Below are 50,262 nucleotides of genomic sequence, written 5' to 3' on the forward strand. Positions count from 1 at the left end.
ACAGAGCCGGCTGCCCGTTGCCGGGCGGCGCTGCGCTTGCCCGGCCTGGATCGTTGCGGAGCGGGCAGAGACAGCTTGTAGGCCCGGTAAGGCGCAGCCGCCACCGGGCATGTAAAGGTGTCTCCGGCCACCATTCTTCCTGTTTTATCCCCACACAAGGATAATTATACTCCTATCCCCACCAGGGGATAATCTTGACATTATCCCCTGTAGGGTATAAAAGCAGATTTATCCCGATAGGGGGATAAACGATGGTGAGGAACAAGCGATGCATTCCCCGCAGATATACAGTCCCGTTCAGCTGGCCAATTACCTGAAACTGCTGCGCCAGCAAAATCACTGGACTCAGGAGGCGCTGGCCAGCCGGATCGGCATTAAACAGGCGACGCTGTCCAATTTTGAAAATCACCCGGACAAAACCACCTTGACCACCCTGTTCAAGATCCTCCAGTCGCTGGGGGTGGTGATGACCCTGAACGCCAAGCCGGCCGAGACGGCGACGGCCCCCGATAACACCACGGATCTGGACTGGTAATGGCGACGCTCACCACCTGGATGAACAATGTGCGCGTGGGAACCTTAACCCGCCAGGCCAACGGGGCGCACAGTTTCCGCTATGATGACGAGTGGCTGCGCAGCCCGCGCGCCAGGCCGCTCTCCCTCTCGCTGCCGCTGCAGTATGGCAATATCACCGCCGACGCGGTGTATCACTATTTTGATAACCTGCTGCCCGACAGCCCACAGGTCCGCGACCGGATCGTCAGGCGCTATCAGGCGCGCTCGAAACAGCCGTTCGATCTGCTGGCCGAGGTCGGCCGGGATAGCGTAGGGGCGGTGACTCTGCTGCCGCCGGGAGAAGAGGCGCATCTTGCAGCGTTGCGCTGGCAGACGCTGGATGGGGCGCAACTGACCGCGTTGCTGACCGCCTACCAGTCGGATATTCCGCTCGGGATGGTGACCGGCCAGGACGATTTTCGTATCTCGGTGGCCGGCGCCCAGGAGAAAACCGCGCTGCTGCGAATGGGCGAGCACTGGTGTATTCCGCAGGGCACCACCCCGACCACCCATATCATTAAACTGCCCATTGGCGAGATAAAACAGCCCAATGCGACGCTGGATCTGCGTGAAAGCGTGGATAACGAATATCTGTGCCTGGCGCTGGCCAGGGCGTTGGGCCTGGCGGTGCCGGAGGCGGAGATTATCACCACCCCGCGGATCCGTGCGCTGGCGGTGACCCGCTTCGACCGGCGCTGGGCGCAGGAGGGGCGCGTGCTGCTGCGGCTGCCACAAGAGGATCTGTGTCAGGCATTTGGCATCCCGTCGTCGATGAAATACGAGTCTGACGGCGGGCCGGGTATCGCCGCGATCATGACCTTTCTGCTGGGCTCCAGTGAAGCCCTGAAAGATCGCTATGACTTTATGAAGTTCATGGTGTTCCAGTGGCTAACCGGGGCAACGGACGGGCATGCGAAGAATTTCTCGCTCTTTCTGCTGCCCGGCGGCAGCTACCGGCTCACGCCGTTCTACGACATTATTTCGGCATTTCCGGTGCTGGGAGGGACGGGACTGCATCTGCGCGACCTGAAGCTGTCGATGGGGCTCAACGCCACCCGAGGGCGGAAAACGGAGATTAACGCCATCTATCCGCGTCATTTTCTGGCGACCGCCAAAGCGGTTAACTTTCCCCGGGATCAGATGCTGGCGATCCTTGACGAGTTTGCCGACCGCGTGCCGCAGGCCATCGAAAGCGCCCGCCGGACGCTGCCGGCGGACTTTTCCGCCCACGTCTGGCGGGCGATCACGGAGAACATGCTGAAACTGCACGCCCGCCTGCAGCAAGGGCTGCAGGCGCGATAGCGAAGCCGAGTGGCGGTTAGCTCTGCGGCTGCCCCCAGCGGCTGCGCAGGTAGTTAACCGCCTGGCGGGTCTGCGGCTGATTGAGGTTGTTTTCGCGGAACAGGATGGTGCCCTGGATCTGCGGCAGGGACTCATTGAGATCGAGCTGCTTTTTCAGCTCCGGCACGCCGCCATCCACCGTCCAGTCAGGCTCATTTTTGGACGGTTCACCCACCTTGTACAGCGCCACGCCAATATACAGCCGGGTATGCGTGGGCTTAACCACCTCGGCCCACCAGTTGGCCAGCACATCATAACGCGCCGCATCGCGGGCAAATGGCCAGTAGATCTGCGGGGCGATGTAGTCGAGCAGTCCCTGCTGCACCCAGCTGCGGGTATCGGCATAGGATTCATCATAGGCGGCCGCGCCACGGGTATCAGACCCCGCTGGATCGTGGGAGCGGTTGCGCCACACCCCGGCCGGGCTTACGCCAAACTCGACGTTCGGATTGAGTTTTTTAATGGTCGCGGAGACCTGGGCAATAAGCTGTTGAGTGTTATGCCGCCGCCAGTCGCCCTTCGAGGCATAGCCCTGCCCGTAACGGCGGAAGGTCTCGTTGTCGTTAAGCGGGGAAGCGGCGGTTTCGGTGTAGAAATAGTCATCGAACTGCACGCCGTCAATCGGGTAGTTCTGCACCACTTCAGCGACGATGCTGGTGATCCAGTCACGCGCTTCGGGAATACCCGGGTCGAGAACAAAGCGGTCGCTGGCGGTGCGGATCCAGTTACGGTGCAGGACAAACACGCTGGCCGGTACCTGAGTGAGGGTGTTATTCAGCTCGGCAATGGTCGACGGTTTGGTGTTGACCGAGACGCGGTAAGGGTTAAACCACGCGTGAACCTTCATGCCGCGCTTGTGCGCTTCATCCAGCATAAACTGCAGCGGATCGTAGCCGGGGTATTCGCCGATTTTGCCGGTCAGCATATCGGACCACGGTAGAATATCCGACCGCCAGAGCGCCGTACCGTCCGGTTTCACCTGGAAAAAGACGGTGTTGATCCCCAGGCGCTGCAGATTATCGAGTTTGGCGATCAGCGCCAGCTTCTGCTGCGTGATGCGGCTTTCCGGCGTACTGGCGATAATCGACCCGACCGGCGGCCAGTCAAGGCGCGAGACGGTGGTCAGCCAGACGCCGCGTACCGGCTCCCGGTGCGTCTGACCGGCTTTAACGGCCGCGCTCTTCGGCGGCGTGACGAGGGATTTCGGGGCCTTACTGGTGCAGCTGAACAGCATGCCGGCGGCGATGAGCGCCGCGCCTGCCAGCGCCACTTTGCTGGCTAAGGGGAATCGACGAGAATGGCTGATGATGAACTCCCGTGTAATCAGATCGTCGCGTGTAGGCGCTATTCTCTTACGATTCGCCGGTCAGAGCAATTCCTTGTTCGGACTGCGGCCATCAAGAGAGAGGCGTCAGTCGGGCTGCCCCGCCAGAAGGTACCTCAGCATTCCCGGCCCCGGGCAGGATTATCCGTTATGGGCGCCTCGGCAAAGCGAACAGGTAACTCAGCGGATCCGCGACTGCTCGTCGTCGCGCAGCGTCAGTACCTCAAAACCGTTGGCGGTCACCGCCACGGTGTGCTCCCACTGCGCGGAGAGTTTTTTATCGCGGGTGACCACCGTCCAGCCATCCTTTTTGGTCTTGATACGACTGTCGCCCTGGTTCACCATCGGTTCAATAGTGAATACCATGCCTTCCCGCAGCACGGCGCCTTCCCCGGGCCTGCCGTAGTGCAGCACCTGCGGCTCTTCATGCATTTCCTGACCGACGCCGTGACCGCAGTATTCTCTGACCACGCTGTAGCCATGGTCCTCGACCCAGCGCTGAATGGCATGGCCGATGTCGCCCAGCGTCGCGCCAGGTTTCACCACCTCAATGCCTTTCCACATCGCTTCATAGGTGGTCTTTACCAGCCGGCGGGCCAGCGGGGAAACGTCGCCTATCAGGTACATCTTACTGGAGTCAGCGATCATGCCCGCTTTCTCGAGGGTAATATCGACGTTAACGATCATCCCGGAGCGCAGATGCTCGGTCGCCTTGGGGATCCCATGGCAGACCACGTCGTTAATCGAGGTGTTCAACACATAGGGAAAGTCGTATTGCCCCTTGCTGGCAGGGCGGGCGTGCAGCTGGTTGACGATAAAATCTTCCACTCGATCGTTGATTTCCATCGTCGTCACGCCGGGAACGATAAAGGTATCCAGCATGGCAAACACCGATGCCAGCAGCTGGCCGGCATGACGCTGGCGCGCGAGCTCATCGGCGGTTTTAATGATTATTGATGGCATTGATCACCTCCAGCAGACGGTCAGAGCCGGATTTCAGCATCAGCAGTTTGATCTGCTGGTGGTTAAGCTCGGGGTAGAGTTCGCTCATCATGCCCAGACGGATCCAGTATTCCGCCTGCGCATTGACGGAGCGGGACATGGCTTTGCTGGCATCACGAATGTCATCGTGCAGCAGATCGGAGATTTTGACGATTCCCATAGCAACAACCCATATATGATTCGTATATGTATCGTATACCATCCAGCGCGGGATGTCCCTGGCATTTTGTGGCCTGGGCGGCGAACACCATGCAAAAAAGCCCGACCGGCGGGCTTATTTTTCAGCATGTGTTCGGGTTAAAAATTCGCGCTGTTTACCATGGCGTAAATTACCCATTAGGTTATCAGTATGCGGAATGAAAATAACATGATGGCGACGCATCAATATATTTTATGCAGGTGTTAATTTTGCGTATGAATATTCTCCCGTCAGGCCGGGAATCCGGGGGGTTTACAGCGCGTCAGTGAGTTTATCCACCACCACTTTACCCGCATTATCGAACTGCGTAATGCGGAAGCTGTCGCTCCAGGAGCGGCGGGTGGTGAAGCGGTCAAACAGGGATACCCGACCTTTACGCTGGCCATCTTTACTTAAAATAACCCATTCGGTCACCGAAGAATAATGCTGACTATTGTCATGACGACTCTGTTGTTCAACCAGACGATCTTCTTTTTCCACTTTTAAATAATCACGCAACATATTTAACCTCCATAGAAAGTATTATTAACATTACTCCTTTTATTTATTCTTTCAATCAAACTTTTTAATCAACAAAAGTAACTATTAGTGGGCGACCTAAGTGTGAAAATCGCCGAGTTTGTCACTTCCGAAGATGGCCAGGTCCACTACGCTTAACAGGCGTGTGCACCGCGCGGTCGGCGCATGCCCGGGCCGGAAAGGCGACCATAAAACACCTTAACCTTGTATTCATTATGGGCGTGATTCTGTTATATCTAATGCGTTTTGCCACGACCGAGCCACAGAGAGCGCTGTACCATGAGTAACGATCACCTGACGGATATTGCCTATCGCCACTTTATTGAAAGTGTTAAAGATTATGCCATCTATATGTTGAGCGCCGACGGGACGGTCATCAGCTGGAACGAGGGCGCCCGCCGGGCAAAAGGGTACCTGAGCGACGAGATCGTCGGTCGCTACTTCGGTCTCTTCTATAGCGAAGCCGAACAGCTCTCCGGGGTGCCGGCAAAAAATCTGCAAATTGCCCTGCGTAGCGGCCAGTTTGAAGGCGAAGGCTGGCGGTATCGTAAAGATGGCTCCCGGTTCTGGGCGCATGTCATGATCGATGCCATCCGCGATGAACAACATAACCTGCTGGGCTTTGCCAAAATTACCCGCGACATCAGCGAACAGAAGGCGATCAATGACCGCATCGCGTGGATGGCGCGCTACGATGCGCTGACCGGTTTACCCAATCGGGTGGAGTTCTTTGAGCGGGTGGAAAAGCTGATCACCGGTAATGACGCCCGCCGCTTTGCCGTTTTCACCATCGATTTAGATAAGTTTAAAGAGATTAACGATCTGCAGGGCCATCTTATTGGCGATCAGCTGCTGCAGCGCGTGGCAGGCGCCGTGCTGAAAACGCTGCAGAAGGAGGAGATGGTCGCCCGCTTCGGCGGCGATGAGTTTGTGGCCGTCAAACCTTTTGCCGATGAAAGCGAGGTGGACGCCTTTGCCACCCGTCTCTGGCACTGCTTCAGCGGTAAGCAGACGTTTGCCGCGACGGAAGTGATCCTCTCCGCCAGCATAGGTATCTCCGTCTACCCGGAGGACGGGACGGATATTAATACGGTACTGAGCAATTCCGATCTGGCCATGTATCGGGCAAAGAGCAGTCTCGACCACAAGATTTGCTGGTACGAACGTGAGATGGACGACAAGACGCGGCAGCGGAATATGATGGCCGCCGACATCCGCCGCGGTATTCAGGCGGGGGAGTTTTCGCTTCACTATCAGGCGATCCGCAACATTAAAGATCGTCGCATCACCGGTTATGAAGCGCTGTTGCGCTGGCAGCATCCGCAGCTGGGGGCTATCCCGCCGGAGGTGTTTATTCCCATCGCCGAAGAGAGTGGCGCTATTGTGCCATTAGGCTACTGGGTACTGGAGCAGGTGTGCAGCGAATCACTGGATAATCGGCTGAATAAAAAAATCTCAGTCAATATCTCACCGGTACAGTTGCGTCACCGCAGCTTTATCGAAAAAGTCCGCGAGATCCTGATGCGAACCGCTTATCCGGTTAGCCTGCTGGAATTTGAAGTGACGGAGACGGCGTTTATCATCAATAAACAGCTGGCGTTCAGCGTGCTGCATCATCTGCAAAAGATGGGCATCAGTATTGCGCTGGATGATTTCGGCACCGGTTACTCCTCCCTGAGCATGCTGCGCGATTTTCATTTCGACGTCATCAAGCTCGACCGTAGCTTTATGCAGGATGTGGAGAGCAATCCTCAGGTTCGCTCGTTCGTGCGGGCGATTATCTCGCTGGGCAACTCAATCAATACCCCGCTTATCGCCGAAGGGGTAGAAACCGAAGGGCAACGGCAAATCCTCGAAGAAGAGGGATGCGACGAAATGCAGGGCTTTCTGTTCGGCGAGCCGGTCGATGTTAAACATCTGCCACGGCAGAATTAACGCACCCGCCGTTGGCTGGTGGGCGCGGGATCGTTACTGATGCGCTAACGTAGGCTGCCCGGAAAGGTGCAGCAGCGCCGCGCGCAGGGAGACCTCGAACATCTGACCGTGCGTCAGGCCAGGGTAGCGCCAGAATTGCACCGTCAGACCGTTGCTGGCCAGCTGCTGCTGGGTCTGACGCAGTACGCCCAGGGAGGCTTCATGCCCGGAGGGCTCGCCAGCGGCTTTTCCGTCGCCTTCCAGCAGATACAGGGACGTCCCGGTAAACGCGGTGGCATCAAGGGGCTGGGTGTCCTTCAGGGGAGACGTCTGCGCCTGGCCAAGCGACGGGCTGGCAGAATAGTAGATCCTGAAAAGGGAGTGGTTTCGCCACGCGTCGAGTACAAACAGTCCGCCGTAAGAGTGGCCCCAGATAGCGCGCTGGCGGGGATCGATTTTCAGGTTAGCTTCTGTTTGTGGAACCATCGTTTCGCTCAGCAGCTGACGAAACAGATAGTTGCCCCCGGTTTTTCGCGGCGGCAGCGCGGTTTTCCCGGCGCGAGGTTCATGCGCCTTCAGCGGCGGAGTGTAATCCCAGGCCCGGGCGGCGGTATCGAAGGGCAGCGCCGTCTGGTAACCAATAGCGACGATGACCGGCGGGGAACCGGCGGAGAGCTGTTGCAGAAACGCGTCGTTGAGTTTATCCATCACCGCGTTGCCGTCCAGCATATACAGCACCGGGTAACCGGCGGCCGGCGGCGCTTTATCCGGCACCGCGGTCCACACCCGGTAATGGCGTTCGCCATCGGCAGAGTCGTACTGGCGCTGGGTAAAATGATAGAAAGCTGACCCTTTATCCGCAATATTCGGTCCCAGCGGCTGCAGATCCGGCCGGGCGAAACTGCCGCTGCTGTAAAATAGCGCGCCTATCGCCAGCGTCAGCAATCCGTGCGTCTGCCGCGCTGTGATGATCCCTGAATCCTGCTTCACCTCGTCTGTCCCCCTGTTTTCTCTCATCTGGCGTTTTGCGTGGGCTGACACGTTAGCATAGCTTCATTGATAATGGTTCTCATTTCTTTTTATGCGCGCAGTAGCAGGTGGCATGCCGCTGAGGCTGGTGGCGGATTCAGTCCATCAGGAGGAGAGATAGCCGCCTGTTGGCGGCTATGGGAGAAAGGTCAGGAACGATCGTGAAGGGTGCTCAGCAGTTTTTTGACCAGCGGGGTAAGCGCAATAAACAGCAGTGCAATTATCACGACCAGCAAGAGCGCGAGCCCTTTATGGTGAGTGATAAGTACCCACAGCATCGCCAGCGTCATGGGCATGCTCCTTTAATAACGGTATTCACCACCGCTCAGGTGAATGAAATTCAACAGAATGGTCATGACCACCCAGGCCAGCAGCAGAAAGCGTCGTCTGTCGCGCCGCGCTTCCAGGGCGGCGAAATAATTAGCGCTATACCAGGTCGATATAATAATAGCCAGCGTGATGATGACCTGCCAGACCGCTTGACGATAGCCTGTCACGACGCTTATCCCGCGAAAGCAAAGGACGATCGCGATACCGTTAAGCGCGTTACACATCAGCCATCCCCACAGGCTTGCGGGCCGGCTAAATAAATATCCAAATCGTAAAACCAATGTCGTATACACCTTGCCAAAATAATCGCGCTGTAAAATGCATTTTAACCATGGAAGAGGTATTGATATAAATCAAAACTAATGGGATAGCGCAGGAATTACTGGCGCATGGTACTCGCGGCCTGATTGACAAAACAGAGGGTAAAACACTGTTTAAATACTTAATGTTCTGTTTTTATTGATGCTTTTGGTGTGTCAAACAAGGACTGTCGCATAATAAATAGATTTGATAGCAATTTAATATGCGTTAATTTCCCCGGTTATTATTGTGATTGACGTGATAACGGGGAAAATTAGATTTTTCGCAATGTCTGTTTGCTGCCAAACCAATAAATGGAAAGGCCGGGGGCAGCGCCCCGGCCGGTGGCGCACTTAATGGGGCAGCGCGTTATGCTGGAGGATCTTCAGGAAGTCATTTTTGTCAGAGATTAATGACAGCGCATTCGCGATCAGCTCATCGCTGAATATCGAGGCAATTTCTTTGAGCACGTCAATATGCTCTTTCTCTTTCGCAATCACGCCAATGGCAATAAACATCACGTTGCCGCGATCCCAGATAACGCCATCAGGAAACTGAAAGATCTCGATCCCGGTTTTGAGGATGATATCCGTCGCTGATTTCGGCAGATGCGGCAGGGTGATGCCATTGCCCAAAAAAGTGGAAACCTGATGTTCACGCTCCAGCAGAAAGTGAACGCACTCCTGATTGACATAGCCTTTGGCTTTACACTCCGCGCCAATCATGGCGATGACTTCCGCTTTATTACTGGCCTTGCAGCCGATGTGCAGATTATCCAGCGTGATGTTATCGATCATAGCCAACCTCCCTGGTGAGACGAGTGGATTTTTTATCCTCATGATTCGCTGACAGCTCTGCTTCTAACTGCTCCAGCGATTTATTGGAGGTCTCCGGCAGGGCGAACACCACGAACAGAATCGCCAAATAGTTGATGGCCGCGAAGATGAAGAAGACCGGCCCCAGGCCCAGTTTCGCCTGCAGCAGCGGGAACAGGTAGCTGACTACCGCGTTCATGATCCACATGAAAAATACCGAGATCCCCATCGACAGTCCGCGGAATTTCAGCGGGAACAGCTCGGCTAATACCACCCAGGTGATAAAGCCCATCGAGCCCTGCATCACGCCGACGAACAGCGCGCCCAGCAGCCAGATAGCGGTGGCTTTCAGATCGCCCACCAGGGTGTAGTCGACCGCGGCGATAATCAGATGCAGCGTGGCCATAATGGCGAAGCCGTAGATGATGATCGTCTTACGTTTGAAGCGGTCGACAAGGAACAGCACGCCAATCAGCATACCGCCGACGGAGAAGACACCGTTCAGCACGTTACAGATCAGCGAGGTACGCTCTGAGAAGCCGGCGGCACTCAGGATTTCCGTACCGTAATACATAATGACGTTCACCCCGGTGGTTTGCTGCAGTGCGGCCCAGGTAATGCCCACCAGCAAAATTTTGAGGATCCATGGCGTTGTGAGGATAGTGGTGAAGGTGTTCTGAGTGCTGTACTTATTGCCGGCTTCAATTTTGATCAGGGTGGAGATGTCGTCATACTCTTTCTGTGCGCGTTCCGCCGGGCGGATCTGTTTGAGAATATGCAGCGCTTCTTCGTGGCGGTTTTTGCTGATCAGCCAGCGCGGACTTTCCGGCGCGCGCCACATACCAACAAACAGGCAGATAGCGGGGATCGCCTGCACTAACAGCATATAGCGCCAGACGTCCGGCAGATGGCCCCAGATGATGCCAATGATCGCGTTAATGGCAAACGCCGCCAGCTGGCCGATAACGATGGCGACTTCATTCAGGCCGGTCAGCTTGCCGCGCATCTCGGTGGGCGCCACTTCAGAAATAAAGGTGGGGGCGGTGACCGAGGCGCCGCCGACGGCGTAGCCCAGCAGGGCGCGGGCAATCAGCAGGGTAGTGATATCGGGAGCCGCGGCGGAAAGCAGGGCGCCGATAAGAAAAACAAAGGAGAGGAAGAGCAAGTATTTGCGCCGGCCGAAGTAGTCGGCGAACTTACCGCCAAACACGCTGCCCAGCGCGGCGCCGATCAGCAGGACACTCATTACCAGCCCTTCGGTGGTCGGGGTCAGCGCCATGTACTGCTTCAGTGAGGAAAAGGCGCCGTTGATAACGCCGGTGTCGTAACCGAAAAGCAGGCCGCCGAAGGTGGCCACTAAGGTGATCTGATGAAGTCGTTTTCTCTGTTGCTGGTTCAGGTTTGTTATAAATGACATGGTAGTCCCTTTATTTTGTTGAACGACACAAGATAAAAATACATCTCCCCAGTCAGGATTTATCACGCCTGTGTTGTCGTATCTAACTGAATTAAATGATTTTCTTCTTTGTGTAATTGCTCAGCACAAGGCAGGGTACGCTAAGCAATGGCGGTCAAAGAGGTTTACGGCTTGGTGTTGGCATGGATGTCGTCGATATCCGTTCTCCTTTTCGGGTTAGCGGTCTTCAGTGCGTCGGCAGCGCCGACGTTGGCCGCAGGACAGCGCCCTGGTGTGGCACGTTGCTGTCGTTCCGGCGATTTACCGTGCTAAGAATATGGCACAAAGAAATGGAATGAGCATGCTACAAGATCACATTATGAAAATTTAATTTCAAATCGGTGTTGCAGGAAGGTAAATACATGAAGCCAATCACAATGGCATGCGGCAGTATATCCCTATGAAATGCGGGTTAAATTTGCGAGCTAGTAATAATGATGTTGTTTTCAGTGGGTTAATGTAACGTAGAGAATACAACGCAGATCACATTTTTACGCCATAATATCGAAGAATAGAATTTATATTTCATTACTCTGTTCAGGGAAAATAGTGGCTGGCGATGCTGTGATGTCAGTCTGGCCTGGCGTCGCGCAGGCCATTGACGCGTTGGCGCTGAGGGAGGCTATGGAAGGAGGTATCGCGGGATGGATGCCGGCGATAACCCTGCCGAGAGGGGCTCTCACGGCAGGGTTGTGGCAAAAAATCAGTGCAGCGCGGGCCAGTAACCTTCGTTGGCGACGATCAGCTCATCGAGAATCGCTTTCGCCACCGCGGCGCTGGGCACCGTTTTTGACAGGGTGATGGCCTGCCACAGTTTCTGGTAGCTTTTCTCAATCCAGGCGTCAACGACCAGCTTCTCCACCGCCACCTGCTGCTCCATCAGTCCTTTCTGGAACGAAGGGATTTTTCCCATCGCCAGCGGTTCCGGGCCGTTGACGCCCACCAGGCAGGGGACTTCCACCATCGCCGTCTCGTCAAAGTTGGCGATCGCCCCGTTGTTTTCCACGATCAACAGCATCCGCTCCTGGGTGTTAAAGGCGATGGCGCAGGCGAGGTCGACGATGAAGGTGGCATGGGCCCCGGCATGGAAATGCGCGCCTTCCGCGGTGCCGCGACGAGTGATCTCCCGGGCCATATCGAAGACCTCTTTTTCACGTCCGGCCATCACCTCGTTGGCCCGCGTAAAGTCCGGGTCAGAGTGCGCCACCTCGTAGTCAGGGTAGAGGTAGTATTTCAGGTAAGTGTTAGGCAGGGTCAGGGGATCAAGGGCAAACACATCCTTCACCTTTTTAAAGGTCTCGATCCAGCTCGGCGCCTTATGCTGAAAATCCTCTTTTGGGCTACTGTAACCCTGCTCCGCCACGTGACGCTTCAGCGCCGGCATCAGGTCGTTACCGGCTTTATCGGTGATGCTGGTCCACCAGCCAAAATGATTCAGGCCGTAGTAGCGGACGTTCAGTGCCTTGCGGGACGGCAGACCGAGGATGTCGGCAAACAGCCCCTCGATGGCCACCGGCATATCGCAGATGTTGATAATGCGCGCGTCGGGACGCAGGCGACGGGTCGCTTCCGCGACGATGGCCGCCGGGTTGGAGTAGTTGAGCATCCACGCCCCCGGGGCGTACTGCTGCATATAATCGACCAGCTCCAGTACGCCGGCAATCGAGCGCATACCGTAGGCGATCCCCCCCGGCCCACAGGTTTCCTGGCCCGGCACGCCATATTTCAGCGGGATCTTTTCATCCTTTTCCCGCATCTCATACAGGCCAACGCGAATATGCGCCATCACAAAATCAACGTCGGTGAAGGCCGCCTGCGGATCGGTGGTATAGCTGAACTTCACCTGCGGGAAGCGTTCAGCCACCAGAATGGCGCAGGCGTCGCCGATGGTCTTCTGACGCTCGTGATGGTTATCGTACAGACGGATCTCCCGCAGGGGAAAGCGCGCCATATTTTCCAGCAGCATCATGACAATCCCTGGCGTGTAGGTACTCCCGCCGCCGGCAATCGTGACCACAAAGTTATCTTTCATTTACCACCTCGTTATTCAGTTACACCCAGACTGGCGTTGACCGCCGTTCGAATTTTGTTAACCCCCAGGCCATAGATCACCTGGACATGATTGCCTTTAATCAGCACGCTGCTCCCGCCGCTCTCTTTCAACAGCGTCTGCTGGATGAGCGCGGGGTCGCGCACATCGACCCGCAGACGGGTAAAACAGTTTTCCACCGTACAAACATTCTCTTTACCGCCCAGCCCCGCAATCACCAGCGCGCCTTTGTCTGAATCGCCATGCGCCTGATCCGTCTGTGGGGAAGACGCCGCATCGGCAGCGGCTTCGCGCCCCGGGGTAAGCATTCGCAGGCGGGTAATGCAGAAGGTGCCGACCAGGTACATGGTGGCGGTTTCCAGCAGGCCGAGCAGGACAAATACCGGCCAGCGCGTCACGCTGGCGCCGGCGGGCAGGTTATAGACGACAAAATCGATAAGACCGTTTGTGGCGCAGACCCGCACGTGAAGCAGCCAGGCCAGCATCTGGAAGAAACCGTCCAGCAGGGAGTAGATAAGCCACAGCAGCGGGGCGGTGAAGATAAAGAGAAACTCAAACGGTTCGGTGATCCCCACCAGCACTGAGGTGACAATTAAGGGGATCAGCGTGACTTTGAGTCGCTGTTTATTCTCCGGTTTCGCCGTGCGGTAGAAGGCGAGCGCCATCCCGGCGGTGCCAAAAATCTTCACCATCCCATAGGTTAAAAAGCGGGCGGAATCACTGAGCGCGTCAACGGGATGACGGGCGATTTCGGCGAGGAAAATGGGCTTGGCGCCAATGACGGTCTGGCCATCAATCAGCAACTGACCGCCGATAGAGGTAAAGACGAACGGCGACCAGATCAGATGATGCAGCCCGGTGGGGATCAGGAACCGGTTGAGAAAGCCGTACAGGAAGACCCCAATGGCGCCAAATGATTTCATAAAGCCGGTCAGCGCCGAGATGCCCAACTCCACCACCGGCCAGAGATAGACGGTGGCGATAGCAAACAGGCCCACCAGCGGCAGCATCACAATCAGCACCAGCTTGCTGTTGCCGTAGATCGACAGCGCGCCGCGAAATTCGATGCCGACCACGCGATTGTGTACAAAGGCGACAGCGCAGCCAAGGATAATACCGAGGAACACGCCCATATCGATAACCTGAAAACCGAAGATGTAGGTTTGTCCGCTGCCATACAGTTGCGCGTTGGTGGCCCCGGTCGCCAGGCGATGGGTCAGGGTCAGCCAGCTGTTGTTCGCCGCCAGGTAGACCAGCCAGGTCATGGCCGCCACGAAAGCGGCTTCGGCTTTGCGGGTTTTCGCCAGACCGCTTGCCAGCCCGAGGCAGAACAGAAACCCGAGATTGTTCATCAGCGCCCAGAGCATGCTGGAGACGAATTTCCCTAACAGATAGATCCCGCTGCTTTCATCCACCCACAGCCGGTTGGTGGTCATGCTGAACAGGGCGATCAACAGGCCGATAGCCGGCAGATACAGCACCGGCCCGATCATCGCCTTGGAAAAGTCCTGAAGCTTTTTCACGCCAATCATGGTTGTCCTCTCGTCTTCATAGCCCGCTGTCATCACCTGATCAATAGGCTTATCAGACTAGGAGCAGACCACCGGGATCCCGAGCAGGAAAAAGGCCATCTGTGACGAAAGTCATATATATTGTTGCAGGAGAGATATATAAATATAGCCATTTTTATAGATGAGTTAACGTCTAATCTTTCGCGTAAAAGTTAACTATTATCTGTAAATACAATGCGTTATTTGTCATTCTTTTCCACACCCTCCATCTCAACGAGACATCTAAAAGTGATTTATAAAAAGATTGCCACCGAACTGAAGGCCCGTATCAACAGCGACGACTACGCCGTCGGGGATATGCTGCCCAGCGAAAAAGCGCTGGCTGCGGAGCTGCAGGTCTCGGTGATGACGCTGCGCAAAGCGCTGGCGCTACTGGAGGAGGAAAAGCTGATCGCCCGACGGCACGGCAGCGGAACCTGCATTGTGCGTAAGAGTAACTATCATGGCGGCGAGCTGGAGGGGTTTAACTACCAGATGCAGGTGGTGGGGGTCACCAACTACCGTAATAAGGTCATTGAGTTCACGTTGCTTGACGCCCCGCCGGCCATTGCCCAGCAGTTAAAGATCCAGCCGGGAGAGAAAGTCTACTACGTCAGGCGGCTGCGCCTGATTGATGAGGTCCCGATCCTGGTGGAGAACAGCTACATTCCGTACGCCGCTTTTCCGTGGCTCAGCGTGGGTAACCTTGAGCAGTCTAAGTTCAACTATTTCAAAAAAGAGTGCCATATCACCATTATCGAGAGCCACCGCAGCTATACGCCGGTGCTGGCGACCCGCGAGCAGGCGGAGCTGCTGCAGGTGGCGCCTAACAGTCTCCTGCTACGGGTGCAGTCTGTCAGCTACGCCCAGAACCGGGCGATCGTTGATTTCTCAGAGATCTACCAGAACACCAGTAAATACAATGTGAAGCACATTACCCGCCGCTAGGCCGATCTCCCCAGCAGCCCCCGGAGGACAAGCTCCAGCCCCAGCGCCAGCAGGAACAACAGAAAGCCCTGACGAAAGCGCTGCGGGCTGAGACGCGAGCGGATCCGCTGTCCCAGCCACATGCCGAGCAGCGCGGGCAACAGCGCCAGCGCCGACAGCAGCAGCGACTCTGCGCGCCAGCCAGCGTGCAGGGAGAGGCCGGCCGCCATCGCCAGAGTGGAGAGGGTGAACGACAGTCCCAGGGCCTGGACCAGCTCGTCGCGACGAAAGCCCAGCGCCTGCAGCCAGGGCACCGCCGGAATAACGAACACCCCGGTCGCCCCGGTGATCAGTCCGGTCAGTCCGCCCATCAGCGGCGACAGGCGCTTTTCCACGCGGGCGGAAACCTGCACCGCCGGACCACGGAGCGCGTATCCGGCATAAACTATCAGCACGGCGCCCAGCGTCAGCGCCGACCACCGCGGGTTCAGGTGGATGAGCAGTGACGACCCCGCCAGCGTGCCGATAATCATCCCGGTCATCATTAACCAGAGGCGACGCGCAATCTGCGCCAGCGCGGGGCCTGCCAGCAGCTGCCAGAGATTGGTTAACAGCGAGGGGAGCACCAGCAGGGCCGCCGCGGCCGGTGGCGGCATCAGCAGGCCAAGCAGGCCCATCGCCACGGTGGGCAGTCCCATACCGGTCACCCCTTTGACCAGCCCGGCGGCGATAAAGATCAGCAGTAAACAGAGAGTGTGAAGATCAAACATCATGGCTCACTTATCGGCTCAGAGAAGGGCATTGAAACAGCTGGTCGCCGGGTGGACAATGCGGTATGTTGCCCGCAGGCTACGGTAAAACCGAAGGGAAAGGAGGGCTTATGCGACTGGATCTCGCCGATCTGCGACTGTTTATCGCCATCGTGGATAGCGGCAGCATTACCGGCGGGGCGGCGGCGGCCCATCTGGCGCTGGCCTCCGCCAGCGAAAGGCTGCGCAAAATGGAGGCGGAGGTCGGTGTGCCGCTGCTGCACCGTCATGCCCGGGGGGTGACAACGACCGAGGCCGGGGAGGTGCTGGCGCGCCATGCGCGTCCGTTGTTAGAGCAGCAGCGGCGTCTGCGCCAGGCGATGCACGCCTTCGCCCGCGGTCAGCAGGGCACGCTGCGCCTGTTTGCCAATACCTCGGCGATGTCGGCTTTTCTGCCGGGCAAGCTCGCCGCGTGGATGACCGCGCATCCCGGGATACAGATCGACACCGAAGAGCGCACCAGCGCGGATATTGTCAGCAGCATTCTGGCTGGCGTGGCGCAGGCCGGGGTGGTGTCCGATGCGGTCGACCCCGGGCCGTTGCGCCTGGAGCCCGTCGCGGAGGATCCCCTGGTGCTGATCGTGCCGCCGGCCCATGCCTTGAGTGACGCCGCCGAGGTGGCTTTCGCAACGATCATCCATGAGCCGCTGGTCGCGCTCTATCAGACCAGCGCCCTGCAGCAGCATATCGAAGAGCAGGCCGCCGGACTTGGCCAGGCGCTGAACGTCCGCATCAGGATGAGCCATTTTGAAGGGCTTTGCGAGATGGTGGCTCACGGCGCCGGCGCGGCGATCCTGCCGCGCGTTATTGCTGAACGCTACCTGCCTCGCTACCGGTTCGCCGTTATCACATTGCAGGATCGCTGGGCGCTGCGTCGGCTGTGCCTGTGCTATCAGGATGACGAACGCCTGTCGCCAGCGATGCGCCGCTTGCTGGAGTGGCTCCGCCAGCCCTGAGCCGCGATAAATGTGGCTATCATATAGTGACAGTGTCACTTTATAGGGCGGTTATTGCTACTGACATCCGTGCCAGAGATGCGATAGTAGACGTCCGCCATTTATTAACACGCGAATCAGGACAGACAAGATGAGTACATTACCAAAAGTCGCGGTGCTGGGACTCGGCGCCATGGGACACGCTTTTGCCAGCAATCTGCTGAAGAAGGGCTTTACCGTCGCGGGCTGGAACCGTTCGCCAGCGCGCGGCGAGGATTTACAGGCGCAGGGATTATCCCTGCACGCCACGCCGCAGCAGGCGGTGGCCGATGCCGAGGTGATCATCAGTATGCTCGCCGATGGTCAGGCTACCCTGCAGGTACTGGCGCAAATAGCGCCTGCCTGTCAGCCGCAGGCGATCTATTGCCAGATGGGCACCATCGGCCTGGCGGAGACCCAGGAGGCTATCGCTTTGTTGCGGGAGCGTCAGCCGGCGATGACCTTCGTCGATGCCCCGGTTTCAGGGACCAAAGCCCCGGCGGAGAAGGCGCAGATCCTGGTGCTCGCCAGCGGAGATCGTGAAAAGTGTAGCCCGGCGGAACAGGTATTTGCCGCTATCTCACGTGGGACGCAGTGGTTTGGCGAGGCGGGCAACAGCCAGAAAATGAAGCTGGTCCTCAATGCCTGGCTGATTGCGATGATGCAGGGCATCGCGGAAAGCGCACAGCTGGCGAAGACGCTGGGCTTTACCCCCGACCAGCTGTGGAGCGCCCTGGAGGGCGGACCGCTGGCGGCGCCCTATGTCAAAGTCAAACTGGACGCCATCGCCAATGAGCAATTCGCGCCGCAGATGCAGCTGGCGCATGCGCTGAAAGATGCCCGGCTGGCCTTGTCCCTGTCCGAGCCGCACACCATGCCGGGACTGGATAACATCGCCGAACTGTGGCAGCAGGCGGCGGATGCGGGATTTGCCGGGCAGGATCTGTCCTCGATATATCAGTGGCTGTCGACGTCGGCGAAAGCATAGTGTAGCGCCCTCAGGAAAAAGTGGCCTCGGCGGCCACTTATCCTTGAGGATGGGGCATCAATTCGAATCTACCGCACGTTAGCTTAAGGTATCAATCCATTCGCTCTGGCGCGGGTTCTGCCGACGATAGCAGTGTACAGACACCGCCAGCTGCGTCAGGTCGGTGAAAACCATCGGATCGAGCTGAATATGCTTTTTAATCTGCTGCAGCCGGTAGGTGAGCGTATTGCGATGAATCCCCAACAGCAGCGACGTTTTTCCCGGCTCGGCGTTATTGGCAATAAAGCTGCTGAGGGTATCCAGCAGCACTTCGCCGGAATCATGCTCAAGCAGCTGGCGTACGTTATTGATAAAAAAATTGACCATATAGCTGTCTTCCAGCACCCGGAACAGGCAGAGCATCGCCATTTCGCGAAAGTAGTAGATCTGCCGCTGCGGCTGTACTTTGCTCCCGACCTCAATCACCGAACGGGCGAATCGGATGGCCTCGCGAATATCCGGAGCGCTGTCAGCCTGCACGCCAATGCCGATATGGTAATGGCTGATCTGATTGCTGAGGACAAACTCGATGCCCCGCAGCAGCGTTTCCTGGGATTCGCTCAGCGTATTGAGGATCAGGATCTCATTGCTGCCCAGCAAAATGACGTCTCTTACCCCGGCCAACTGCGAGAATTCTCGCAGCAGCGTACTCAGTATTTCGCTTAGCTGATGCTGTTCAACCTGCACGGTCACCACGACCGGCACCAGCGGCGCATCAAAAGCGAAGCCAAGCTCCATCAGGCGATGAAGCGCTTCCTGTCCGGCGGGCGAAGCGCCTTGATCAAGATATTGACCAAACAGGGTATCGCGCAGACGCTGTCGCCAGTTGGTTTCCCGCATCTCTATGGCCTGGCGGACCAGCAGCTCGGCGGTGAGTACCGCCAGTTCAGCATAGCGGCTGATCGCTGCGGGATCGCCGCTGATGCCCACCACCATCACCACGCGATCGTCATAGATAATGGGATGATTAATACCGGGATGCACATTCTGGAAACGCGCGGCTTCCGCGGTGTTGTTAATACAAATGCGTTTACCGGTACGTATCACCTCACGGGCGATCTCATGCTGCTCGCCGATACGATGCCGTTCACCTGAGGCAATGATCTGTCCATGATGGTCAATCACGTTCACGTTATGATGAATTATCGCCATTGCCCGGGCGACAATTTCATTAGCCAGCGCTGTCGTAATAATCATACCGTTTTCCGCTCAGGTGCCTCTCCGCGCCGCCCGCTCAGAAAGGTTCGTAGTACATTTTCCGCGGCGTCGGCGAGGAGCTGTTCGCAGGTGTTCATCGACTCCGCCAGCGGCATAGGGCGCTGGCAGATAGACCACATGGCGTCAATATGGTGTTGATATAATTGCCGGCTGCTCTCATCGCGCCCGCCGCAAAGGGCAACAACCGGTACGCCGTGGCGTGCCGCTTTACCCGCCACACCCACCGGGGCTTTACCAAAGGCGCTCTGTCGATCGAGCCATCCTTCACCAACGATCGTCAGCGCGGCATCGTGCAGATGGCCGTCGGCGTTAAGCAGTTCCAGCACCAGGTCAATGCCCGGACGCAGCGTGGCGCCGGTATAGGCGATAAGCGCAGCGCCCATACCGCCCGCGGCCCCGGCGCCGGGCCGTTCGCTGACGTCGAACCCGAGGGTTTGCGTAAGCAGCTGGCTATAATGCGCCATTCCCGTCTCCAGCTCACTGAGCGCCGCCTCGTCCGCGCCTTTCTGCGCGCCATACACCCAGGTGGCGCCATGCTCGCCAAGCAGAGGGTTCGAGACGTCGCAGGAGGCCTGGACTTCGGCCTGGTGTAAACGCGGATCCAGTTCGCTCAAATCGATGCGCTGAATATGCGTCAGGTCCTGACCCGCCGCGGGAACCGGCAGCAGGGTGCCGTCCTTACGCCAGAATCGTGCGCCAAGCGCCTGGGCAAAACCAATGCCGCCATCGTTGGTCGCGCTACCACCCAGGCCGATAATTAAATGCCGACACCCGGCGTCCAGCGCCGCTTTTACCTGTTCCCCCAGCCCGTAGCTACTGGCCTGACGCACATCCCGCTGCGCCTGCGGCGTCAGTTCCAGCCCACAGCTTTGCGCCATCTCGATAATGGCCCGCTCGCCGGGCAGGATCAGAAAATCCGCCTGCACGGAGGGACCATAAGGCGAGGTACAGCGCTGCTGTTGCCACCTCGCCCCCTTCAGCAGCGGACTTTCCGCCAGGGTTGAGAGCAGACCCTCTCCGCCGTCCGAGACGGGCATTTCGACCAGTTCCAGCGCCTTGTCTACCCGACGCAAACCCTGTGCTACCGCTGCGCAGGCGGCCTGCGCGCTACAGCTCCCCTTAAACGAATCCAGCGCGATAACAATCTTCATGCGTTCTCCTGAATTAATGCGCTTTACGCGGCGTTTTATCGATGGTCATGAGCTGCAATAACATCCCCAGCAGGGCGCATCCCGCCATGGTAAAGAAGGCGTAAATATACCCTGCCGGATTTCCCCAGCCCCCACCGAACTGGATGAGCCAGCCCATCAGCAATGGCGAAATGCCGCCGCCAATAAACATCGCCGTGGTGATAATGCCGTTGGCGGTCGAGGTGGCGCGCTCTTCAGCGGAGTCCGACGCCATGGCGTAGTAGATAGGCCACACGGCGTTGGCCACCAGGCCAAAAAATAGCTGAATGGCAATAAGGCGCGGCATATTGGTGGCGAAATAGAACAGCGCAATGCCGATACTCATCCACAGACCGCAGACGATAAGGGTTCGTTTACGGCCAAAGCTATCCGACAGCCAGGGCCAGATGATCTGCCCCAGGGTACCGGTAAGCGTGAAGATAATACTAAGGCCAGCGGATGCCGCCAGCGACAGGCCGGAGACATGATAAAGATACGGCGGCAGCACAACGTTTATGCCCATATAGACGATTTGCGTCAGCAGGGTATTGCCCGCCGTCAGCGAAATATTGCGGTTGCGCAGGGTGCGTAAAAAGGTCTTCATCCCTTCGCCTTTGGCGACATGGCTGCTTTCCTGCGTCGCCGGGCGCGTCAACCCCTGGCTGTCGATATGCTGATAAAGCGTGTTGATGCGGTCGGCGGTAGAATATTTCGCCCAGAAGATCATCAGAGGGATGGCGACGATCAGCGCCAGCAGGAAGCAGTAGCGCCAGCTGCCTTCGCCAAATGCGGAAAGCACCAGACTTGCCACCACGCCGCTCAGCAGCGCGCCAATCGGATAGCCGGTATGATGCACCCCCAGCGCAAAGCCGCGCTTCTCTTTCGGCCACCACTCCGCGGTGTTGCTGACGCCGACGGGTTCGCCCCAGCCGGCCCCAAGGTTGACGCCAACGCGCAGCAGCACAAAGGCCGTCAGCCCGTGGCTGATCGCTTTAATACCGGAAAGAAAAGAGAGGGCGGTATAGCCCAGCACCAGCGGTACCTGAAAGCGCGCTCGTTTCCAGCCAGACCCGTAGCGATCGCTCCAGATGGAGCCGGGAATATCCAGTACCGCAAGGGCTACCATGATCAGGGCGACGATATTGCCCCACTGTTCCGGGGAGAGCGAGAACTCCTTAGAGATGACCGGGCCAAGGCGCAGGATCATCTCGCGATCGTAGGCGTTGAGCACCCAGATTAGCCAGCAAACCAGTAGCGAAACCCAGGAGAAACGATGTATCAGCCGCTTTTTCCCACGTTGTTCGCCGGCAGGTGTGTGATTGATTGTTGTCATAGTCGTGTTTACTCCGCGGCGTCGCGACAGCATGCTGCGCGCCGCCTGGTGTCAGGGTCAGAGTCAGTTCGCCGGGTATTATTGTTATCGCGGCGAACCGGTGGTTCGTTTAGCCGGCAAAACGCCGTTCTGCTACGCCGGTCACGCCCAGGTCGTAAATGGCGAACAGGCTACCGCGCAGCTGATTGTCTTCCGGGAAGCGCGGCAGGGGCGGCTGTGCCATGGAGGTGACGTACAGCACGTCGAGGTTTTCGCCGCCGAACATAACGCTGGTCACTTTTTTCACCGGCATCTCAATGATGCGATCGATCTTGCCCTCCGGCGTGTAGCGCACCAGCTTGCCCGCGTAGACCAGCGCGTTCCACAGATAGCCTTCGCTGTCCACGGTGGCGCCATCCGCCGCGCCGCCTTCGCTGCTATCGACACGGCAAAAGACTCGTTCACCGGAGAGATCGCCGGTCGCGGTGTTGTAGTCCCAGGCGCAGATTTCGCCCGTCCAGGTATCGGCAAAATAGAACGTCTCGCCAGAGGGGCTCCAGCAGGGGGCGTTAGAGACGATGATATTTTTCTTCAGCACGTGTAGTGACAGATCGGCGTCCAGGCGATATAGCGCGCCGCTCGGCTCCTCTTCACGCATATCCATCGATCCGAACAGAAAACGTCCCTGACGATCGACTTTGCCGTCGTTGAGCCGGTTAAAGGGCCGGTCCGCTTCCGGATGGTGCAGCAGCGTCAGCTCGCCGCTGGCGAAGTCGAGCAGATGCACGCCATTCTGGAGCGCCACCACCGCGCCTTCGCCGTTCTGGCGCAGGGCGAACGAGCCAATTTTCTGCCGCACGTCCCAGCTCTTAATCGCGCCGCCCTGCGCGTTGCAGGCGAACAGGCGCCCGTCAAGGCTGTCCACCCACCAAAGACGCTGCTGTTCGACATCCCAGACCGGGCTTTCGCCGAGTCGAGTTTTTAAATCCAGTAACACTTCAATGCGCATAAGGACCTCCTGATTACGCTTTTTCGCCGCCGGCTTGTTTTGCCGATGCTCTGCCAGGGGATGACGAACTTTTGATGAACAGAGACACCAGCGCGCCGATGATCAGTAGCGCGACGGCGAACCATAAGCCGGACGTTGCCGCGCCGGTGCGATCCTCAAACGCGCCGAGAATAAACGGCCCGAGAAAGCCCCCGCACAGCCCGAGGCAGTTAAGCAGGCCGAAGCTGCCCGCCAGCATATGCCCGCTCATGATCGAGGGGAGCCAGTTAAAAATGATGGATTGCATGGCGAAGAACATGAAGGCGGCCAGCGAGAAGCCAAGCAGCGCCACGCCGTGGCCGGCAATCGCGCCAATCGCCATGCCGGTCGCCATGACCAGATATCCGGCCATCAGCATGCTGCGCGAACGCTGTTCCGTCCGGGCGAAACGCGGCAGCAGGATCCCGCCAGCGGCGGCTGCGATCCACGGGATGGCGGTCAGCAGACCGATCTGCAGCGGAGTAAGCTGGCCCCAGCTACCGATGATCCCCGGCAGGAAATAACTCAGGCCGTAAACCGAAAACTGATGGGTAAAGTAAATCAGCACCAGTAACAAAAACACCCGGGTGGTGAGCGCGGTTTTCAGGGAAAATCGGCTTGGCGTATGGCGCGTCTCCTCGGCTTCTTTCTCCAGTACCGCGTTGATAGCCTGCACGTCGTCGCTGTCCAGCCAGCGGGCGTCGGCGGGTTTATCCGGCAGTCTGCGCCAGACGACGAAAGCCAGCGCTATCGCGGGCAGCCCTTCGATAAAGAACATCCACTGCCAGCCGTGCCAGCCGGACATGCCATCAAGGCTTAATAACAAACCGCCCAGCGGCGCGCCGATAATGTTGGCCAGGCAGACCCCCAGCAGGAACAGACCGGTGGCTTTAGCGCGCTCTTCGCGGCCAAACCAGAGGGTCAGGTAGTAAATAATGCCCGGATAGAGCCCCGCTTCGGCAGCGCCGAGCAAAAGGCGCATCACGTAAAAGGACGTAGGCCCGGTGACAAACGCCATACCGCAGGAGATGATCCCCCAGGTGATCATGATGCGGGCGATCCAGCGCCGCGCGCCAATCCGGGTTAAAAACAGGTTGCTGGGGATCTCCAGCACCGCGTAAGTGAGAAAAAACAACCCGGCCCCGAGGCCGAATGCGGTTGCGGAAAGGCCGATATCCACCGACATGGTCGCTTTCGCCATGCCAATATTGGTGCGATCAATAAAGCTGATGATGTACGCCACGATAAGCAGCGGCATCAAATGGCGGTAGATCTTTTTATGGGTGCGCTGTAGCGGCGTCCCGTTTACCGCCTTTTCATTTATTGCGGACATGGTTATTATTTCCCCGTATTCGTGGTCAGAAGCCTTGCCGGGATCGAGACGATCCCGTTCGTCAGCTCACAGGTTGTCGCCGGGTGCTGACCCGAACGACGCCCGGCCCGAAGCCCCACTTCGGGCCGTCTTTCCCTAAGCGCCTTCGCGCTCGAACAGCATAGAAATCCCCTGGCCGCCGCCGATGCACATGGTGACCAGACCGGTGCGCGCGCCGCTGCGCGCCATTTCATACATCAGTTTGACCGGCAGGATCGCACCGCTGGCGCCCACCGGGTGGCCGAGGGCGATCGCGCCGCCGTTGACGTTAACGCGGGCTGGATCGAGACGCAGATCGTTCATCACCGCCAGCGCCTGGGCGGCGAAGGCCTCATTGAGTTCAATTAAATCGATGGCGTGAACATCCATATTGAGACGGTCCATCAGGCGTCGGGTGGCGGGAGAGGGGCCAAACCCCATAATCTCCGCGCCGCAGCCGGCGACCGCCCAGCCGCGAATACGCATGCGCGGGGTTAAGCCGCGTTTTTCCGCCTGCTGACGGGTCATCAACACCAGGGCGGCCGCGCCGTCGTTAATGCCCGATGAGTTTGCCGCCGTCACCATGCCATCGGCTTTAAAGGCCGGACGCAGCGTGGCGAGTTTTTCACGCGGGGTGTCGCGCGGGTGTTCATCGGTCGCGAACAGGCGGGTTGCTTTTTTGCCGTCCGGCACTTCAAGGGCCAGGATCTGTTCGCGGAAGCGACCCTCGGCGATCGCCTTCAGCGCCTTTTGCTGGCTCGACCAGGCGAAATCGTCCATCTCTTCGCGGGTAATGCCGAAGCGTTGCGCGACGTTTTCCGCGGTGATGCCGTTGTGATAAGGCCCTTCCGGCCAGGTAAGGATAGAGATCAGCCCATCTTCCAGCTCGCCGTGGCCCATGCGATAGCCATCGCGCGCTTTGCGCAGGTAGTAGGGCAGCTGGGTCATATTTTCCGTTCCGCAGGCGACGACCACCTCGGCCTGGCCGCTTTGCAGCTGCATCATGCCGTCCGCCAGGGCCTGCAGTCCGGAGCCGCACTGGCGGTTCACCGAATACGCGGCGCTCTCCTGCGGGATCCCCGCCCGCAGCTGACAGATGCGGGCGATAAAACCGCTTTCGGCGATTTGCCCGACGTTGCCGACGATCGTTTCGTCGATATCCTGCGGCGCAAGTCCGGCGCGGGCGATCGCTTCGCGAATGACCGCTGCTCCGAGGTCATGCTGGTGGGTATGCTTAAGACTGCCGTTAAACGTGCCAATAGCGGTACGGACGCCGCTGACAACCACAATATCATTAGCCTGTGTCATCGTTTTTCTCCTTACAGCACCATGCCGCCGCCGACGTTAATCACTTCACCGTTGATATAGCGCGCGCCGTCAGACGCCAGAAACGCCACGCACTCGCCAACGTCTTTCGCTTCCCCGGCGTAGCCCGCAGGGATTTTGTTGATCATGATTTGCCAGACGTTTTCCGGGACGCCGCGCGTCATATCGGTATCGATAAAGCCCGGGCAGATGGCATTAACCGTGACGCCTTTTTTCGCCAGTTCGCGGCAGGCGGTTTTGGTCATTCCCACCACGCCGGCTTTTGACGCCGAATAGTTGGTTTGTCCGACGTTGCCAAGCCAGCTGGCGGAAGCGATATTGATAATGCGGCCCGCGCCGCGCTCGCGCATGCGGATGGCGGCCTGCTGCATACAGAGAAAAGTGCCCTTCAGATTGACATCGATCACCGTGTCCCAGTCCGCTTCGGAGAGTTTGTGCAGCATGGCGTCGCGGTTGATTCCGGCGTTATTCACCACAATATCCACCGGGCCAAACGCCTCTTCGGCCAGGGAAAACAGCGCTTCGACCTGCGCTTTTTCACCGATATTGCAGCTGATAAACAGCGCCTGTGCGCCCGATTCGCGCAGGGACGCGGCGGCGGCTTCGCCGTGCGCGTCGCGATCGGCGATGATCACTCGCGCGCCTTCCCGCGCAAGCACCTGAGCAATGCCAAAGCCGATACCGCGCGCGGCGCCGGTAACAATGGCGGTTTTACTGGCAAGTTTCATAGCTAATTTCCTTGTAAGTCAGAGGATGAATTCCGGGACAGATGTTCCGCGAGGCCGCAGGGCTGCGGGGTGAACAAGCGACTGTCCATAACCTGAAGATCCGCGGCGATCGCCGGACGAAAATCCATATGCGCCAGGATGTCGCGCTCAAGATCGATACCGGGGGCGATTTCCGTCAGCACCGGCCCCTCCGGGCGTAGTTCGAAAACTGCCCGCTCAGTGACGTAATGCATAGTTTGTCCTTTGGCGCGGGCCAGCTCGCCGTTGTAAGAAATCTGATTAACCCCGGCGACGAATTTACGTACCTCGCCTTCGCGCCGGATATGCAGGGCCCCTTGTTCACAGGCGATCTCCAGCCCTTTGGCGGTAAAAGAGGAGCAGAACACGACGTGGCGGGCATTCTGGGTGATATCGATAAAACCGCCCGCGCCGGGGCAGGATGCGCCGAGCCGCGTGGCGTTGACGTGGCCGTGCGGGTCCATCTCGCCGGCGCCCATAAAGGTGATATCGACCCCCGCGCCGTTGTAATAAAGCATTTGATCCTGGTGGCTTATCATCGCGCTCAGGTTACGACCAATGCCGAAATCAACGCCGCCCGCCTGCTGCCCGCCGTAGATCCCTGATTCCACGGTGATGGTGACCTGCTCGCCGAGCCGTTCTTCGTGAATGATGGCGCCAATAACATCATTGGGAATGCCGGTGCCGAGATTGATGACGCAGCCTGGCGTCAGGTAGCGGCAGGCAATTCGTCCGATAAGCTTGCGCAGGTCGAGCGGCAGCGGCGCGTTCTGCGCGGCGGGTAGCTGGATATCGCCGCACAGCGCCGGATCGAAGTCCCAGCTGGAGGTCTGGCGATGATCCGCTTGCGGCTCTTCGCACACCACAATGGCGTCGATCAGGTTACCGGGAACGGTGATGCTTTTCGGATGCAGCGAGCCTTTCGCCACGCGATATTTCACCTGCGCCAGCACCTTCGCCCCATAGCGTCTGGCGGCGAGAACCGCGTGCAGAACTTCCAGCTTCATCACCTCTTCATCGGTCGTGAGGTTGCCCTCTTCATCAGCATGGGTGCCGCGCACAATGACCACGTCCAGCGGAATGGCCGGGTAGAACAGATATTCGTCGCCGCGAAACGTCACGTGCTCGATCAGATCGGACCGTTCGCGGGTGCGGGCGTTCATCCGCCCGCCTTCCATTCGCGGATCGACAAAGGTACCGAGCCCGACGGGGGAAAGCCGCCCGGTAAGCCCGGCGGCCATCGCGCTATAGAGATGGACGATCTGCCCCTGCGGCAGGCACCAGGCTTCCACTTCGTTGTTGTTGATCATCGCCATCCAGCGCGGCGCCAGGCCCCAGTGCGAGCCGATAAGCCGCGTCACCATACCCGGATGGGCGAAGTGCTGGATGCCGCGCTGGCGATCGCTTTGCCCAGCGGCATGCAGCAGCGTCAGGTCGCGCGGTTCGCCCGCGGTCAGAAAGCGCGCTTCGATAGCGCTTAAAATGGACTCCGCCGCGCCGATAAGCGTCATCCCGACGGTGCAGACGGTGTCGCCGCTGGCGACCCACTGTGCCGCTTGATGGGCGTCGATAAATTTGCTGCTCACTTTTTATCCTCCGTTGATAGCGTGATGATGGATTCTGCAAGGCGCATTTTGAGCTGCTGTTTGCTCACTTTGCCGTTGTGGGTACGCGGTAAAGCACGGGTGAAAATAATGCGCGCCGGCAGCTTAAAGCGGGCGATTCTGACCTTCAGCCAGCTGAGGATCTCTTCGCTGGTCAGGTGGTGCTGGCCATCCGGCACGATAAACGCCACGGGCTCTTCGCCATAGACCGGGCTGGGGGTCGGGATGACGGCAACTTCCCGTACACCCCGGTAGGTAGAGAGAATGTTTTCCAGCTCCAGCGAGTAAATTTTCTCGCCGCCGCGATTGATCATGTCCTTGCTGCGGTCTTTGATGTACAGCCAGCCTTCGTCGTCGAGATAGCCCAGATCGCCGGTACAAAACCAGCCCTGCGCATCGCAGCTCGGGCGTCGTTCGCTGTGCTGCCAGTATTCGCGGATCACCACATCGCCTTTTAGCCAGATATGGCCGATATGCCCGGCGGGGAGGGGCTGCTGGCGATCGTTGCGGATCGTAATGGCGAGGCCGGGGATCGCCTGGCCCGAGCTGCCGCATTTATCGCTGCCCCAGACGTCGCCGGGAAAAATGGTCGCGGGCGAGGTCGTTTCAGTGAGGCCGTAGATCGGCTGAATTGCGGTATGCGGAAACAGGGTTTTTAACTCCCTGATCAGTCCGTCGCTCAGGTGGCCCGCGCCGCAGGCAATCGTGCGCAGGGCGGGAAAATCGCCGGGATGGCTGGCGCTCTGCTCGCGCGCCGCCTGGCAAAGGAGGATAAAAATGGTGGGCGAGCCGTGCAGAAAGGTAATGTTCTGTTCGCGCAGAGTGTTGATCACCTGCGGGGCATTGAACCGGTGCTGCAGCCAGATGCTCGCGCCCAGGCTAATAAACAGCGCCAGCAGCGCCGACAGGCCGGTGATGTGATAGACAGGCACCGCCAGAATGGTGCTATCCGCGGCGGTGAGATTCAGTTTTTGCGTATAGGCGTCAATCGCGCAGAGCAGGTTATTGTGCGTGATAATCGCCCCTTTAGGCTCTCCAGTGGTTCCGGAGGTGAACATCATGACCGCCGTATCGTCGCGGTTAACCGGGACCGGCTGGTGGGTCAGCGGTTCGGGAAGGCTGAGCGCCTGCCATTCGCTAAGTGAAACCGCACGCGCGTCCGGGGTGTGTTTCAGCCAGTCCTGCACGGTCGCATCGAACAGAACAACCCGGGGAGCGATATGGCCTACCAGCTCTTCGCTTTCGGCCTGCTTAAGTTTGGTGCTGAAAGGCACCACTTCGATGCCCAGACCAAGTGCGGCAAAAAGGATTTCGCAAAAAGCGGGGTGATTCCCCCAGGCCAGCAGAATACGGTCGCCTTTGCGCAGCGACCAGCCGCGATCAAGCTGCGCCATCGCCCGCTGTACCCGCAGATGAAAATCGCGGTACAGATAGCGCCGGTCCTCAAACGCCAGCGCCAGGGCATCCGGGCTGCGGGCAGCACTGTGACTCAGGGCCTGGTACAGATTCTGGAAGTCGGCGGAGGTGCTCTTCATGTGTCTCTCCTGATATCGCGTATTGAGTAGGAGTAGTCTGGGGAAATTCAGGAGAGGAAATTGCCGAATGGCTCACAATAGAAAATCAACAAAACAGAAGCAATTTTGTAACATTGCACAATGGGCGGGAGAGGCCGGGTGGAGGGAGAAAATCTGGAATCAGGCAGGCTTTTGTAAAGCCTGAGGAAGCCCGCTTTTAGACCCGTATTAACCGGGCCTAAAAGGGAGAAGGGGATCAGGCCGGCCGCTTAGCGCTTAAAAGCATCGAACTCGAGCCGTTCGCCATCGGGGCCGCGAATAAGCAGGAAGCGCATGTTGTCTTCTTCTATCGGCCCTTCATCGAGCGGATAACCGAGCGCCGCCAGCCGCTGCTGCACCGCATCCAGGTCGCGGACTTCCAGCGCCAGATGATCGATACCGCAGCGAGGAGCGTCAAAGGGCGTTCCTGCGGGAAGCTGATACAGCTCGAGGACGGCGCCCGCCATTTCCAGGAACGCGACTTCAATATTGCCCTGCGGCGACGGCTTGCTAAACCGCTGCTGGCGCTGAAAGCCCAGCGGTTCATAGAAGGCAAGCGAACGCGTTAAGTCACTGACCTGATAGCCAATATGAGCAATCGTGTTGATAAGTTCGCGCATGTTATACCCCCTTACGCACGCACCAGAAACCGTAGAAAGCGACATACACAAAGCACAGGAGCGGAGCGATAAAGGCGATTTGCATATTGCCGCCGTTCATATCCGAGATAATGCCCATCACCAGCGGAATAACGGCCCCGCCGATAATCGACATCACCACGATTGAGCCTGCGGTCTGGGTATCTTTCCCCATCCCTTTGATCACCAGACCAAAGTTCGTCGGCCAGCATGGCGCCATACAGAAGCTGACCAGAATGAGCGCATAGACCGCCAGCATTGAACTGCTGAATACGGCAACCAATAAAAGGACAGTGGCGGCCAGGGCAAAGCTACCGAGCAGCAGCGCCGGGTTCAGGCGGTTCATCAACCAGGTGGCCACGGTTTTACCCACCGCGTAAATCACCAGAGAAGCCAGCAGCCAGTAAGTCGCGGAGTGCTCGCTGGTGCCCTGCTGCACGAGCTGCACAAAGCGAATCGTGAAGCTCCATACGCCAACCTGGGCGCCGACGTACAAAAACTGCGACAGGATCCCGAGGCGAAAGCGCGGGATAGCAAACAGGCGTTTCAGCGTAGGTCCCATGCTTTCCGTCGGGAGTTGTTGCTGCTGAGAGGGCGTGCCCTTGCACGACGGGAATTTAATAAACACGAACACCAGCGCCAGCACCACCAGCACGGAGCCGATAATCAGATAGGGTCCGACCACCTGGCCGACCATTTGATGGCGCGCAGCGTCCGCGGCGGCGGCGGGCATCGCCAGCAGCTGTTCATGGCTCGGATCGTTCTCGCCAAACACCATCACCTGGCCAATCAGCACGCCGGAAATCACGCCCAGCGAGTTGAAGATCTGCGAAAAGTTAATGCGCTGGGTGGAGGATTGAATCGGGCCCAGCAGGCTTGAATAGGTGTTTGCCGATGTTTCCAGAAAAGAGAGTCCGCAGGCGATCACCCCCAGGCAGGCGAGGAACGCGCCGTAGGTCATGATCTGCGCGGCCGGAACGAACAGGAAGCAGCCGAGGGCGTACAGGCACAGCCCAATAATGATCGCCGCTTTATAGGAATAACGCTTTATCAGCGCCGCCGCAGGCAGGGCGACAAAAAAGTAGCCGAGGAAAAAAATCGACTGCACCAGCGCCGTCTGGGTATCCGTTAAATCGAAGCCCTTTTTAAACTGGGCGATCAAAATATCATTCAGGTTGCCCGCCATCCCCCATAGCGCAAACAGGCAACAGACCAGTAAAAATTGCAGCCAGGGGGTATGCGGTAAATACGCGCTGGTGTCCAGTTTTTCATTGTGGACCGCCGCTTTATCGACCTTATCCGTGATTAGCGTACTCATTGAGCTATCCTCTTAATGGTTTTTATACAGTAGGGTTTATGCCATTTCATAATCAGAGGCGGCACGCAAAAGCCGTTCTCGTGCCTCCTGGTACTCAGGTAAAGATGATGCGCCCTGCTTTTCGACGCTGACGGCGGCGTAGGCCGCCGCAAATCGGGCTGCGGCATGCAGCGGCTCGCCGCAGGCCAGTCGCGCCGCCAGCGCGCCGTTGAAGGCATCGCCCGCGCCGGTGGTATCGCGGGGATGAGAAGGAAAGCACGGAATAGGGGATTTCACGCCCTGCTCGCTCAGCAGGGCGCCCTTTGCGCCGAGGGTGATAATGACGTTGCGCGCGCCCTGAGCATGCAGCGCATCGGCGGCCTCGGCCGCGGCCGCCAGAGAGTCAACCCGGCGCCCGGTCATTAACCCGGCCTCCGTGGCGTTCGGCGTGAGCAGATCCACTTTGCTTAGAAAGGCGTGCTCAACGGGCTGCCAGGGCGCAGGATTGAGCACCACGAAGGCCCCGGCCTCTTTGCCGGCGTCAACGACCTGCTCAATGGCGGAAAGATTGTTCTCCAGCTGAACCAGCACCACATCCGCGCAGCCGATAGCGGGAATGCAGCCGGCGATTTCATCATCGGTCACCGTCATATTCGCGCCGGGGTCGACGGCAATCATGTTTTCGGCATCATTGCCGGCCACATAAATCAGCGCGTTGCCGGTGGGGACGTCTTCGGCGACCAGCAGCGTCACGGCATTGAAGCCCACGCCTTTAAGATGACGGCGGGCAAAATGGCCGAAGGTATCATTGCCAATCTTGCCGATATAGTGGACATTCGCCCCCGCTTTTAGCGCGGCGGTGGACTGGTTCGCCCCTTTCCCCCCGGCGCTGGTCATACTCCCGCAGGCCACTAACGACTCGCCCGGTACCGGAAAGCGCTCCACCCTGGCAACCATGTCGAAATTGAATGAACCAAAAACACAGACTTTTCCTGACATCATTCGCTCCTTTATACGAGCTCGGGGGAGTGCAGCGCGGCGGACAGATCGCGGGACATTTTTTCCCAGGCCTGCTCAAGCGGCATATCCGGTCGGAATAAACCGCTGCTGCCCATGACCAATATCTGCGCCCCGGCTCCCAGCAGCTCGCGGTAGGTGTTGCGATTGCATGAGCCGTCGACTTCCAGCAAGAAGCTGAGGTTGCCGCTCTCTTTTAGCTGATGAAGCTGCGCGATTTTGGCGAGCATTTCGGGAATAAAAGGCTGACCGGCATAGCCTGGATCGACGGTCATCACCGTCACCTTATCGAGCAGATGCAGATAGTGCTGGATGCTCTCAACCGGCGTGGCGGGATTGAGCACCACGCCCACCTCTTTCCCCGCCTGGCGAAGCATATTGATGAGCCGGAAGGCTTCGCGGCAGATGGTTTCCGGATGCAGTGAAATAGCGTCAGCGCCGACTTCTATCAGCGACGGGATAAACGAGGCGGGCTCTTCGACCATCAGGTGGACATCGATGGGAAGCGATGTGTAGGGACGAATTTGCGCCACAAAGCTGGCCGATAGCGCCAGATTTTTGACATAGTGGCCGTCCATTATGTCGACATGCAGCCTGTCGGCTTTGCCGTTTAAAAAGTGCAGCTGTTCCGTCAGCTTCATCATGTCCATACACATGAGCGAGGGAGAAAGGTAATAACGCATAAGGCCTCATTTATTCCGGTAGTGGCTGATTTCAGGCAAAGTCTGGCCCTGCCGCGGGAAGCAGCGTTTCGACATTGCGCGTATTAACCGTCACGTCATGACGGCGTACTCAGGCGATTTGTAGGCCGACGTTATGCCAGGTCATCTCTTTTTCCAGCAGCGGATCGACAAACTTTTCGGTCACCAGACAGTCCAGCTCGCCCAATCCGCCGATGCGGGCGACGCCTGTTCGCCCCAGCTTGCTGCCGTCGACCAATGCTATGGTCTGACAGGCCGCCAGCATCATCTGTTTCAGCAGGGCGGCGTGGGCTTCCGTACCCGCATACAAGCCGCTATCGCGCTCCAGACCCTGGCAGGAGAAAAAGAGCGTATCGATAGCATACTCGCGTAGCGTTCGTGAGGCGGTTTCCCCGAAGAACGACTCTTCGGTCGGGGAGAAGTCGCCCCCCAGCCCCACGAGATGCAACGAGCGTCGGCTCATCAGGGTTTGTAAGATGCGGATGGAGGGCGTAATAACCGTTAACGCCATCTCCGGCATCTGCCTGGCCAAAAACCAGCTGGTGCTGCTGCCGTCCAGGACGATGGTCTTTCCCGGCTGGAGAAACTGCAGCGCTTTACGGGCCACGCGCATTTTGCCTTCGCTGTGCAGCAGCGTTCTTTGCTGAAAGCTTCCCTGGCTGTCTTCGACCGGCAGGGCGGACGCCGCCGACCTCATGGCGGAGCCGTCCTTCGTACCCGAGCGAGCTTCGAACAGGCGTCGGACGCCCGCGAAATTGTTAATTTCAGCGCGAAAGAACGGATCGGCCAACGCGCGGCGGCGCTGGTTGAGGATGGCGATATAATCGTGCTGGATACCGGTACCACGACGCTGCATATCGCGCGCAATATTCGTGACAGACAGAACGTCACGGTGGTTACCAATGATTACCAAATCGCCCGGGAGCTTGAGGCCAGTGCCTCGATTCAAACTATTCTGCTGGGGGGGATCGTTAAGAAGGGATACCACTGCGTGGTAGCGATCAACGGACGTTCCATTCTCGACACGCTAAACGTCGATAAAGCATTTATGGGCACCAATTCGCTGTCGCTGAAACACGGCGCCTGCGTGGCCGATATCATGCTAGCAGAAACGAAACGAGGCATGGTGGAACACGCCAGTCAGGTGATTATTGTCTGCGACTACAGCAAGCTGAATAACACCTCGCTTGCCCAATTTACCGCCGCAGATCGAATTGACACGGTGGTGGTGGATCGGCTGCCTGATGACGTTCAGGCGTATCGTAATGCCGGCATTCAGGTAATTTCTCTAGATGAAGAGAATCTTCTCTAGCGCGTAGTTCAGGCGGTATCAAATATCAGGTGGGCCGTAAAACCCCGTCCATCTGGGCGGGGTTTTACGGCGCGTTTTACCGAGTCACGTGAAGAGGAGCGATACAGAAGAGTGGATGCGATATGTGGTGTATATTCCTCCAATCGACAATTTAACATAATATACATTATGCGCACTTGGATTGTCAGCACAAAGCGTTATTGTCGTCTCAGCACAATTCACACGCGTCGTGTACGCTAAGCCTTCATTTTGCTCAGCACAGGACCGCGATCTTATGTTGGTGACTATGACAGACAAAGAACTTTACCGGCTTGGCATCATTCAGCGAGTATTTGACCGGGCTTTGCTTCAGCGCGACGCTGCAGATATTCTTGAACTCAGTGTTCGTCAGGTGCAGCGTCTTGTGCGCCTGTACCGGACAGATGGCGCAACCGCGTTTGCATCTTCCCGCCGTGGACGTCCTGCAAACAACCGGATCGATGAAGAAACACGCTGTAAAGCCCTGGATTTGATCCGGTGCCACTATTCAGATTTTGGCCCAACGCTCGCAACCGAAAAACTGGCTGAACGCCATCATATTCATCTCTCTGTTGAAACCGTCCGTAACTGGATGACAGCCGAAGGTCTCTGGCGTCCTCATTACCGCCGGCGAACCCGGGTTTACCAGCCACGCTATCGTCGCGACTGTCTCGGCGAACTGGTTCAGATCGATGGCTCTCACCATGACTGGTTCGAAGGCAGAGCCCCAAAATGCTGTCTTCTGGTCTTCATGGATGATGCCACCGGTCGCCTGATGCACCTGCGATTCTGTGATTCAGAAAACGCGTTTGACTACATGATGGCTACCCGGCAATACATTGATAAACATGGTAAACCTGTCGCATTTTACAGCGACAAGCATGCGGTGTTCAGGGTCAGCGGACCGGAAAGCCGACGTACCGGCACAACCCAGTTCGGACGGGCTCTCCGGGAACTGGCGATCGAATTGATTTGTGCCAACAGCAGCCAGGCAAAAGGTCGCGTGGAACGGGTAAATAAAACGCTCCAGGATCGCCTGATTAAAGAGATGCGCCTGCAGAACATCAGCTCGGTTGCTGAAGCCAATCAGTGGATTGAACATTTCATGTCCGATTTTAACCGTCGTTTCTCCCGGCCGGCAAAATACCCTAAAGATCTGCACCGTCCGGTCACACAGAGTCCACTGGAGTTGAATGATATCTTCGCCTGGCAGGAGCTGCGGACCTTATCGAAAGCACTGACTTTTCAGTATGATAAAGTGATGTATATCATTGAACCCACTGAACAAAATTCGCGCATAGCAGGTGAAAAAATTACCGTTTATGATTACCCTGACGGAAGCATTGCTTTCCGGCATCTGCACCGGCCACTGGGCTATAAGATTTTCGATAAACTCGCCTGCGTTGATCAGGGTGCGGTTGTTGACAACAAACGACTGGGTGCCGTTTTGAAACTGGCGCAGCAGAAACAGGACGAGCTGGAGGCTGAAGGAAAGCGAATGCGCAGCAAAAAAATGCCCCGCAGGCGTGCCCAGGAGCGCGTACTGGAAGAGCTAAGGGCGATCAATCCGGTGCTGGCCAGCCCGCAGGATTTTGTCCCCAGCCTGAAGCGATGAGCCCTTCCCTCACCTGCAGATCTGACACGGCTGAATGATGAGAGAAAAATGGACGACAAAAAACCAGTGCTTCTGACATTACATGAAGCGTTGCGCCTGGATTTGATTGAGGCCTATGTGGCGCGGGAAATTACGCTGGCAGAAGTGGCGGAATCCATGGAGCTCACCCGTCGTCAGTGCTCCCGCCTGATTAAACGCTATTGTGAGCTGGGGCCAGCTGGTCTGGTCAGCCGGCGCCGTGGAAAGCCCGGCAACCATCAGTTAAACACCACCATCAGAGACCAGGCCCTGCAGCTTATTCGCTCACGCGGCCGGGGTATGAATCCGACAGCAATCTGGCGAATACTGACCACAGAATACAGTGTCCGGATTTCAAAAGAGACCGTTCGGAAACTGATGATTACTGAGAAAGCCTGGCATCCGCGACCATCCTCCAGGCCTGACTAAGACTAAAGAAGGAATTTTCCAGACTCTCCCAGACGTCATCTCTGACTTGTTTTGAGCACGACATTTCAACATTGGCTAGACATGGATTGTGGTGGCTGAGTTGTAAGGCCTGCTGCTGGATAAGTTGACCCGTAGATTCACCATCGAGGGATTCTGATAACGGCTCATGCAGCGGACGTTTTCACTTTGGATGAAGTTAACCGACTCAAAATCTCACTCAGGACGTTGTCGACCGGCGTCTGACCACACTTGATGGCCACACAGCGCCTGAGTATATCTGATCGCCAGTACCGACGCCTTCTGATGCACTGCCGTGAATCAGGCTCGCCAGATATCGCTAACCGCCGTTGTTGAAATCTCAGCAATAACCAGCTGCCAGATGACCTTGCACAGTACGCGCTCAATATTATCCGCGAGCGCTATACCGACTTTGGGTCTACGCTGGCGTGTGAGAAACTCGCAGAACTGTATGATGTTCATCTGTCCAAAGAGACTGTCCGTTCCCTCATGGTCAAAGCGGTTCTCTGGATACACCGCAAACAACGTGCGCCAAAAATTCAGCAGCCACGCTATCGCCGGGCCTGTTGTGGCGAACTCAGATACCTGGCAGCGCTTTTCACGTGGCGGGAGCCGCGCCGTGTTTCAAAATCCATGACTGTACAGTATGACAAAGTGCTTTATCTTATTGAAGATAATGAGTTAAGCCGCAGGGCTATCGGGAAATATATTGAGGTCTGGCCCTATTCTGAGGGGAGAAAAGAGCCACGGCCTTCCCGGACAGCTCTTCCCTACTCCATTTATACTTGAAACTGACGATGATCAGACAACATTCAAGCGCCTAAGGCGCAGGAACCCCCTGTATTGGCGAGTGATTCTTCCAATCCTTTACCTGAGAAAGCGTGAAAAAAAAGTTGCTCTCTTTCCGCAACATTTGCAAGTAATCACCTGTTATCTTGTAACCATCATATTCTACAGGAATAATGATTTCACCCTGCTCACTGATCACGCCTACCCTTTCTCCTTCTTCATCTGGCACGGTGATCAGCCAGGCGTTAATTTCATCAATATATCGCAATGCGTTACCACGAAGATGAAACCATGCCTTCCCCTGCTCATTAACCAAACTAACCGTGCCATCCTTATTGACGACGGCAAAATGGTTTTTACGGTCGGTATTGTAAAGGTATTTTGCATCAGAAATCATTACATTACCTTCTTTATTAATAAGGTGTTTTCTATCCTCCTCATCAGTAGCGATAAAGGCGCTATTCGCCCAATAAATATTTCGATAATTTGGCAGTAACAGCCATTTTTGACTAATTAGGTCGAAAATGCCCTCTTCCTTATTTTTACGTGCAATAACCAAATGCTGCTGAATAATATCAGAATAAGAGTCTGTGTCGAGTAATTTCTTACCCTTTTCGTTAAAAATTGACCAGCAAATATCCTGATGATTTTTATCTCTTAGCGAAGCGAAGATAAATGGCGGTTGTTCAATAAATATCGAATAATAGTTGCTTTTGGGCTGAGGGATAATAAGATTCCCATGGCTATCAATCAACCCCTCGTCAACGGTAAAATGGCGCTCATCACTACGCACATCTGTTCGCGACGATGAGGATTTGTATTTAAAAAGGTTTTTCCTCTCTTCTTCAGGAATAGTGTCGAGCGGACTGGTTACCAGATTGAGCTCTTTAAAAACCTGTGACAGAAACATTTTTTCTCGTTCATTACCGGCGCTCTCAGGCACACCCAGCACGAGTGTAAGTTGCTCGTCTATTTTAATCATATAAAAATAACGTGCAAAATTCTGTCCATCATAAATGAGGAAGTTACCCACACGTTTCCCTTTTGGCTTATCTCTAGCGACTAATCCTATTTCCTCGCCTTCCATCAGAGAATCAATGGAGTTAGCATAAATTTGCACATAGATATCTTCGTGGCGCTTTTGAGAAGGAAACCAAACCGGAGCAAGCATCATCATTCCATCAGGGTCATAAAAACGTTTGGGCTTTAACAACATAAGTTCCATTATCTGCCAAATCGCTTTCTGAACGTTAGATGCGTCAAAGACATCACTGACCTTTGCCTGATATTTCTCCTCCAGCGCCTGACGGGACAGCTGTAAATCATCCATTGAAATAATATTCTGCTTTCGATAGTGAGGGTCCATCGTCCTGAGGATGGTAAATTCTCTAGCGATCTGTTCCGCCGTAACGGCATGAGCTATACCGACAAGATAACGCCCACTTGCTATATCATAGCGGAAATAGAACGCTTCTAATTCCCCTTGCCTGTTGTAATAAATTGCGCCATTTTCCGTTTGGAAAAGCACCTTCTCCTGTTTTACTAACTGCTCCGCTATCGTTATTTCACTCGATTTACCGTTAAAAATGTACAGCGTGCCACCGTGCTTTTCCTGCCGATTATAGTAAGTGAAAATAGACATCTCACCCCTGTCTTGCGAGGCGAGAGGGAACGAATTGAGATTGCAGTTTCGGGTACAGTCCCCAGGTGTACGATCGACAAGGCGTATGTCCAGGGGCATTTTGATGGCAAAATCATTGCCAAGAGAGAGTGGAATGCCAAGGAAATCATCCAGCACCGGATGTTGGAAAAAATTGATATTCCGGTGCATTTGCGTTTGGTAATCGTTCTCACGCTGCTGCTGCTGCTGCTGCTGCTGACGCTTAATGAATTCGGGGGAGTCAGTGCTGACTTTTTTTAGCGTAAGCGTAATCTGGCAGGTATAAAAACCACAGTACGTAGCCTTATCCGAAAGCAGGCGTAGCTTATGTCCTTTTTCCTGCGTAAGCGCGTAGTTAACACCGTTAAATTGTACATGTTCATTGATAATATCTCCCCTAAGGTGGTTGAATGGGGTGTAATACTCCACATGTGATGACGTAAATTTGAAGTACATTTCGCTATTCTGTTTTTTAAACTGTTGGGCAATTTGTCGCTGTTGTGCAGGGCGAAACAGTATATTATCTTGCGGTTTAGTTTTGCTGTTATCAAACTCAACATTAACCTGATCAAGCAGATAGTATCCTTCATGGGTGTTATCTTTGCCATCGTATCCAGATAGTGTAACAACGACGGCGAGTATCCTAATAAATCCTTTCATTTCTATCCCTGTAATCATAACTAAAACTCAGTATAAGGATGCGCGATAAGATATCGATTTTATCGCTGTTATTACTTTAACCCTGCTGTCCAGGAAAGCAGCTTTTATGATAAATCATGATGCTTGTGACCATGTCAGATAAAGAACTCAGCCGGAGCAATGTCATTCACTCAGTTGTTATAAAAACTCATGCGCCGTCGCGATGCTGCAAAAGGACAGTAACTCCTTTATATTAAGTACATAAGCGTCGTAAAAATGTCAGCTCCGGCCTGCGCTGCGCCAATAAATCAACTAACGGATTGAGCCACTCTGGACGCTGCCATTGCGAAAAGTCAGGACAATTAGCTGTTAACATTGGGCTATTCATCAATGGATGTTCAATCATTGGTGTACTCAACCCTTGACGCGCTCGCCAGTTTTTTACCGCCTGATATTCAAATGGCCAGAGTAATAGATCCTGACGCTGAATTTCATATCCAGTTAAATAACAACGCCTATCACTATTATGAAAATCGCTCCACTCAAGATGCTTATCACATAGCGTAATCAATCCGGCGCTAACTAGATCATCATTAGATGACAATAAAATGTTTTGGCAAAAGTCAAGATAGACAGGATCAACATGCACTTGCATTGCATCCCAATTGATCGTCTCCCCGCGTTCACGCGCCATCATTTCCATCGCAAGAACACCCAATTTCTGTTTACGATAAAAAGGAACAATTTCTTTCAATACCCCCCTTTCAAACCCACGCTGAATAGCCGGATAGCAGTAAGGAACTAAAAAAATTGATTACAGGCGAATAATGTTAACCAACTCTCGCCCTGATGGCTAAACATCTCAGTATGTCCCCGCCCTTCCCTAATATCAAAATGATCACAGGCTAGCTCTATACTCCATAAAGCAAGGTTAGTACAAAGCAATGAGTTATCACCTCTCCCTGTCTTATAGCACCCATCAAAATAGAGCGAACCATTAGCTTGAAAGTGACAAAAGAATTGAGTCCGTATTAGCACCATTAGCTCATCTTCTTCTTGGTGAATTTTATCTAAATGCTTCTGAATCCATTTGTCGTTGAGCCGATAGTAGCGCTCAAAACTTTCCTCTTTCCAAAGTACATGCTTCTTAACATGGTTCACAACTTGTTTATAAGTGGGCATGATATCACCTAATAGTCCATTATATCGGTGTTGAATATATATTGTTTTGTGTTTAAGGATTTATAGCAAGGTAGAACATATTTTCTTTAACATACTTCCACAGCAGAATGTACGCGTCAAGCCACTGCCGCCTGTGATTCAGCTCAAATCGGGAGTAAATAATGAATTAGCGGCGCTAGGTCCAATATTCGTTACAATACGGTGCAGCTGCATCGCCTGCCATGCCGGTGGACGTTCGCGCAGCAGGGAGGCGCTAAGCGCTTCCATTCAGCTTCCTCCAATGCAGTCTGAGTGACTGACATAAATCCTTCACCCGGGCCTGCTCAACATCGTTCCAAAGTATACGCTTTAAGTGACAGTGTCACTTAAAGCGAGCGCCATGCATTCAGCGTTTGAATAATCTCGCGGAATAACAGAGGATAACCGCCTCGTACACGAAATGTTTCACCACCAGCAAGGAGGCTTACCATGTCCGTGAAAATTAACGCCGTGCTCGTTTGCACCCTCTCTTTCCTCCTTTCCGCCTGTTCGGGTCATGCTTCTGCGCCGGACAGCGCCGAAGACGCTCAAATATCGGCAGAAGTGGATAAGATACTTCGCGATTATCAAACGGGTGCAGACACGTCACCGCAGGCCAATGCCTCACGCTATCTGGCGCGGATCCAGGCGGCTATCTTCGCTAACATAGACCAGCCGGACTCCTGGCAAGGGCAAAAATGCTCGGTGCGCTTTACCCTGCAGCGTGACGGGACGGTGCAGGATCCGGCGGTCGAGAACGGCGATCGGCCATTCTGCGCGCAGGTGATGTCCGCGCTGAAAGTCGCCAAAATTCCGCCTGCGCCAGATGAAAAAACCTATCAAACATTCAGCCATGTCGTTCTGGACTTGAAGGCCTGAGCTTGTCCGTAGAAAGCGCCCCGGCCATCGCCAGGGCAATGGCTAAAAAGATAAGCTGACAGCATGCCTAACAGACGCTTTTTGGCGATCAGCGAGGAATGATTCAATGGTGCTTGAGTCGAGGTGATGAGCGGCAAGAGCGCCGGCTGAACGGGACAGCGCATCCAGGTGCGCTGATGATGGCCTCTTATTCATGACTCAATCTCTGATGCATGAAATCAATAAGCGCTCTTGTTTTTGCCGGCAAATAACGCCGATCGGAATACAGGGCGAACAATTGCAAGGGGGCCGCCGATTGTTCAAATTCAATTTCGATTAACCGGCCATCGTCAATATAGGGCTGGCAGGCTTGTTTCGACAGGATGGCATAACCGACGCCTGAGATGGCCGCTCGCCCTGCCATCTCCCCGCTGTTGACCCGATAACGACCGTTCACTTTAATCGTCTCGAATCCGCCCTTTTTATTCACAAACTGCCAGGGAGCGCCTTTAAGCGCATTTACCGTTGTAATACAGGGCAATTCTTCAAATTGCTGTATACGAGAAGGCGTGCCATAACGCTGGATAACGGAGGGGGCCGCAACGATGGTGCAAGGGATGGTCACCAGATGACGGGCTATGTAGTCACTGTCATCCATCTGACCACGACTCACAATGACAGCGAGATCCAGATCATCGCGCAGGGATTCATAACCAGACAAATTGGTGACGCAACTTATCTCCAGGTCCGGATGCTGACAGGCGAAATCGGCAACAATAGCCCCCAGCAATGCAGGACCGATTTCATTAGGAATACAGATACGTAATGGCCCCTTGAATTGCATTTGCCGCAACGTTAATTCGGTTTCAGTTTGCTCAAGCGCTTCCAGTAATGGCTTCGCCCGGGTATAGAGTAGATGCCCCGCCTGAGTGAGTTTCATATGTCGGGTACTGCGTTCAATAAGCTGAAGATTCAGTTTGTCTTCTAGCTGAGCAATGCAACGGCTCACATTTGATGCCGGCATTTCAAGGGCTTTCGAAGCCCTCACAAAACTGTCTCTTTCAACTACAGCGATGAAGACTTTCAGCGCATTAAAATCAAGAACTGGCCGCATCAACTATCCCACATATGATAATAATGAGTGCCATTTTTACCATCTAATCGATAAGTTTGATAGCAGTTAAGCTAGGTTATCTTTCATCATCAGGTCGCTTGCTATGCCACGGGTCACCACAACATTTAATCAAAAGGCGCTGATACGGATAGCGCTGGTCATCGCTTTTGTGCAGTTTACTAATGCGCTGGAATATATGATGTTCAGTCCTGTTTTTACATTTATGGCCGCGGATTTCGCTGTTCCCGTCTCCTTCTCAGGCTATGTATCCGGTATGTACACCTCTGGAGCCGTCCTGTCGGGAATTATCGCCTTTTACTGGGTTGACCGTTGCAATAAGAAGCGTTTTCTTATCGCTAATATGGTGCTGCTAGCCATAGCGACACTGTTGACAACATTCATAACCAGTTTTCCTCTTCTTCTTACCTTGCGATTCTTCGCAGGGCTGGTTGGAGGGACGACAATGGGGGTGGGGATCGGTATTTTGATAAACCACACGCCGGCTGACTTGCGCGGAAAAATGTTGGCGACGGTGATTGCGTCATTTTCGCTGGTAAGCGTTGTGGGGATGCCCGCTATATTATTTTTGTGTACTCATTACGGTTGGCATGTCGCGTTGTGGTTAATCAGCACGCTCTGTTTTTTGGCATTGCCATTGATCGTCACTGTCATCCCTCAGGACCCAGTCACTTTCGACACGCCTCACGCGCTGCCCCTCGATGTTGATACTTTACTGTTTGCTTCCGGTAATGCGCTGGTACAGTTTAGTCCAATGCTGATCATTCCTGTTCTGGCGCCGTTAATGACGCAGCTGTTGGGGGCTTCTGAAGGCCTGCTGCCCTGGCTGTTCTTCGGCGGGGGACTGGCGGGGTATCTGTCTACAAGAATGACAGGGGCATTAACCTCTCGTTTTTCTGCATTGAGTTTGGCGACCGGGTCAACCCTCGTTTTTATTCTGAGCTTGCTGATACCCTTCCTGGGCTATCCGCATCCGGCGCTGTTTATGACGTTATTTCTCGGGGCAGCTTACAGTCGTCTGGTTTCATCTTCGGCGGTTACGATTCAGTTTCCTGATAACAACCAACGAGCGGGATTCTCTTCATTACAGACGTCCATGATGTATCTGATGACGACTGCCGCATTTTTCCTGTCCGCTTTTCTGTTACCTGACCATCGCATGGCGCTCCAGAATATGGACAGGTTGCTGGCGCTATGTGCAATTTCCGCATCAGGATCCCCAATTATTATCATCATTTTGCAAAAGAAACTGGCTAAGCGGACGATCCCGCCCGATCGGCGCACCACTGGGTAGAACATGGCGCGCCCTGCCCTGGGCATTAAAAATGATCATTGACCCTGGTGTGGTCGCTAAATGGAGATGAGGGGCGTTTTTTTGTCTGACGGTGTCTGAATTTAGTACCCGGCGGGAAGCTTATGGATTTTAATGAGTCTTCCCTCTTCCATTTCGATAAAACCACCCGTTTTTAAATCTGCAAGAATGCGCATGACGCCGCTGCGAGAAAGATGGGTTTTCTCACGGATGTAGAGTTCCGCTGTGACTGCGGCGCGATAACTCTCATCTTCTTCGATTAAATTGAGCAACTGCTGGCGGATCATCTCGTACGCCGTCGGTGCGCCCTGCGGCATCACATTGTTGTAAAGTCGGCCATACACAAACATCAGTTGCTTTGAGAGCAGCCCCCATAACGACTTTTCTTTAATAATGTCATGAACACGAGCGGTGGAGATCTCGCCAATCACGCAGGAGTTGATAGTTTTAATGTAATCATCGAAGTAAATATCCGTCAGATTGGCAAGACCAAACACGGCGGGACTGCGCGCAGTGGACAGCATCATATTATCGTTTCGGCGATAAACCGCTACGGTTCCCTCAAGGATGAGGTAACACATCCCCTGGCCATTCACCTTGAAATCCAGTTGCTCCCCCCTTTCAGTTTTACGTGGCGTGCAATACGGCTGTAAATGCGTCATCAAATCTTGCGCATAGGGTGAACCTCTGTGAGGTTTTGCTGAAGAGGACATAACCGATAACCTTTAGATTGACCTGTCTGATTATAGCTTGTCTTCCTGATGCAGGTATCCTCATCGTCAGTATTTTCGAGGCAAATGGTTGATATCAAGAAGTATACCCCGTTCCATGGTGATGTAGTTCCCGGTTCGCAGCTCTGCCAGAATTCGCATAATCCCGCTCCGTGAAAGATAGGTTCGGCTCTTAATATAGGCTGCAGCCGTAATTTGTTGCCGTATCGCATCCGGCTCTTGCATCAGTTCAACAAGCTGAAAGCGGATGATGTCATAAGCCGACATCTGCGAGATTTGTGCGCAATGCTCATACACCCGGGAGGCCGTGTAAATCAGGAGTTTCGAAAAATGCTCCCATAGATCCAGTTGCGCCACGATGTGATTAAAACAATCCAGTGACACCCGGGCGATCTCTGACGTCTCCAGCGCTCTCACATAGAGATGCTCTGAGGAAAACTGACTACTGACGCCCAGAATAAAGGGTGATGATTCAGAATTTAAAACAATGCCATCGCCGCGACGGTGCAGCGCTACGCTACCTTGCAATAGTAAAAAACATTGCCGGATATCATCTTTATAATAATGCACGACCTCACCTCTGCCGATCACTACTCTTTCTGCTGCTGGCAACACATGATTTATCAGAGTCTCGATGTGCCGAAATGGTTTTAATTCCAGGGCAATTGATTTGTCCTGGTTTTCCGGGGTGGTTAAGCGCGTGTTCATATGCTGCCTCAATTCCTCTACGGTGATCGCTTTATTGATCGACCCGACGAATTATCTTAAAAATGAAGAAACCGCGAAATATTGGTTTAGGGTCCAAAAGTAGACCGTGCTAAAGATGTACTCTAAGTAATTGATTTTGTGCCTCATGACCTTTGAGTCTAAAAATAGACCGGGCCTTAATAAATACAATAAAAAAAGGAATGTTACTTATTCGTTAAGTGAGAGTCTACTTATAGACCCACAAATCATTTGAGTTTAAGAAAGTGATTAGATAAATTTTAGCCAGCCAGCAGAACAGTTCATGATCTTACCGTAATTAATTATGGCTGCCATGCTGCACAGTAAAAAATAAGGCGCTGGTACAAAAAGAGTGTAACGCTCATCGGCACCCTATTGCCTGAATATAAGTGGCAAACCAAGTTAATAAGGAAACAACGTAATGAAAAAGAGTCTTGTTTTAGTTGCCTTGACCGCAACTGCAGCGCTGTCTATGTCTCACGCTTTTGCTGCCGCTGGCACCGTGAATTTCGTCGGCAATATTCTTGATACTGCCTGTGAAGTCGATGTGGCATCGCAAAACCAGCAGGTCAATCTCGGTAACTTTTATAAAACTGAATTTCCGAACAGTGGCGCAAAAGCGGCTGCAAAGGATTTTAATATCGTGCTTAAAAACTGCCCAACCACAGTGACTTCGACAAAAGTACGCTTTGATGGCACCCCCGATCTGACCAACCCTAACCTGCTGGCTATTGATACCTCAACCTCCAGTGCGGCGTCAGGGGTGGCGATTAACCTGATGACCGCCGATAAAGTCGACCTGCCTTTACACGGTGAGAACAGCTATAACTACACCCTTAGCAGCACCCAGGACAATACGCTGAAATTCTACGCGCAATATATCTCCACCACGGCATCAGTAACGCCGGGTACGGCCAACTCTGTTGCTAACTTCTCCATTGTATATAACTGATTTTCTGTCCAGAAAAGCTGATGGGGTCGATACGGCCCCATGTTTCAGAGGTCTAAAATGAATGTTCTTCGCAGTATCTTGCTTACCACCACGATATTGAGTATTGGCTTATCCGCTGCTCAGGCCGGTGTCGTTATTGGTGGTACGCGGGTCATTTTTGATGGTAATAAAAAAGAAGCCTCAATTGGCATAAATAATCCTGATAAAACCCCCTACCTGATCCAGTCCTGGATCGAAACGCCGGATGGCGGTGCCGAAAAGACGCCTTTCATCATTACGCCGCCGTTATATCGACTGAATAATGGCCAACAAAACGTCGAGCGCATTGTTGCCACCGGAGCATTACCTCAGGATAAAGAGAGCTTATTTTGGCTTAATATAAAAGCCATACCCTCTGCAGCTAAAGTTGACAATACGTTGCAAATTGCCATTAAAACCAGAATCAAGCTCATCTATCGTCCGGCGGCAATGAAAGGCACATCCCCTGAAGAGCAGGTCGATAAATTACGCTGGCAACGCGTCGGTAATAAGATACAGGTAAACAATCCGACTCGGCATGTCATGAATTTTAACGAAATTTCACTATCAGGTAAAAAATTACCCGATGTCAGTTATGTATTACCCGGTAGTACAGCGACGTTCGATTTACCCTCCGGCGTAACGGGCGGGGCAGTGACATTCAAAATTATCAATGATTATGGCAGTCCCGGGGCAGAACACAAAGCCAGTCTGTAGACCGGCGAAAAGACACTGAGTGGGATTTATGATGATGGCAATGGATTATATAAAAGCACGTTCTCCACGGTTGGCATTATTGATAACCATCGCGCTCTTCGGTAATACGCAAAATAGCTATAGTCGCGATTTTTTTAATCCAGAACTGGTTGAACTGGATAATCCGGGGACAGAAAAAGTCGATCTTTCTGGTTTTGAATCGGGCGCGCAAGCTCCCGGGGATTATCATGTTGATATCGTCCTGGACGATCGGTTAGTTGATACCCGCGATATCAGGTTTGTGTTGCTGAAAGAGCCTGGCGGTGATGACAAATTAGTCCCCTGTTTATCCATTGAGCAATTAGAAAGCTGGGGAGTGAAGACTGGACTTTTTCCCGCGTTAAAAGGCGAAACATCCTGTGCGAACCTGTCCGCGATCCCTCAGGCCAGTACGGATTTCCAGTTTGCCATGCAGCGTCTGGTATTGAGCATTCCGCAAGCGGCACTATCAGCGCAAGCGCGCGGAGCGGTGTCGCCGGATCGCTGGGATCAAGGGATTAACGCCGCCCTGCTCAACTACAGTCTGAGTGGGGCCAATAACTGGGCCAAAAATAGCAACAGCAGCACCAGCGATAATCAGTATGCCAACCTGCGTCCTGGCGTGAATATTGGCCCCTGGCGGTTAAGAAATTACACCACCTGGTCGCGCGATTCACAAGGTCACGATGCCTGGAAGACGGTTTATACCTATGCTCAGCGTACGATAATCCCGTTACAGTCGCAGCTCACGCTGGGTGATAGCTCTGCCCCGGCAGATGTCTTCGACAGCATGCCTTTCCGGGGAGGACAACTTGCCTCCGATGATGACATGCTGCCCGACTCCCTCAAGGGCTATGCCCCAGTGGTGCGTGGTATCGCCCGGACCAATGCCCAGGTGATAATTCGCCAGAATGGCTATCAGATATACCAGAGCTTTGTGGCGCCGGGGGCTTTTGAAATCACGGACATGTATCCTACCGGCGGCGCCGGCGATCTTGATGTCACTATTAAAGAGGCTGATGGCAGTGAGCAGCACTTTAGCGTGCCATTTGCCTCCCTTCCCGTATTACAGCGTGAAGGCCGAATAAAATATGCGTTAACGGGCGGCCAATATCGTTCTTACAACGGCAGCGTGGACAAAACGCCCTTTGCTCAGATGAGCGTTATTCTCGGCTTGCCCTATGGCTTTACGTTTTACGGCGGATTACAGGAGTCGAGTAAGTACCAGTCCCTCGCCGCGGGCGTCGGTAAAAACATGGGTGACTTTGGCGCAATCTCCAGCGATATCACCCAGGGCTGGTCCACGCCGCAAAATATGCCAAAATCCAGGGGGCAATCATGGCGGGCTTGATACAGTAAAAATTTTGCCGCAACGGGCACCAACTTCGCGATTGCCGGCTACCGCTATTCGACCAGCGGCTACCATGGCATGCAAGAGGTCCTGGATTCTTACGGTGACAGTCAGGCGCTTCAGGACCGACGCCGCAACCGTGCTGAGCTGACGTTGAGCCAGGGGTTGGGAGACCATCTGGGATCGTTGATGCTGAACGCCGCGCGTGAAGATTACTGGAATTCGGGTAAGGCGATGGAATCATGGAGCGTTGGGTATAACAACTACTGGCACAGTATCAGTTATGGCCTGACCTGGACGCTGAGTAAGAATGGGAGCGCGGGATCGTACAGCTCACCCCAGAGCGACGATAAAAACCAGATGCTGGCGCTGAATATCAGCATTCCCCTGGAAAAACTGTTGCCGCAGACATGGGCAAACTATGGCATGAATACCAGCAAGAATAACGGTACGACACACAGCGCTGGGTTAAATGGCGTTGCTTTACCGAATAATGCGCTCAACTGGAATATTCAACAGGGTTTCGGCACTCACGATGCGGCCTACACCGGCAATATGAATGGTGATTATCGCGGCACCTATGGCGAAATCACAGCCGGGTACAGCTATGACAAAAATACCGATCGTCTGAATTATGGGATTCAGGGAGGTGTGGTTGCGCATGCCAATGGCCTGACGTTTTCTCAGCCCCTGGGTGAAACCAACGTGCTGATTGCCGCCCCCGGGGCTGCCGGCGTAGGCATCCAGAATATGACCGGAGCGACAACCGATTATCGCGGATATACGGTTGCCTCTAACTTAATGCCTTATCGCAAAAATGATGTGTCATTAATCACCGATACATTACCGGCTAACGTTGAGTTAGAGCAAACGGTTAAAACCGTGGTTCCTACGCGTGGCGCGATTGTCAGGGCGAACTATCGGGCAAGCGTAGGCGTTCGCATGTTGATGACCTTGAGCCAGCGAAACGGCCAGGTAGTGCCGTTTGGCGCAATGGCCAGCGTTGATGGAACAGATCATAACAGTTTTATCGTGGGTGATAGCGGACAGGTCTATTTGACGGGTCTCGATCCCGAGGTAAACCTGACCGTGAAATGGGGAAATCAATCCGCAAACACCTGCAGGGTTCATTATTCGATAAACACGACGAAGCTGAATAACGATGTGATTATCGATAATGCTGTTTGCCGATAACGTTGAAATGAATTTTTATATCAGGTGCATAGGTATGCGACTTTTCCGATCTGCATTATTAATGCTGGCTGTGTTGTTTCCATTGAGTGGCTTCTGTTGTGATTATACTTACATCGGCTCTCCCTATACCGTGGATTATGGCAATATTATCGTTCAGCGCGATGTTCCCGTTGGCCAGGCGATAAGCAATGAGATATATGGCTCTTTAGCACATGCTTATACCTGCGTCACAACCGGCAATGAAGGGTCTAGCTCAGGAATGAAAAGCGCTATTTTACCCTATGTCGCGACGTACGGCGCGCGGCGCGTTTATCAAACCAATGTGCCTGGGGTGGGTATTTCTTTTGGCTTTTACATGAACTCCAAAGCAGGCGCGTCGACATTTAGCGGCACCGATTATATTGACCACGGTAACGCTTCAATGGCTTTGTTGAATAAATCGAACTTTTGCTGAGTTGAAGGATCAGATCACGCA

42 protein-coding genes and 5 pseudogenes are annotated in these 50,262 nt (G+C 54.9%); 16 read left to right on the forward strand and 31 right to left on the reverse strand.

Annotated elements, in window-relative coordinates:
• Positions 1-268: 268 nt before the first annotated feature.
• A complete protein-coding gene (gene hipB, locus ABLV54_RS06430; protein ID WP_023289667.1) occupies positions 269-535 on the forward strand; it encodes a type II toxin-antitoxin system antitoxin HipB in 267 nt (88 codons plus the stop codon).
• The gene (locus ABLV54_RS06435; RefSeq protein WP_050534228.1) at positions 535-1,857 is read left to right on the forward strand and encodes a type II toxin-antitoxin system HipA family toxin; all 1,323 of its coding nucleotides are present in this window, start codon (positions 535-537) and stop codon (positions 1,855-1,857) included. Before hipB ends, ABLV54_RS06435 begins: the two co-directional genes overlap by 1 nt.
• 16 nt (positions 1,858-1,873) lie before the next feature.
• Here ABLV54_RS06435 and ABLV54_RS06440 read toward each other — a convergent pair whose 3' ends face one another.
• From ABLV54_RS06440 to ABLV54_RS06455, 4 genes are all read right to left on the reverse strand, one after another.
• Positions 1,874-3,166, reverse strand: coding sequence for a glycoside hydrolase family 10 protein (locus ABLV54_RS06440; protein ID WP_044523014.1), 1,293 nt, complete (start codon positions 3,164-3,166; stop codon positions 1,874-1,876).
• Positions 3,167-3,400: 234 nt separating this feature from the next.
• Positions 3,401-4,183 carry a type I methionyl aminopeptidase gene (gene map, locus ABLV54_RS06445; protein WP_023289670.1) on the reverse strand — a complete coding sequence of 261 codons (783 nt, stop codon included), beginning with the start codon at positions 4,181-4,183 and terminating at the stop codon, positions 3,401-3,403.
• A complete protein-coding gene (locus ABLV54_RS06450; RefSeq protein ID WP_002904808.1) occupies positions 4,164-4,382 on the reverse strand; it encodes a ParD-like family protein in 219 nt (72 codons plus the stop codon). The genes map and ABLV54_RS06450 overlap by 20 nt, the downstream gene beginning before the upstream one ends.
• Before the next feature lie 291 nt (positions 4,383-4,673).
• Positions 4,674-4,922 carry a hypothetical protein gene (locus tag ABLV54_RS06455; RefSeq protein ID WP_004205912.1) on the reverse strand — a complete coding sequence of 83 codons (249 nt, stop codon included), beginning with the start codon at positions 4,920-4,922 and terminating at the stop codon, positions 4,674-4,676.
• Between the two features lie 297 nt (positions 4,923-5,219).
• Here ABLV54_RS06455 and ABLV54_RS06460 point away from each other — a divergent pair, with 297 nt between their 5' ends.
• Positions 5,220-6,875: an EAL domain-containing protein gene (locus ABLV54_RS06460; RefSeq protein WP_049014122.1), complete on the forward strand. Its 1,656-nt coding sequence runs from the start codon at positions 5,220-5,222 to the stop codon at positions 6,873-6,875.
• Between the two features lie 33 nt (positions 6,876-6,908).
• On the opposite strand, the gene ABLV54_RS06465 is transcribed toward ABLV54_RS06460, so the two are convergent.
• The 7 genes from ABLV54_RS06465 to ABLV54_RS06495 form a co-directional block, all read right to left on the reverse strand.
• Positions 6,909-7,844, reverse strand: coding sequence for an alpha/beta hydrolase-fold protein (locus tag ABLV54_RS06465; RefSeq protein WP_050534229.1), 936 nt, complete (start codon positions 7,842-7,844; stop codon positions 6,909-6,911).
• A gap of 188 nt (positions 7,845-8,032) precedes the next feature.
• Positions 8,033-8,173 carry a hypothetical protein gene (locus ABLV54_RS06470; RefSeq protein WP_023289673.1) on the reverse strand — a complete coding sequence of 47 codons (141 nt, stop codon included), beginning with the start codon at positions 8,171-8,173 and terminating at the stop codon, positions 8,033-8,035.
• A gap of 12 nt (positions 8,174-8,185) precedes the next feature.
• Positions 8,186-8,437: a hypothetical protein gene (locus ABLV54_RS06475; protein ID WP_023289674.1), complete on the reverse strand. Its 252-nt coding sequence runs from the start codon at positions 8,435-8,437 to the stop codon at positions 8,186-8,188.
• Between the two features lie 429 nt (positions 8,438-8,866).
• Positions 8,867-9,310 (reverse strand): PTS sugar transporter subunit IIA, encoded by a 444-nt coding sequence (locus ABLV54_RS06480; RefSeq protein ID WP_032452832.1) that lies wholly within the window; start codon positions 9,308-9,310, stop codon positions 8,867-8,869.
• Positions 9,300-10,745: a sugar porter family MFS transporter gene (locus ABLV54_RS06485; RefSeq protein ID WP_050534230.1), complete on the reverse strand. Its 1,446-nt coding sequence runs from the start codon at positions 10,743-10,745 to the stop codon at positions 9,300-9,302. The genes ABLV54_RS06480 and ABLV54_RS06485 overlap by 11 nt, the downstream gene beginning before the upstream one ends.
• A gap of 742 nt (positions 10,746-11,487) precedes the next feature.
• Positions 11,488-12,816, reverse strand: coding sequence for a 6-phospho-alpha-glucosidase (locus tag ABLV54_RS06490; RefSeq protein WP_004205902.1), 1,329 nt, complete (start codon positions 12,814-12,816; stop codon positions 11,488-11,490).
• Positions 12,817-12,827: 11 nt separating this feature from the next.
• Positions 12,828-14,366: a PTS transporter subunit EIIC gene (locus tag ABLV54_RS06495; protein ID WP_048334843.1), complete on the reverse strand. Its 1,539-nt coding sequence runs from the start codon at positions 14,364-14,366 to the stop codon at positions 12,828-12,830.
• Between the two features lie 267 nt (positions 14,367-14,633).
• Between ABLV54_RS06495 and ABLV54_RS06500 the strand changes: the two genes are divergently transcribed.
• Positions 14,634-15,332, forward strand: coding sequence for a UTRA domain-containing protein (locus ABLV54_RS06500; protein ID WP_004205898.1), 699 nt, complete (start codon positions 14,634-14,636; stop codon positions 15,330-15,332).
• On the opposite strand, the gene ABLV54_RS06505 is transcribed toward ABLV54_RS06500, so the two are convergent.
• Positions 15,329-16,081, reverse strand: coding sequence for a sulfite exporter TauE/SafE family protein (locus tag ABLV54_RS06505; protein WP_050534244.1), 753 nt, complete (start codon positions 16,079-16,081; stop codon positions 15,329-15,331). The genes ABLV54_RS06500 and ABLV54_RS06505 overlap by 4 nt on opposite strands.
• Before the next feature lie 110 nt (positions 16,082-16,191).
• Here ABLV54_RS06505 and ABLV54_RS06510 point away from each other — a divergent pair, with 110 nt between their 5' ends.
• The gene (locus tag ABLV54_RS06510) at positions 16,192-17,076 is read left to right on the forward strand and encodes a LysR substrate-binding domain-containing protein (protein ID WP_050534231.1); all 885 of its coding nucleotides are present in this window, start codon (positions 16,192-16,194) and stop codon (positions 17,074-17,076) included.
• A 130-nt stretch (positions 17,077-17,206) separates the two neighbouring features.
• Positions 17,207-18,082, forward strand: coding sequence for an NAD(P)-dependent oxidoreductase (locus ABLV54_RS06515; protein ID WP_050534232.1), 876 nt, complete (start codon positions 17,207-17,209; stop codon positions 18,080-18,082).
• A 78-nt stretch (positions 18,083-18,160) separates the two neighbouring features.
• Here the strand turns inward: ABLV54_RS06515 and ABLV54_RS06520 are convergent, their stop codons facing one another.
• The 14 genes and pseudogenes from ABLV54_RS06520 to ABLV54_RS06585 form a co-directional block, all read right to left on the reverse strand.
• Positions 18,161-19,318, reverse strand: coding sequence for a sugar diacid recognition domain-containing protein (locus ABLV54_RS06520; RefSeq protein ID WP_047720701.1), 1,158 nt, complete (start codon positions 19,316-19,318; stop codon positions 18,161-18,163).
• Positions 19,315-20,490, reverse strand: coding sequence for a glycerate kinase (locus ABLV54_RS06525; RefSeq protein ID WP_050534233.1), 1,176 nt, complete (start codon positions 20,488-20,490; stop codon positions 19,315-19,317). The genes ABLV54_RS06520 and ABLV54_RS06525 overlap by 4 nt, the downstream gene beginning before the upstream one ends.
• A gap of 13 nt (positions 20,491-20,503) precedes the next feature.
• Positions 20,504-21,874 carry an MFS transporter gene (locus tag ABLV54_RS06530; protein WP_072096701.1) on the reverse strand — a complete coding sequence of 457 codons (1,371 nt, stop codon included), beginning with the start codon at positions 21,872-21,874 and terminating at the stop codon, positions 20,504-20,506.
• A gap of 76 nt (positions 21,875-21,950) precedes the next feature.
• Positions 21,951-22,829 carry an SMP-30/gluconolactonase/LRE family protein gene (locus ABLV54_RS06535; RefSeq protein ID WP_050534235.1) on the reverse strand — a complete coding sequence of 293 codons (879 nt, stop codon included), beginning with the start codon at positions 22,827-22,829 and terminating at the stop codon, positions 21,951-21,953.
• Between the two features lie 13 nt (positions 22,830-22,842).
• Positions 22,843-24,180 carry an MFS transporter gene (locus ABLV54_RS06540; RefSeq protein WP_004105428.1) on the reverse strand — a complete coding sequence of 446 codons (1,338 nt, stop codon included), beginning with the start codon at positions 24,178-24,180 and terminating at the stop codon, positions 22,843-22,845.
• A gap of 135 nt (positions 24,181-24,315) precedes the next feature.
• On the reverse strand, positions 24,316-25,506 hold the full coding sequence (locus ABLV54_RS06545; protein ID WP_050534236.1) for a thiolase family protein: 1,191 nt from the start codon (positions 25,504-25,506) through the stop codon (positions 24,316-24,318).
• Between the two features lie 11 nt (positions 25,507-25,517).
• Entirely contained in the window at positions 25,518-26,252 is a 735-nt protein-coding gene (fabG, locus tag ABLV54_RS06550) for a 3-oxoacyl-ACP reductase FabG (RefSeq protein WP_050534237.1), read from the reverse strand.
• A gap of 2 nt (positions 26,253-26,254) precedes the next feature.
• Positions 26,255-27,856: a CoA-transferase gene (locus ABLV54_RS06555; protein ID WP_050534238.1), complete on the reverse strand. Its 1,602-nt coding sequence runs from the start codon at positions 27,854-27,856 to the stop codon at positions 26,255-26,257.
• Positions 27,853-29,409 carry a class I adenylate-forming enzyme family protein gene (locus ABLV54_RS06560; protein WP_050534239.1) on the reverse strand — a complete coding sequence of 519 codons (1,557 nt, stop codon included), beginning with the start codon at positions 29,407-29,409 and terminating at the stop codon, positions 27,853-27,855. Before ABLV54_RS06560 ends, ABLV54_RS06555 begins: the two co-directional genes overlap by 4 nt.
• Positions 29,410-29,657: 248 nt before the next feature.
• Entirely contained in the window at positions 29,658-30,047 is a 390-nt protein-coding gene (locus ABLV54_RS06565) for a VOC family protein (RefSeq protein WP_050534240.1), read from the reverse strand.
• A gap of 1 nt (position 30,048) precedes the next feature.
• Positions 30,049-31,383, reverse strand: a complete 1,335-nt coding sequence (gene fucP, locus ABLV54_RS06570) for an L-fucose:H+ symporter permease (protein WP_004105419.1) — start codon at positions 31,381-31,383, stop codon at positions 30,049-30,051.
• 36 nt (positions 31,384-31,419) lie between these two features.
• Complete coding sequence (locus tag ABLV54_RS06575) at positions 31,420-32,361, reverse strand: ribokinase (protein WP_226563942.1); 942 nt, start codon at positions 32,359-32,361, stop codon at positions 31,420-31,422.
• Between the two features lie 11 nt (positions 32,362-32,372).
• A complete protein-coding gene (alsE, locus tag ABLV54_RS06580) occupies positions 32,373-33,062 on the reverse strand; it encodes a D-allulose 6-phosphate 3-epimerase (protein ID WP_348813823.1) in 690 nt (229 codons plus the stop codon).
• A 109-nt stretch (positions 33,063-33,171) separates the two neighbouring features.
• Positions 33,172-33,774: pseudogene (locus ABLV54_RS06585) on the reverse strand (DeoR/GlpR family DNA-binding transcription regulator); the annotation flags it as partial.
• Between ABLV54_RS06585 and ABLV54_RS06590 the strand changes: the two are divergent.
• From ABLV54_RS06590 to ABLV54_RS06605, 4 genes and pseudogenes are all read left to right on the forward strand, one after another.
• Positions 33,775-34,392 (forward strand): annotated as a pseudogene (locus ABLV54_RS06590) (DeoR/GlpR transcriptional regulator); the annotation flags it as partial. It abuts the pseudogene before it with no gap.
• Between the two features lie 286 nt (positions 34,393-34,678).
• Entirely contained in the window at positions 34,679-36,025 is a 1,347-nt protein-coding gene (locus ABLV54_RS06595; protein WP_348813831.1) for an ISNCY family transposase, read from the forward strand.
• Between the two features lie 48 nt (positions 36,026-36,073).
• Positions 36,074-36,472, forward strand: a complete 399-nt coding sequence (locus ABLV54_RS06600) for a helix-turn-helix domain-containing protein (protein ID WP_032422684.1) — start codon at positions 36,074-36,076, stop codon at positions 36,470-36,472.
• 156 nt (positions 36,473-36,628) lie between these two features.
• Positions 36,629-37,273: pseudogene (locus ABLV54_RS06605) on the forward strand (hypothetical protein); the annotation flags it as partial.
• Between the two features lie 37 nt (positions 37,274-37,310).
• Here ABLV54_RS06605 and ABLV54_RS06610 read toward each other — a convergent pair.
• On the reverse strand, positions 37,311-39,599 hold the full coding sequence (locus tag ABLV54_RS06610) for a hypothetical protein (protein WP_050534122.1): 2,289 nt from the start codon (positions 39,597-39,599) through the stop codon (positions 37,311-37,313).
• Positions 39,600-39,831: 232 nt separating this feature from the next.
• Positions 39,832-40,739, reverse strand: a pseudogene (locus ABLV54_RS06615) (hypothetical protein).
• Positions 40,740-41,228: 489 nt separating this feature from the next.
• Here ABLV54_RS06615 and ABLV54_RS06620 point away from each other — a divergent pair.
• Positions 41,229-41,657 (forward strand): cell envelope integrity TolA C-terminal domain-containing protein, encoded by a 429-nt coding sequence (locus ABLV54_RS06620; protein ID WP_032452870.1) that lies wholly within the window; start codon positions 41,229-41,231, stop codon positions 41,655-41,657.
• Positions 41,658-41,844: 187 nt separating this feature from the next.
• Here ABLV54_RS06620 and ABLV54_RS06625 read toward each other — a convergent pair whose 3' ends face one another.
• Positions 41,845-42,750 (reverse strand): LysR family transcriptional regulator, encoded by a 906-nt coding sequence (locus ABLV54_RS06625; protein ID WP_050534121.1) that lies wholly within the window; start codon positions 42,748-42,750, stop codon positions 41,845-41,847.
• 103 nt (positions 42,751-42,853) lie between these two features.
• Between ABLV54_RS06625 and ABLV54_RS06630 the strand changes: the two genes are divergently transcribed.
• The gene (locus tag ABLV54_RS06630) at positions 42,854-44,062 is read left to right on the forward strand and encodes an MFS transporter (RefSeq protein ID WP_050534120.1); all 1,209 of its coding nucleotides are present in this window, start codon (positions 42,854-42,856) and stop codon (positions 44,060-44,062) included.
• Between the two features lie 101 nt (positions 44,063-44,163).
• Here the strand turns inward: ABLV54_RS06630 and ABLV54_RS06635 are convergent, their stop codons facing one another.
• Both ABLV54_RS06635 and ABLV54_RS06640 read right to left on the reverse strand, forming a co-directional pair.
• Entirely contained in the window at positions 44,164-44,793 is a 630-nt protein-coding gene (locus ABLV54_RS06635; RefSeq protein ID WP_050534119.1) for a helix-turn-helix domain-containing protein, read from the reverse strand.
• A gap of 66 nt (positions 44,794-44,859) precedes the next feature.
• Complete coding sequence (locus ABLV54_RS06640) at positions 44,860-45,519, reverse strand: winged helix-turn-helix transcriptional regulator (RefSeq protein ID WP_032452874.1); 660 nt, start codon at positions 45,517-45,519, stop codon at positions 44,860-44,862.
• Positions 45,520-45,958: 439 nt separating this feature from the next.
• Between ABLV54_RS06640 and ABLV54_RS06645 the strand changes: the two genes are divergently transcribed.
• The 4 genes and pseudogenes from ABLV54_RS06645 to ABLV54_RS06660 all read left to right on the forward strand — a co-directional run bounded on the left by ABLV54_RS06645 (position 45,959) and on the right by ABLV54_RS06660 (position 50,241).
• Positions 45,959-46,489, forward strand: coding sequence for a fimbrial protein (locus tag ABLV54_RS06645; RefSeq protein WP_023289719.1), 531 nt, complete (start codon positions 45,959-45,961; stop codon positions 46,487-46,489).
• A gap of 57 nt (positions 46,490-46,546) precedes the next feature.
• On the forward strand, positions 46,547-47,224 hold the full coding sequence (locus ABLV54_RS06650; RefSeq protein ID WP_050534134.1) for a molecular chaperone: 678 nt from the start codon (positions 46,547-46,549) through the stop codon (positions 47,222-47,224).
• A 28-nt stretch (positions 47,225-47,252) separates the two neighbouring features.
• Positions 47,253-49,787, forward strand: a pseudogene (locus ABLV54_RS06655) (fimbria/pilus outer membrane usher protein).
• 34 nt (positions 49,788-49,821) lie between these two features.
• Positions 49,822-50,241 carry a hypothetical protein gene (locus ABLV54_RS06660; RefSeq protein WP_348813828.1) on the forward strand — a complete coding sequence of 140 codons (420 nt, stop codon included), beginning with the start codon at positions 49,822-49,824 and terminating at the stop codon, positions 50,239-50,241.
• Positions 50,242-50,262 lie beyond the last annotated feature (21 nt).

Source organism: Klebsiella sp. JB_Kp042 (genome assembly GCF_040065275.1).
Classification (GTDB): Bacteria; Pseudomonadota; Gammaproteobacteria; order Enterobacterales; family Enterobacteriaceae; genus Klebsiella; species Klebsiella quasipneumoniae.

Bases quoted from the DNA above. Each gene is read 5' to 3' on its own strand.
- hipB (WP_023289667.1), top strand. From the start codon at position 269: ATGCATTCCCCGCAGATATACAGTCCCGTTCAGCTGGCCAATTACCTG.
- ABLV54_RS06435 (WP_050534228.1), top strand. From the start codon at position 535: ATGGCGACGCTCACCACCTGGATGAACAATGTGCGCGTGGGAACCTTA.
- map (WP_023289670.1), bottom strand. From the start codon at position 4,183: ATGCCATCAATAATCATTAAAACCGCCGATGAGCTCGCGCGCCAGCGT.
- ABLV54_RS06450 (WP_002904808.1), bottom strand. From the start codon at position 4,382: ATGGGAATCGTCAAAATCTCCGATCTGCTGCACGATGACATTCGTGAT.
- ABLV54_RS06455 (WP_004205912.1), bottom strand. From the start codon at position 4,922: ATGTTGCGTGATTATTTAAAAGTGGAAAAAGAAGATCGTCTGGTTGAA.
- ABLV54_RS06460 (WP_049014122.1), top strand. From the start codon at position 5,220: ATGAGTAACGATCACCTGACGGATATTGCCTATCGCCACTTTATTGAA.
- ABLV54_RS06470 (WP_023289673.1), bottom strand. From the start codon at position 8,173: ATGACGCTGGCGATGCTGTGGGTACTTATCACTCACCATAAAGGGCTC.
- ABLV54_RS06475 (WP_023289674.1), bottom strand. From the start codon at position 8,437: ATGTGTAACGCGCTTAACGGTATCGCGATCGTCCTTTGCTTTCGCGGG.
- ABLV54_RS06480 (WP_032452832.1), bottom strand. From the start codon at position 9,310: ATGATCGATAACATCACGCTGGATAATCTGCACATCGGCTGCAAGGCC.
- ABLV54_RS06485 (WP_050534230.1), bottom strand. From the start codon at position 10,745: ATGTCATTTATAACAAACCTGAACCAGCAACAGAGAAAACGACTTCAT.
- ABLV54_RS06490 (WP_004205902.1), bottom strand. From the start codon at position 12,816: ATGAAAGATAACTTTGTGGTCACGATTGCCGGCGGCGGGAGTACCTAC.
- ABLV54_RS06495 (WP_048334843.1), bottom strand. From the start codon at position 14,366: ATGATTGGCGTGAAAAAGCTTCAGGACTTTTCCAAGGCGATGATCGGG.
- ABLV54_RS06505 (WP_050534244.1), bottom strand. From the start codon at position 16,081: ATGTTTGATCTTCACACTCTCTGTTTACTGCTGATCTTTATCGCCGCC.
- ABLV54_RS06510 (WP_050534231.1), top strand. From the start codon at position 16,192: ATGCGACTGGATCTCGCCGATCTGCGACTGTTTATCGCCATCGTGGAT.
- ABLV54_RS06515 (WP_050534232.1), top strand. From the start codon at position 17,207: ATGAGTACATTACCAAAAGTCGCGGTGCTGGGACTCGGCGCCATGGGA.
- ABLV54_RS06520 (WP_047720701.1), bottom strand. From the start codon at position 19,318: ATGATTATTACGACAGCGCTGGCTAATGAAATTGTCGCCCGGGCAATG.
- ABLV54_RS06525 (WP_050534233.1), bottom strand. From the start codon at position 20,490: ATGAAGATTGTTATCGCGCTGGATTCGTTTAAGGGGAGCTGTAGCGCG.
- ABLV54_RS06530 (WP_072096701.1), bottom strand. From the start codon at position 21,874: ATGCTGTCGCGACGCCGCGGAGTAAACACGACTATGACAACAATCAAT.
- ABLV54_RS06535 (WP_050534235.1), bottom strand. From the start codon at position 22,829: ATGCGCATTGAAGTGTTACTGGATTTAAAAACTCGACTCGGCGAAAGC.
- ABLV54_RS06540 (WP_004105428.1), bottom strand. From the start codon at position 24,180: ATGTCCGCAATAAATGAAAAGGCGGTAAACGGGACGCCGCTACAGCGC.
- ABLV54_RS06545 (WP_050534236.1), bottom strand. From the start codon at position 25,506: ATGACACAGGCTAATGATATTGTGGTTGTCAGCGGCGTCCGTACCGCT.
- fabG (WP_050534237.1), bottom strand. From the start codon at position 26,252: ATGAAACTTGCCAGTAAAACCGCCATTGTTACCGGCGCCGCGCGCGGT.
- ABLV54_RS06560 (WP_050534239.1), bottom strand. From the start codon at position 29,409: ATGAAGAGCACCTCCGCCGACTTCCAGAATCTGTACCAGGCCCTGAGT.
- ABLV54_RS06565 (WP_050534240.1), bottom strand. From the start codon at position 30,047: ATGCGCGAACTTATCAACACGATTGCTCATATTGGCTATCAGGTCAGT.
- fucP (WP_004105419.1), bottom strand. From the start codon at position 31,383: ATGAGTACGCTAATCACGGATAAGGTCGATAAAGCGGCGGTCCACAAT.
- ABLV54_RS06575 (WP_226563942.1), bottom strand. From the start codon at position 32,361: ATGTCAGGAAAAGTCTGTGTTTTTGGTTCATTCAATTTCGACATGGTT.
- alsE (WP_348813823.1), bottom strand. From the start codon at position 33,062: ATGCGTTATTACCTTTCTCCCTCGCTCATGTGTATGGACATGATGAAG.
- ABLV54_RS06595 (WP_348813831.1), top strand. From the start codon at position 34,679: ATGACAGACAAAGAACTTTACCGGCTTGGCATCATTCAGCGAGTATTT.
- ABLV54_RS06600 (WP_032422684.1), top strand. From the start codon at position 36,074: ATGGACGACAAAAAACCAGTGCTTCTGACATTACATGAAGCGTTGCGC.
- ABLV54_RS06610 (WP_050534122.1), bottom strand. From the start codon at position 39,599: ATGAAAGGATTTATTAGGATACTCGCCGTCGTTGTTACACTATCTGGA.
- ABLV54_RS06620 (WP_032452870.1), top strand. From the start codon at position 41,229: ATGTCCGTGAAAATTAACGCCGTGCTCGTTTGCACCCTCTCTTTCCTC.
- ABLV54_RS06625 (WP_050534121.1), bottom strand. From the start codon at position 42,750: ATGCGGCCAGTTCTTGATTTTAATGCGCTGAAAGTCTTCATCGCTGTA.
- ABLV54_RS06630 (WP_050534120.1), top strand. From the start codon at position 42,854: ATGCCACGGGTCACCACAACATTTAATCAAAAGGCGCTGATACGGATA.
- ABLV54_RS06635 (WP_050534119.1), bottom strand. From the start codon at position 44,793: ATGTCCTCTTCAGCAAAACCTCACAGAGGTTCACCCTATGCGCAAGAT.
- ABLV54_RS06640 (WP_032452874.1), bottom strand. From the start codon at position 45,519: ATGAACACGCGCTTAACCACCCCGGAAAACCAGGACAAATCAATTGCC.
- ABLV54_RS06645 (WP_023289719.1), top strand. From the start codon at position 45,959: ATGAAAAAGAGTCTTGTTTTAGTTGCCTTGACCGCAACTGCAGCGCTG.
- ABLV54_RS06650 (WP_050534134.1), top strand. From the start codon at position 46,547: ATGAATGTTCTTCGCAGTATCTTGCTTACCACCACGATATTGAGTATT.
- ABLV54_RS06660 (WP_348813828.1), top strand. From the start codon at position 49,822: ATGCGACTTTTCCGATCTGCATTATTAATGCTGGCTGTGTTGTTTCCA.